At 38.9% G+C, this 47,705-nt stretch carries 41 protein-coding genes and 6 tRNA genes; 30 read left to right on the plus strand and 17 right to left on the minus strand.

Features of this window, described 5'->3' with window-relative positions:
• The 12 genes from AAEY62_RS16775 to lolB form a co-directional block, all read right to left on the minus strand.
• Positions 1-75: transfer RNA gene (locus AAEY62_RS16775), tRNA-Gln, on the minus strand.
• A 38-nt stretch (positions 76-113) separates the two neighbouring features.
• A tRNA-Leu gene (locus tag AAEY62_RS16780) sits at positions 114-198 on the minus strand.
• Between the two features lie 90 nt (positions 199-288).
• Positions 289-365 (minus strand) — tRNA-Met (locus AAEY62_RS16785).
• A gap of 5 nt (positions 366-370) precedes the next feature.
• A tRNA-Gln gene (locus tag AAEY62_RS16790) sits at positions 371-445 on the minus strand.
• Positions 446-484: 39 nt separating this feature from the next.
• Positions 485-569, minus strand: a tRNA-Leu gene (locus tag AAEY62_RS16795).
• Positions 570-616: 47 nt separating this feature from the next.
• A tRNA-Met gene (locus AAEY62_RS16800) sits at positions 617-693 on the minus strand.
• 332 nt (positions 694-1,025) lie between these two features.
• Entirely contained in the window at positions 1,026-2,117 is a 1,092-nt protein-coding gene (gene ychF / locus AAEY62_RS16805; RefSeq protein ID WP_007583951.1) for a redox-regulated ATPase YchF, read from the minus strand.
• A gap of 53 nt (positions 2,118-2,170) precedes the next feature.
• Complete coding sequence (gene pth, locus AAEY62_RS16810) at positions 2,171-2,755, minus strand: aminoacyl-tRNA hydrolase (protein ID WP_007583954.1); 585 nt, start codon at positions 2,753-2,755, stop codon at positions 2,171-2,173.
• Positions 2,756-2,774: 19 nt separating this feature from the next.
• Positions 2,775-3,386, minus strand: a complete 612-nt coding sequence (locus AAEY62_RS16815) for a 50S ribosomal protein L25/general stress protein Ctc (protein ID WP_008171830.1) — start codon at positions 3,384-3,386, stop codon at positions 2,775-2,777.
• 149 nt (positions 3,387-3,535) lie between these two features.
• Positions 3,536-4,483: a ribose-phosphate pyrophosphokinase gene (locus AAEY62_RS16820; protein ID WP_007583957.1), complete on the minus strand. Its 948-nt coding sequence runs from the start codon at positions 4,481-4,483 to the stop codon at positions 3,536-3,538.
• Positions 4,484-4,571: 88 nt separating this feature from the next.
• Positions 4,572-5,429: a 4-(cytidine 5'-diphospho)-2-C-methyl-D-erythritol kinase gene (gene ispE, locus AAEY62_RS16825; protein ID WP_010554716.1), complete on the minus strand. Its 858-nt coding sequence runs from the start codon at positions 5,427-5,429 to the stop codon at positions 4,572-4,574.
• Between the two features lie 2 nt (positions 5,430-5,431).
• Positions 5,432-6,019, minus strand: a complete 588-nt coding sequence (gene lolB / locus AAEY62_RS16830; protein WP_024593864.1) for a lipoprotein insertase outer membrane protein LolB — start codon at positions 6,017-6,019, stop codon at positions 5,432-5,434.
• An 83-nt stretch (positions 6,020-6,102) separates the two neighbouring features.
• On the opposite strand from lolB, the gene hemA reads away from it, so the two are divergent.
• From hemA to AAEY62_RS16900, 14 genes are all read left to right on the plus strand, one after another.
• The gene (gene hemA / locus AAEY62_RS16835) at positions 6,103-7,359 is read left to right on the plus strand and encodes a glutamyl-tRNA reductase (protein WP_010554718.1); all 1,257 of its coding nucleotides are present in this window, start codon (positions 6,103-6,105) and stop codon (positions 7,357-7,359) included.
• Positions 7,360-7,366: 7 nt separating this feature from the next.
• Positions 7,367-8,452 carry a peptide chain release factor 1 gene (gene prfA / locus AAEY62_RS16840; RefSeq protein ID WP_007583962.1) on the plus strand — a complete coding sequence of 362 codons (1,086 nt, stop codon included), beginning with the start codon at positions 7,367-7,369 and terminating at the stop codon, positions 8,450-8,452.
• A gap of 2 nt (positions 8,453-8,454) precedes the next feature.
• The gene (gene prmC / locus AAEY62_RS16845) at positions 8,455-9,294 is read left to right on the plus strand and encodes a peptide chain release factor N(5)-glutamine methyltransferase (RefSeq protein ID WP_350635444.1); all 840 of its coding nucleotides are present in this window, start codon (positions 8,455-8,457) and stop codon (positions 9,292-9,294) included.
• Positions 9,295-9,348: 54 nt separating this feature from the next.
• Positions 9,349-10,893 (plus strand): response regulator, encoded by a 1,545-nt coding sequence (locus AAEY62_RS16850; protein ID WP_007583964.1) that lies wholly within the window; start codon positions 9,349-9,351, stop codon positions 10,891-10,893.
• Between the two features lie 29 nt (positions 10,894-10,922).
• On the plus strand, positions 10,923-11,297 hold the full coding sequence (locus AAEY62_RS16855; RefSeq protein ID WP_007583965.1) for a SirB2 family protein: 375 nt from the start codon (positions 10,923-10,925) through the stop codon (positions 11,295-11,297).
• A 149-nt stretch (positions 11,298-11,446) separates the two neighbouring features.
• A complete protein-coding gene (locus AAEY62_RS16860) occupies positions 11,447-12,274 on the plus strand; it encodes a tetratricopeptide repeat protein (protein ID WP_350635446.1) in 828 nt (275 codons plus the stop codon).
• A gap of 14 nt (positions 12,275-12,288) precedes the next feature.
• Positions 12,289-13,542: a DUF819 family protein gene (locus tag AAEY62_RS16865; protein ID WP_024591612.1), complete on the plus strand. Its 1,254-nt coding sequence runs from the start codon at positions 12,289-12,291 to the stop codon at positions 13,540-13,542.
• Positions 13,543-13,551: 9 nt separating this feature from the next.
• A complete protein-coding gene (gene kdsA / locus AAEY62_RS16870; protein WP_007583968.1) occupies positions 13,552-14,406 on the plus strand; it encodes a 3-deoxy-8-phosphooctulonate synthase in 855 nt (284 codons plus the stop codon).
• Between the two features lie 121 nt (positions 14,407-14,527).
• On the plus strand, positions 14,528-15,430 hold the full coding sequence (locus AAEY62_RS16875) for a transcriptional regulator GcvA (RefSeq protein ID WP_002958561.1): 903 nt from the start codon (positions 14,528-14,530) through the stop codon (positions 15,428-15,430).
• A 2-nt stretch (positions 15,431-15,432) separates the two neighbouring features.
• Positions 15,433-16,068 (plus strand): alpha/beta family hydrolase, encoded by a 636-nt coding sequence (locus AAEY62_RS16880; RefSeq protein ID WP_350635448.1) that lies wholly within the window; start codon positions 15,433-15,435, stop codon positions 16,066-16,068.
• Between the two features lie 19 nt (positions 16,069-16,087).
• Positions 16,088-16,456, plus strand: a complete 369-nt coding sequence (locus AAEY62_RS16885; protein WP_007583972.1) for a DUF423 domain-containing protein — start codon at positions 16,088-16,090, stop codon at positions 16,454-16,456.
• Positions 16,457-16,473: 17 nt separating this feature from the next.
• The gene (gene rlmM, locus AAEY62_RS16890) at positions 16,474-17,559 is read left to right on the plus strand and encodes a 23S rRNA (cytidine(2498)-2'-O)-methyltransferase RlmM (protein ID WP_007583974.1); all 1,086 of its coding nucleotides are present in this window, start codon (positions 16,474-16,476) and stop codon (positions 17,557-17,559) included.
• A 16-nt stretch (positions 17,560-17,575) separates the two neighbouring features.
• Entirely contained in the window at positions 17,576-20,884 is a 3,309-nt protein-coding gene (locus AAEY62_RS16895; protein ID WP_350635450.1) for a PKD domain-containing protein, read from the plus strand.
• 1 nt (position 20,885) lies between these two features.
• Positions 20,886-21,407, plus strand: coding sequence for a hypothetical protein (locus tag AAEY62_RS16900; protein ID WP_197117989.1), 522 nt, complete (start codon positions 20,886-20,888; stop codon positions 21,405-21,407).
• Between the two features lie 72 nt (positions 21,408-21,479).
• Here AAEY62_RS16900 and cysZ read toward each other — a convergent pair whose 3' ends face one another.
• The gene (gene cysZ / locus AAEY62_RS16905; protein WP_010554723.1) at positions 21,480-22,190 is read right to left on the minus strand and encodes a sulfate transporter CysZ; all 711 of its coding nucleotides are present in this window, start codon (positions 22,188-22,190) and stop codon (positions 21,480-21,482) included.
• 313 nt (positions 22,191-22,503) lie between these two features.
• Between cysZ and AAEY62_RS16910 the strand changes: the two genes are divergently transcribed.
• The 6 genes from AAEY62_RS16910 to speB all read left to right on the plus strand — a co-directional run bounded on the left by AAEY62_RS16910 (position 22,504) and on the right by speB (position 30,594).
• On the plus strand, positions 22,504-24,756 hold the full coding sequence (locus tag AAEY62_RS16910) for a sensor domain-containing phosphodiesterase (protein ID WP_350635467.1): 2,253 nt from the start codon (positions 22,504-22,506) through the stop codon (positions 24,754-24,756).
• Between the two features lie 346 nt (positions 24,757-25,102).
• Positions 25,103-25,564 carry a GNAT family N-acetyltransferase gene (locus AAEY62_RS16915; protein WP_024591605.1) on the plus strand — a complete coding sequence of 154 codons (462 nt, stop codon included), beginning with the start codon at positions 25,103-25,105 and terminating at the stop codon, positions 25,562-25,564.
• A gap of 233 nt (positions 25,565-25,797) precedes the next feature.
• Positions 25,798-26,667, plus strand: coding sequence for an MYG1 family protein (locus tag AAEY62_RS16920; RefSeq protein WP_350635452.1), 870 nt, complete (start codon positions 25,798-25,800; stop codon positions 26,665-26,667).
• Positions 26,668-26,744: 77 nt separating this feature from the next.
• Positions 26,745-27,077, plus strand: coding sequence for a YnfA family protein (locus AAEY62_RS16925; protein ID WP_007378102.1), 333 nt, complete (start codon positions 26,745-26,747; stop codon positions 27,075-27,077).
• A gap of 676 nt (positions 27,078-27,753) precedes the next feature.
• Positions 27,754-29,667, plus strand: a complete 1,914-nt coding sequence (gene speA, locus AAEY62_RS16930; RefSeq protein ID WP_101216157.1) for a biosynthetic arginine decarboxylase — start codon at positions 27,754-27,756, stop codon at positions 29,665-29,667.
• 3 nt (positions 29,668-29,670) lie between these two features.
• Positions 29,671-30,594 (plus strand): agmatinase, encoded by a 924-nt coding sequence (speB, locus tag AAEY62_RS16935; RefSeq protein WP_101216158.1) that lies wholly within the window; start codon positions 29,671-29,673, stop codon positions 30,592-30,594.
• Positions 30,595-30,648: 54 nt separating this feature from the next.
• Here the strand turns inward: speB and AAEY62_RS16940 are convergent, their stop codons facing one another.
• From AAEY62_RS16940 to AAEY62_RS16950, 3 genes are read right to left on the minus strand one after another with little or no spacing between them, the layout of a single operon-like run.
• Entirely contained in the window at positions 30,649-31,047 is a 399-nt protein-coding gene (locus tag AAEY62_RS16940; protein ID WP_010555377.1) for a DoxX-like family protein, read from the minus strand.
• Positions 31,034-32,056, minus strand: a complete 1,023-nt coding sequence (locus tag AAEY62_RS16945) for a M48 family metallopeptidase (protein WP_350635455.1) — start codon at positions 32,054-32,056, stop codon at positions 31,034-31,036. Before AAEY62_RS16945 ends, AAEY62_RS16940 begins: the two co-directional genes overlap by 14 nt.
• 9 nt (positions 32,057-32,065) lie before the next feature.
• Positions 32,066-33,175, minus strand: coding sequence for a YjgN family protein (locus AAEY62_RS16950; protein ID WP_350635457.1), 1,110 nt, complete (start codon positions 33,173-33,175; stop codon positions 32,066-32,068).
• Positions 33,176-33,569: 394 nt separating this feature from the next.
• Here AAEY62_RS16950 and AAEY62_RS16955 point away from each other — a divergent pair, with 394 nt between their 5' ends.
• The 10 genes from AAEY62_RS16955 (at position 33,570) to msrB (ending at position 45,463) form a co-directional block, all read left to right on the plus strand.
• Positions 33,570-33,773, plus strand: coding sequence for a DUF1656 domain-containing protein (locus AAEY62_RS16955; protein ID WP_008171772.1), 204 nt, complete (start codon positions 33,570-33,572; stop codon positions 33,771-33,773).
• Between the two features lie 5 nt (positions 33,774-33,778).
• Positions 33,779-34,639: an efflux RND transporter periplasmic adaptor subunit gene (locus tag AAEY62_RS16960; protein ID WP_024591600.1), complete on the plus strand. Its 861-nt coding sequence runs from the start codon at positions 33,779-33,781 to the stop codon at positions 34,637-34,639.
• A 10-nt stretch (positions 34,640-34,649) separates the two neighbouring features.
• Complete coding sequence (locus AAEY62_RS16965) at positions 34,650-36,686, plus strand: FUSC family protein (protein ID WP_165726832.1); 2,037 nt, start codon at positions 34,650-34,652, stop codon at positions 36,684-36,686.
• Between the two features lie 75 nt (positions 36,687-36,761).
• Positions 36,762-37,493 carry an RNA methyltransferase gene (locus AAEY62_RS16970; RefSeq protein ID WP_350635459.1) on the plus strand — a complete coding sequence of 244 codons (732 nt, stop codon included), beginning with the start codon at positions 36,762-36,764 and terminating at the stop codon, positions 37,491-37,493.
• A gap of 68 nt (positions 37,494-37,561) precedes the next feature.
• Positions 37,562-40,963: a chromosome segregation SMC family protein gene (locus AAEY62_RS16975; protein WP_101164112.1), complete on the plus strand. Its 3,402-nt coding sequence runs from the start codon at positions 37,562-37,564 to the stop codon at positions 40,961-40,963.
• Positions 40,964-41,036: 73 nt separating this feature from the next.
• Positions 41,037-41,804 (plus strand): cell division protein ZipA, encoded by a 768-nt coding sequence (gene zipA, locus AAEY62_RS16980; protein WP_007584012.1) that lies wholly within the window; start codon positions 41,037-41,039, stop codon positions 41,802-41,804.
• 80 nt (positions 41,805-41,884) lie between these two features.
• Positions 41,885-43,903, plus strand: coding sequence for an NAD-dependent DNA ligase LigA (gene ligA, locus AAEY62_RS16985; protein ID WP_350635461.1), 2,019 nt, complete (start codon positions 41,885-41,887; stop codon positions 43,901-43,903).
• A 10-nt stretch (positions 43,904-43,913) separates the two neighbouring features.
• Positions 43,914-44,432 carry a DUF2919 domain-containing protein gene (locus AAEY62_RS16990; RefSeq protein ID WP_350635463.1) on the plus strand — a complete coding sequence of 173 codons (519 nt, stop codon included), beginning with the start codon at positions 43,914-43,916 and terminating at the stop codon, positions 44,430-44,432.
• A gap of 2 nt (positions 44,433-44,434) precedes the next feature.
• Positions 44,435-44,875: a hypothetical protein gene (locus AAEY62_RS16995; RefSeq protein WP_024591594.1), complete on the plus strand. Its 441-nt coding sequence runs from the start codon at positions 44,435-44,437 to the stop codon at positions 44,873-44,875.
• Positions 44,876-45,022: 147 nt separating this feature from the next.
• Complete coding sequence (msrB, locus tag AAEY62_RS17000) at positions 45,023-45,463, plus strand: peptide-methionine (R)-S-oxide reductase MsrB (RefSeq protein WP_007584021.1); 441 nt, start codon at positions 45,023-45,025, stop codon at positions 45,461-45,463.
• A gap of 4 nt (positions 45,464-45,467) precedes the next feature.
• Here msrB and AAEY62_RS17005 read toward each other — a convergent pair whose 3' ends face one another.
• Positions 45,468-47,114, minus strand: coding sequence for a response regulator (locus AAEY62_RS17005; protein WP_350635465.1), 1,647 nt, complete (start codon positions 47,112-47,114; stop codon positions 45,468-45,470).
• Positions 47,115-47,705 lie beyond the last annotated feature (591 nt).

The raw sequence follows: 47,705 nt of genomic DNA on the forward strand, positions 1-47,705 counted from the left end.
TGGCTGGGATACCAGGATTTGAACCTGGGAATGCCAGGATCAAAACCTGGTGCCTTACCGCTTGGCGATATCCCAACAAAGAATTAATGATAATTTTATTTCTTATCAAGAAATGGTGCGGAAAGAGAGACTTGAACTCTCACAACCGAAGTTACTGGAACCTAAATCCAGCGCGTCTACCAATTCCGCCACTCCCGCATCGTTTGTACAATAAAGTACAGGTAGTTATTTTAAACTCTTCATTGAGCTGCAATTTAACTCTTGCAGAGCCATTTCTAAAAGAAGAAATGGTGGCTAAGACGGGATTTGAACCTGTGACCCCATCATTATGAGTGATGTGCTCTAACCAGCTGAGCTACTTAGCCATTGTTGGCTGGGATACCAGGATTTGAACCTGGGAATGCCAGGATCAAAACCTGGTGCCTTACCGCTTGGCGATATCCCAACAATAACAATTGATAGTTTTAATTCTTATCAAGAATTATGGTGCGGAAGGAGAGACTTGAACTCTCACATCCTAAGATACTGGAACCTAAATCCAGCGCGTCTACCAATTCCGCCACTCCCGCACACAAGGTAGTTATTTTAAACTCTTCATTGAGCAACAAAAAAATAATGGTGGCTAAGACGGGATTTGAACCTGTGACCCCATCATTATGAGTGATGTGCTCTAACCAGCTGAGCTACTTAGCCATCTTTTTTTGTTAGCACTTCATCGCTGAGTGCGGGGCGTATTATGCTGATATGACCCAAATTCGTCAACACCTTTTTTGCAAAAAAACACTTAACTGTGTTTGTTTGCAGGAAAATTAAGCTAACAGGCTAAAATTTAATAAAAATGCTGTTTTTTTAGCTGCCTTTAAGGCGCGGAATCTTAATTAACCCTGTACTTCTTTAATTAAGCGATATTACAAAGATAGACTAGTTGAGGCTAATTATTATTTTTATAATGCTTAAATACAAAAAAGGCTCGTAAAAACGAGCCTTTAAAAATTATTACCAAGTGAAATTGGTTTAATTTGTACTTATACGTTGAACAAGAAGTTCATTACATCGCCATCTTTAACAATGTACTCTTTACCTTCTTGACGCATCTTACCTGCTTCTTTTGCGCCACTCTCACCTTTAAAGGCAACAAAGTCGTCAAAAGCAATAGTTTGCGCACGGATAAAGCCACGCTCGAAGTCGGTATGGATTTTACCCGCTGCTTGTGGTGCTGTTGCACCTACAGGGATTGTCCATGCGCGTACTTCTTTTACGCCAGCTGTGAAATAAGTTTGTAATTGTAGTAATTCATAACCACCGCGAATAACAAGGTTAAGACCTGGCTCTTCTAGACCAAGATCAGCCATAAACTCTAGCTTGTCTTCGTCATCTAGTTCTGAAAGCTCAGACTCGATAGCGGCACATACAGGAACAACAATCGCATCTTCAGCTGCGGCAATAGCGCGTACGCGGTCAAGGTATGGGTTATTTTCAAAACCATCTTCTGCAACGTTTGCAATATACATTGTTGGTTTAATCGTTAAGAAGTTAATAGAGCTGATTGCTGCTTTTTCTTCTTTAGTTAGTGCTAGACCACGTAAAGTTAAGCCTTCGTCAAGATGCACTTTTACTTTTTCAAGTACAGCATTTTGCTCTTTAGCGTCTTTATCGCCACCTTTTGCTTTTTTTGAATTACGGAATAGGGCTTTTTCAGCGCTATCCATATCAGCAAGTACTAACTCAGTGTTGATTACGTCAATATCGTCAGCAGGGTCAATAGTGCCTGCTACGTGGATGATGTTTTCATCTTCAAAACAGCGAACTACGTGGCCAATTGCATCGGTTTCACGAATGTTAGCTAAAAACTGGTTACCAAGGCCTTCACCTTTAGATGCGCCTTTTACTAAGCCTGCAATGTCTACAAATTCCATACTGGTGGTAAGAACTCGTTGAGGATTAACAATTTTAGCAAGTTCGTCTAGACGAGGATCTGGCACAGGTACCACACCTGTATTAGGCTCAATGGTACAAAAAGGAAAGTTAGCGGCTTCAATACCCGCTTTAGTTAGTGCATTGAAAAGCGTTGATTTACCAACGTTAGGCAAGCCAACGATGCCACATTTAAAACCCATAGTAAGATACCTTGTTTAGAATTCGTTTAAACGGTGTACTTGGACCCAAGTTACTAGGGTTTAAACGAATGTAGTCTGTTTTGTGCTTTTAACACACCATCTTTTGCAAGTATTTCCATGCAACGAACTGCTTCATCAACAGCAGCATCCATTTTTTCTTGGTCTGCTTTGGCCGCTTTTCCAAGCACCCAACCAGTAACCATTTCACGATGCCCCGGATGACCTACACCAATGCGCAAGCGCATAAAGTCTTTTTGATTTGCCATTTTTGCAATAATGTCTTTTAAACCATTATGACCGCCATGCCCGCCGCCTTTTTTTAACTTGGCAACGCCTGGGTCTAAATCCAATTCGTCATGGGCAACTAAAATGTCCTCGACAGGGATTTTGAAAAAATTAGCTAAACTACCGACCGCTTTACCACTTAAATTCATGTAAGTAGTGGGGATCAATAATTTGAATTCTTGGCCTTGAATGATCACTTTGCCTGTAAGGCCGTGATATTTAGGATCGTATTTTAGGGTGCAGTTGTAGCGTGCAGCGATTTGCTCGATGAACCAAGCACCTGCATTGTGGCGTGTGTTTGCGTATTCGGGGCCTGGATTAGCCAGGCCCACAAGCATTTGAATAGAATTCAAGGTTGCGAGACCTTAAAAATTATTCTGCTGCTGCAGCGTCGTCTTCAACTGGAGCTGCTTTGTTTGCTTTGATAGTCAGGATAGACTGATCATGGCCTTCGCCTTTACCTAAATCTACAGAGCTAACGCCTTTAGGGAAAGTAAGGTCAGAAATATGAACAGAATCGCCAACAACAAACTTAGAAACATCTACTTCAATGAATTCTGGAAGTGCTTTTGGAAGACACGTAATTTCAACTTCAGTTAACTGGTGAACAACAGTTGCGCCAGCTTTAGTTACAATATCTTCACCGATGAAGTGAAGAGGAACTTTAGTTTGAAATTTATGAGTAGCATCTACACGTTGGAAATCAAGGTGAGTAAGCTTAGGCTTGAATGGGTGACGTTGGATATCTTTTAAGATTACTTCAACAGCTTCGCCATCTACGTTAAGCGTAAGGATATGCGTGTAAAAACCTTCGTCTTCTTGTGCTTTGATCATATCTTTATGAGCAAAAGTAAGAGATAAAGCTTCTTTGTCAGCTCCGTAAAGGATTGCAGGAACTTTGTCTTCGCGACGTAGGCGGCGGCTCGCACCAGTACCAGTTTCTACGCGAAGTTCAGCGTTATATGTATAAGTTTTGTTAGACATGATGTCTCCAGTTATTAAAATGTGTAGGGCCTTTGCGACCAAGGTCCCTAGCCAAAAGGCGCGCTATCATACCACCACGCCCAGACAAAATAAACATCGCTTACAAAAAAAGCGCCAAAAGGCGCTTTTATACTCAGGAATGTTTAATTTTAGTGTTCAAACATCGCTGAGATAGATTCTTCGTTACTAATACGACGAATAGTCTCTGCTAACATGTCAGCAAGCGTAAGTACCTTAATTTTATCAAGGGCTTTAAGCTCGTCAGATAGCGGGATTGAGTCAGTTACAATTACTTCGTCAATCATCGAGTCACGTAAGTTTTCTGCTGCTTTACCTGAAAGAATAGGGTGCGTTGCGTATGCAAATACGCGCTTAGCGCCATGTTCTTTAAGTGCTTCTGCTGCTTTACATAACGTACCACCGGTATCAATCATATCATCTACGATAATACAATCACGACCTTCAACGTCACCAATAATGTGCATTACTTGAGAAACGTTTGCTTGAGGGCGACGTTTATCAATGATTGCTAAATCGGTATCGTTTAGTAGTTTTGCAATTGCACGTGCGCGTACAACACCACCAATATCTGGAGATACAACAACGACGTCTTCAAAGTCGCGTTCTTTCATATCTTCAAGTAATACAGGGCTGCCAAATACGTTGTCTACTGGTACATCAAAGAAGCCTTGGATTTGTTCAGCGTGTAAATCAACCGTAAGAACACGGTCAACACCCACACTTGATAAGAAATCGGCAACAACTTTAGCGGTAATTGGAACACGGGCAGAGCGTACACGACGGTCTTGGCGCGCATAACCAAAATAAGGAATGACGGCAGTAATACGACCTGCAGATGCACGACGTAGAGCATCAACCATAACGATAAGTTCCATTAGGTTATCGTTTGTAGGGGCACAGGTTGATTGCAAGATAAAAACGTCCGAGCCACGAACATTTTCATTTATTTGAACACTGATCTCACCGTCGCTAAAACGGCCAACAACAGCATCGCCTAATTCAATATATAAACGTTTTGCAACTTTTTGAGCTAACTCAGGTGTTGCGTTACCAGCGAAGAGCTTCATGTCAGGCACGGTAGGGTTCCTCAGGCACTGAATATTTGGACTAACGGGCAATGATAAATACCACTGCGAGTTAACTTATGATTACTTGTACGTTACTTCATTGATCGAATATGGCGGTTAACTCCGTATGAGCAGGTGAGACATTTGCGCTTGAAGCCACAAAACCCTGCCAAGTATGGGGGAGATTTTCAAGTACATCTTGTGCTTGAACTTGACTAGCAAATTCGACAAAACAACATGAACCTGTTCCGGTCATCTTCGACGGTGCGTATTTTAGCAACCACTGGAGGGTTTTTTCAACCTCGGGGCAAAGCTTTTTAACTAAAGGCTCACAATCGTTGGTTAAAGTATGGTGTTTCCAATCGCCTATTATTTTTGGTGTGTCGCGTTTTAAATCTGGATGTGTAAATATTTTTGCGGTACTTACATGTTGATTTGGGTGTACAACGCAGTACCATTTTTGTTCAAGTTTTACCTGGTGTAATTTCTCACCAATACCATGCGCTATGGCGCTTTGCCCTTGTATGAACACCGGAACATCAGCCCCTAATTTAAGTCCTAATTGGGCTAGAATTTCTAAATTTAGTTCTAATTTCCATAATTTATTTAGGGCTAATAAAGTACTTGCGGCGTCGGATGAACCACCTCCAACACCTCCGCCCATCGGTAAGCGTTTAATTAAATTTATTTTTACACCTAAAGAGGTTTTACAGTGTGTTTGTAATAATAAAGCCGCTTTATAGATGAGATTATCATTTAGGGGTATGTCTTTAGTATCACCCCCGACAGAAATACCACCGTCTGTTGTTAGCTCAAAATGCAACTCATCACCAAAATTTAAAAAAGTAAATAAGGTTTCTAGTTCATGATAGCCATCTTCTCGGCGAGCATTAATATGTAAAAATAAATTGAGTTTTGCCGGAGCAATAAGTGAAAAAGAGGTTTTGTTATTCATACTTATTTAAACTGCCAATCGTAGAGTTGAATTTTTATTTTTATTTGTTGGTGCTTTAACGTCAGTTTAGTAGGTAACCAGTAACCTGCGTTTTGTACGTAAGTGCCGTAATCTATTTGCCATTTCTTGCCTGCATTATCAAACCATAATACTTGCTTAGCACGGCCTAGTTCATCAACGACTAAACTTTGATCGTCAATGGTGCCCTTAAGCCAGTTATCGGCGTTATCAACAGGGAGTGTAAAACCCGTTAAACGCTTTAAAAGCTCTGCAGCATTAGTATCAAAGTACTCATCGCCGTCAAACTCTAATTCAGCACCATTTGCTGTTTGTTTAAGCGACAAAATACGAGTACCAATAAAAGTAGTCAGTATTAAATTATTGGAATTTGTTGTTTGCTGCCAATTTAAGTTTGCAGATTGACGCTCTTCTGGGCTTATAAACGCGAGTTTACCCTCGACCTGCCAAGTTTTTTGAGCAGCTAAACGTGGCTTCCAATCATCATAAAGTGTTGTTTTTGTATCAATTTGATGGGCACAGCCACCTAATAATAAAAAAAACATGAATAAAATCAAATATTGTCGAATCAAATGTTGTTCCTTACTTTCCATATTCCGCTGATTTTTGGTAAAATTACCGCCTTTGAAGTAGGGCTCAGCAATATTTGGCAAATATGACCATAATAGCACTAGGTATAAATCACAAAACCGCATCCGTAGAATTACGTGAAAAAGTGGCTTTTTCGCCTGAGCAAATTTCAGAGGCGTTGCAACAATTAAGTGGCCATGCCGACTTTAATGAAGCGGTTATTGTGTCTACCTGTAATCGAACCGAGATCTATTGTAGCCTCGCTCAGCAAAATTCCCAAACACTGTTAACGTGGCTTGCCAGTTTCCATGGTTTGGATGAACATGAACTGAGCAGCAATATATACTGCCATGAAGGTAATGACGCCATTAACCACTTAATGCGCGTAGCGTGTGGGTTGGATTCTCTTGTGTTAGGCGAGCCGCAAATTTTAGGGCAAATAAAGCAATCGTTTTTTAGTGCTAAAACCCACGATGCAATAGGGGTTACTTTTGATAGGTTGTTTCAAAAAACCTTTTCGGTAGCAAAACAAGTTCGTACTGAAACAAATATAGGCGCAAGTGCCGTGTCGGTTGCATTTGCGGCTGTTAACTTAGCAAAACATATTTATGGCAAGCTTGATCAAACCAATGTGCTATTGATTGGTGCTGGTGAAACCATTGAACTGGTTGCTAAACATTTATATCAAAATGAGCCTAAAAAAATAACGGTAGCTAATAGAACAATTGAACGTGCTCGCAGCCTTGCTGATGAAGTGTCGGCAGATGTTATCGCACTTGCACAGTTGCCAGAACGTTTACATGAAGCCGATATAGTCATTAGTTCTACCGCCAGTACTTTACCTATTATTGGTAAAGGGGTGGTTGAGCAAGCGCTTAAGCAGCGCCGACACAAGCCTATGCTATTTATAGATATTGCGGTTCCGCGCGACATAGAAAGCCAAGTAGGTGAGCTAGATGCTGCCTATTTATATTCCGTTGATGACTTACAAACCATTGTAAGCGAGAATATGGCAGCGCGTGAGCAAGCTGCACAGCAAGCGCAAATAATTATTACTGAACGCACCAAAGAATTTGCAATGTGGATGCGCTCACTCGATTCGGTAGATTTAATCCGCCATTATCGAAATGATGTACAAACAATTAAGTCAGAACTTGTAGAGCGTGCTGTTAGTCAGCTAAATACAGGTAAAGATGCAGAAAAAATTATATTAGAGCTCGCCAATAAATTAACCAATCGCTTAATGCACGCGCCTACCCGTGCAATACAAGACGCAGCGAAAAAAGGTGAAGTGGCGCAGCTAAACCAGTTGAAAAAAATGTTAGGTATTGATCAGGAATAACCGTTAAATGAAAGAGTCTGTTTATAATAAATTAGAAACCTTAGTAGAGCGTTACGAAGAAGTACAAGCGCTGCTAAGCGACCCGTCGGTCATTAGTGATCAAAATCGTTTTCGTGGGCTTTCAAAAGAATACTCTGAGCTTGAAGAGATTGTAAAAACGTTTTTAACTTACAAAGAAACGCAAGATGATTTAGCCAGTGCAGAAGAAATGCTTAAAGATTCTGACCCTGAAATGCGTGAAATGGCGCAAGAAGAATATAAAGAAGCTAAAGCACAAATTTTGGTAATTGAAGATCAAATTCAAGTATTAATGTTGCCAAAAGATCCGCGAGATAATAACAACGTGTTTGTTGAAGTACGCGCTGGAACAGGCGGTGATGAAGCGGCTATTTTTGCTGGCGACTTATTCCGTATGTACAGCCGCTATGCAGAAACTAAAAAATGGAAAGTAGAAGTTGTGAGCACCAATGAAGGTGAGCACGGTGGCTACAAAGAAGTTATTGCAAATATTAGTGGCGAAGGCGTTTACGGTCAATTAAAGTTTGAATCAGGTGTACACCGCGTACAACGTGTGCCAGAAACTGAGTCACAAGGGCGAGTTCATACCTCTGCGTGTACTGTTGCGGTAATGGCGGAAGTACCAGAGGCCGAAGCGATACAAATTAATACCGCAGATTTAAAAGTTGATACATTTCGTGCATCAGGCGCAGGTGGTCAGCACGTTAATAAAACAGATTCTGCTATTCGACTTACACATATACCTACCGGTGTTGTGGTTGAGTGTCAGGATCAGCGTTCACAGCATAAAAACCGTGCTAAAGCTATGTCAGTACTTGCAGCACGTTTGCAACAGGCTGAAGATGAAAAGCGCCATGCGGCAGAAGCATCTGAACGTCGTGACTTAGTAGGTAGTGGCGATCGCTCTGAACGTATCCGTACTTATAACTACCCACAAGGTCGTATTACCGATCACCGTATTAACTTAACACTTTATCGTTTGAATGAAGTGGTAGCGGGTGATTTAAGCTGCGTTATTGACCCATTAATGCAAGAACATCAAGCTGACTTATTAGCGGCTATGGGCGACGAGTAATCGTGAGCCAAACTCTTGAACAAGCTATTGCTGCAGGCGCTAATTTATTAGCACCTAGCAGCGAAAGTGCTAAATTAGACGCACAAGTTTTACTTCTACATATTCTTCAAAAACCTCACAGTTACCTTTTTACTTGGCCAGAGCATGCGCTTAATGCCGAACAACAACAGCAATTTAATACATTTTGCCAAAGACGTTTAAACGGTGAACCTGTTGCACATATTACGGGGCAACGTGAATTTTGGAGCTTATCGCTTGAAGTTAACGCAACAACTTTAATACCTCGACCAGATACCGAGACGTTGGTAGAGCAAGCTCTTGAAATGGATGTACCTGTAGATTCCAAGGTGCTTGATTTAGGCACCGGTACTGGTGCAATCGCACTGGCGCTTGGTAGTGAAATGCCTAACTGGAAAATTACAGCTGTAGATAGAGTAAGTGATGCAGTTGCACTGGCTACACGTAACCAGCAGCGATTGGCTATTAATAACGTTCACGTTAAGCAAAGCAACTGGTTTAGCGAGTTACATGGTGAGACATTCAACCTAATTGTCACTAACCCACCTTATATTGAAAGCAGTGATATACATTTAAATCAGGGCGATGTGCGCTTTGAGCCTTTGTCGGCATTAGTGGCGGATGATTGTGGAATGTCTGATATTAAACAAATAATTACGCAATCACGTGACTATTTGTTATCTAGTGGCTATCTTTTAATAGAACACGGTTTTGAGCAAGGTGAAGCTGTTCGTCATTTTTTCCAAAAAATGGCATTTGTGAATATTAAAACAGTGAAAGACTTTGGTGATAATGACCGTGTAACGTTTGCACAGTGGCCCTAAAGAATAATAATTGCCTGCTAGTGCGTTAAATAATGCCATGAAGGAATTTCGACTATGATGGGTGATTTTTTATTTTCAGATGAGCCAGAAGAAGCAATCAATGAGATTGAACTCGGTACCTGGAAAGTATTAATCGTTGATGATGAACCTGAAGTTCATGCTGTTACAAAACTAGCGTTGAGTGATTTTGAGTTTCAAAATAAACGCTTAGAATTTATTAGTGCGTACTCAGGTGCTGAAGCAAAAGAGCTTGTGAAAGAGCATCCAGATGCAGCCATTGTACTACTTGATGTAGTAATGGAGACCGATGATGCCGGTTTGCAAGTTGCTAAGTTTATTCGTGAAGAAGCTAAAAATAATCATATTCGAATTATTTTAAGAACGGGTCAACCTGGTCAAGCACCTGAACGACAAGTAATTATTAATTATGATATTAACGATTACAAATCTAAAACGGAGCTAACGGCTCAAAAGTTATTTACTGTTATTATGTCGAGCCTGCGCTCGTATCGGGATATTATTTCGATTGAGCAGTCACGCGAAGGGCTTGAGAAAATAATTATAGCGTCCCGTGATATTTTTTCTGCGCATTCAATAGAGCACTTTATTGAAGGCGTTATGCAGCAGTTAACTTCTTTACTCGGTATTGCTGATCAAGCTATGTATGCAACTACTTTAGTTGCGCAAAATCCTGAAGCACAAAATAATAAAAAATTAATTGTTTGCTCGGGTACCGGTGACTTTGAAAAAAGTGAAGGTAAAGAGCTCGATGAGGTATTACAAGCTGAACAGTTAAGTGCATGTCATCAGGCGCTTAATGAAAAAAGCATTATTTATAAAGATAACTACTTATTTGCGTATTGTAGCAGTGAGTACAATCATAATTCGATGCTATTTATATCAGGTATTCCAAAGGATTTAACGGATACTCAGCGCCATTTAATTAAGATTTTCTCTCAAAACGTGCAACTTGCGTTTGAAAATGTACAACTTCAGTCTGAAATAGAAGCAACGCAACAAGAGCTTGTTTACAGGTTAAGTGAAGCGGTAGAGCAGCGATCAACCGAGACAGGTAATCATGTTAAGCGTGTAGCACATATTTGTCATATATTGGCACAAGGGTATGGCTTATCTAAGCATGATGCTGATTTAGTAAGGTTGGCGTCGCCTCTTCATGATGTAGGCAAAGTGGGCATTCCTGATGCGGTATTAAATAAACCAGCAAAGTTAGACGCCCAAGAATGGGAAGTGATGAAAACCCATACTGATAAAGGCTATACTATTTTAAAAGACTCGCCGCATGAGATTGTTAGTGCAGGCGCAATTATTGCAAAAGAGCATCATGAAAAATGGGATGGCTCTGGTTACCCACAAGGTTTAAGCGGAAACGCAATTAATGTATTTGGTCGTATAGTTGCACTTGCTGATGTATACGATGCACTTCGCCATAAACGATGCTATAAAGAACCTTGGACACTGCAAAACGTAGTTGATGAAATTAACGCTCAAAAAGGCACACACTTTGAACCAAAATTGGTTGAAGTATTTAACGAGAAGCTTGATGAGTTAGAAGCGGTTCTTAACCGTTTTCCTGATTAAATTTTTATAAAACAGAAGTACAGGGGCATATGGATTATTTAGCAGTAAAGCATTCACACATGGCAATTGCGATGTTGAGTGTGATTTTATTTTATGTTCGCGCATTTTCGCGAATGGGCAGTGGTAAATTAGCAAAAAATAAAGCGGTAATGATTGGTAGTCATAGTATAGATACTTTGTTATTAGTGTCTGCACTTACGCTTATATTTATGGCTAAAATTAACCCGTTTGAACAATATTGGCTATTAGAAAAAATAGTTTTAGTGGTTATATATATTGGTATTGGGGCTAAAAGCGCCAGACAAACTAAAATGACGGCTAAAGTTGCTTACGTTTTAGTTAACACTGCTGTTATTTTAGCGATAGGTTATTTAGCGACGTCTAAATCAGCTTTTTTGCTTTAAGTAATACCTGACTATTTGAGCTTTATAGTTGTTTTATAAAGCTCAAATACGACTCCCTCTCAGAAAATATTCAAAAAAATCTCTATATTGGTATATAGCTTTAAAGTTAGGTAAACTACGCCTTCGTTTTCTAAAATGTTGCAGTATTAATGACTACCCTCGGGTTTGACGAACACGATGAATCTTATCTTGATGATGCTTACGATGAATTTACACCTCCAGCGATTTACCGCTGTATTAAAGCAGAGTCAAAATGGGACCCTCAGATAGATTTAACACCATGTTATGAAACTTTAACTGACTTTGAACAGCAAATTTCAGCGCTGTGTTTAAAAGTGAGTGATGAGCACGATTGCTTCGAAAAATTATTAGATATGTTTTACAGCGATTGGCTATTTAGTGCCTCAGGCTTAAAAGTGCCAGAATACAAATTAAATACATTAAGCTATACGCTTTCTATGCGTAGTGGCTCACCAACAACGCTTGCAATTATACTTTGTCACTTTTTACAACACGCTAACTTTGATGCAAATCTTAGTCTTACGCTGGGTGATGTTGGTGTTCATGTGGCGATAAGTGATGAAGAGGGCTATATAATTGAGCCAAGCAGCGGGCAACAAAGCTGGTATATCATCCCTGAAAACGCAGATGAAGATGATGGGCAAGAACAAGAGCCTTTAGAGTTAATTTTTGATGACGAAGTATATAAGCTATTTTTAGCTCAGCAAAAATGGTCTTTCATTAGCGAAAACAAATTTGGTCATGCTTTGACCTGTGTAGAGATGCTAATGGAGCTAATAGGCGACGACCCGTATGAGAGACGCGACAGAGGTTACTTATTAAATCAGCTCGGTTGCCCTAAAATGGCACGTGATGATTTACAGTTTTTTGTCGATGAGTGTCCGGACGATCCTGCAATAGAGATTATTCAACACCAAATAGAAGAACTAGAAGATAATAATAAAACGCACCATTAAGAATAGGAATAATTATGGTTGAAACTCAAAGCGCATTAATTACAAATGATGCCGTTGTGCTTGGTTTGCTTGCTGTTATTTTGGGGGTTATTTTTAAAACCTCAAACAGTGAGCGTCCAGCTTTAAAACGATTTTATAAATACGTACCTGCTTTACTACTGTGTTACTTTTTACCTTCGTTATTAAATACCTTTGGTATTGTAGATGGTAATAAATCTAATGTTTATTATGTGGCTTCGCGCTACTTACTGCCTGCTTGTTTAATACTACTTACCATTAGTATTGATTTAAAAGCTATTATTAACTTAGGCCCTAAAGCGCTCATTATGTTTTTAGTGGGTACATTGGGCATTGTTATTGGTGGGCCATTAGCTATTTTAGTAGTGAGTGCATTTGATCCAAGTATTGTTGGTGGTCATGGGCCCGATGCAGTATGGCGCGGTATGACAACCGTTGCGGGTAGCTGGATTGGCGGTGGTGCTAACCAGGCATCAATGAAAGAGATGTTTGAAGTGGGTGGTGATATATTTTCTGTAATGATTACAGTAGATGTAATAGTCGCGAATATTTGGATGGCTGTTTTATTGTTAATGGCAGCAAATCATAAAAAAATTGATGCTGCTACGGGTGCTGATACAAGCGCAATTGAAGATTTAAAAAAACGTGTTGAAGCCTATCATGCTGAACACGCGCGTATTCCTACTCTTAACGATTACATGACGCTGCTTGCAATTGCATTTGGTATAACCGGTTTAGCGCATTTTTGTGCTGACTTTTTAGGTCCGTACTTTGGCACTACTTATGAGTGGGCAAAAGAATACAGCTTAAACAGTAAATTCTTTTGGCTAATTGTTATATCAACAACGATTGGCATAGGCTTATCGTTTACTAAAGTTAGACAAATAGAAGCGTTTGGCGCTTCAAAGGTAGCCTCTAGCTTTTTATATATTTTAGTCGCATCAATTGGTTTGCACATGAATGTAACCGCTATTTTTAATAACCCTGGGTTATTTTTAGTTGGCGCAATTTGGATGCTAGTGCATGCAAGCATAATGTTAGTAGTAGCTAAACTAATTAAAGCACCGTTATTTTATATGGCTGTGGGCTCGCAGGCTAATGTGGGCGGTGCAGCGTCTGCACCTGTTGTAGCATCAGCGTTTCATCCGTCATTAGCGCCTGTTGGTGTTCTGTTAGCTGTACTGGGCTATGGTGTGGGTACTTATATGGCTTATATTTGTGGATTAATGATGCAAGCAGTTGCACCGTAAGGAATTTAAATGAAAGACCAAATTATTAAAATCAATGAAATTGAACTAGCAAACAACAAACCGTTTGTATTGTTCGGTGGTATTAACGTATTAGAATCTCGCGATTTAGCTATGCGTGTTGCAGAGCATTACGTAGAAGTTACGACGAAACTCAATATTCCTTATGTATTTAAAGCGTCATTTGATAAGGCTAACCGTTCTTCAATCAATTCGTACCGTGGTCCTGGTATGGAAGAAGGTTTAAAAATATTTGAAGAGATTAAAAAGACTTTCAACATACCGCTTATTACTGATGTACATGAACCGCATCAAGCAGCACCTGTTGCTGAAGTTGTTGATGTAATTCAGTTACCAGCCTTTTTAGCACGTCAAACAGATTTAGTTGTGGCGATGGCTAAAACAGGTGCAATTATTAACGTGAAAAAACCACAGTTTTTAGCGCCGCATGAAATGCGCCACATCATTACTAAATTTAATGAAGCGGGTAATAATAACATCGCACTTTGTGAGCGTGGTTCTAGCTTTGGTTACAACAACCTTGTGGTTGATATGCTGGGTATGGATGACATGAAAGCAATGGCGCCTGTTATTTTTGATGCAACACATGCGCTACAACGCCCTGGTGGACGAGCTGACTCTGCTGATGGTCGTCGTGCACAAGCTGCAGAGCTTGCTCGAAGTGGTATGGCGCTAGGTATTGCAGGTTTATTTATTGAGGCGCATCCAAACCCTAACGAAGCTAAATGCGATGGCCCATGTGCGCTAGCGCTTAGTAAGTTAGAAGGATACTTAACGCAAATGAAAGCTGTTGATGATTTAATTAAAAGCTTTGCCCCACTTGATACAAGTGCAAGCGATTTATAATTAAGCATGATGTTTATTAAAAAGCGACTCAGGTCGCTTTTTTTATGCCTTTAATATACACAAACTTATATGATGTATATAATCTCACGCATAAGAAAAACTAATTCTAAGCTTGGTTATTATGTCAAGACGGGTACCTCCATTAAACGCATTAAAAGCCTTTGAAGCGGCTGCGCGTCATTTAAGTTTTACTAAGGCTGCAGAAGAGCTCTATGTAACGCAGGCGGCAGTAAGTCATCAAATAAAAACACTTGAAGAGCATTTAGGTTTAAAGTTGTTTTTACGTAAAAACCGCTCATTATTATTAACTGAAGAAGGCCAAGGCTATTTTTTAGATATAAAAGAGATTTTTACTCAGCTTATTGATGCAACTGAAAAGCTATTAGCCCGTGGTGCTAAGGGCTCATTAACAGTTAGTCTAACACCAAGTTTTGCTATTCAGTGGTTAGTGCCTCGTTTGAGTTTGTTTAATGAGTTACACCCAGAGATAGACGTGCGAATAAAAGCACAAGATCAAGACGAAAACTCACTGACTGATGACGTAGATATTGCTATTTACTACGGAAGAGGTCATTGGAATGGCGTACAAGCGTACAAACTTCATACCGAATATTTAGTACCACTTTGTAGTCCTATGTTATTAAGCGGATTAAAGCCGCTTGATCAACCTAGTGATTTAGCGCATCACACCTTATTGCATGACACCACACGCAAAAACTGGAAAACGTGGATGAAAACTGCAGGCGTGCGTAACATTCAGGTAAATCAAGGACCTATATTTAGTCACTCATCAATGGTGTTACAAGCTGCAGTACATGGGCAAGGTGTGGCAATTGGTAATAGTGTATTAGCTAAACCCGACATAGATGCAGGGCGTTTGGTTATTCCGTTTAATCACAGTCTAGAAAGTAAAAATGCATATTACTTAGTGCTTCGCGAATCTCAAACAGAGCTTGGTAAAATAGTTTCGTTTAAAGAGTGGATGCTGAGCTTAGTAGAGCATGAGCAAGAACATGAGTATTAATAATGATTGAATGGTTTAAAAGCACCGCACAACCTGCAATTGCACAGTTTATATTTGCGCATGGTGCAGGTGCCGGTAGCGATTCTGACTTTATGCAACATATGGCAAAATTAATAAGCGAGCAAGGTGTTGATGTTGGTTTATTTGATTTTGAATATATGCAAATTGCTAAACAAACTAATAAACGTAGGCCTCCTGAGCGAGCGCCAAAGCTACTTATTTATTATGAGCAAGTGCTTGGTCAGGCGCAGCCAGATTTACCGTTATTTATAGGCGGTAAATCGATGGGCGGACGCATGGCATCAATGCTTGCGTGTAGCACAGAGCAAAGACTTTCGGGTGTTATTGCATTTGGTTATCCATTTCATCCGCCGGGTAAGCCAGAAAAGTTACGCACCGATCATTTTGCTGATATTGTTTGCCCTTTTTTAGTATTACAGGGCGAGCGAGATACATTTGGTACACGTGAAGAACTGTTTACTATGAAAATGCCAAAACAGCCTTTACTCACATGGCTGGCTGATGGCGATCATTCATTAAAGCCACGTAAAAAAAGTGGCGTAACTGAACTGCAAAATAGAGAAACAGCAGCGTTAAGTGCCGTTGAATTTATTAAGCAACAAGTAGAGATGTGTTAAGACTCGATTAGGGGATTAGATGATTAAATTATTTTTAATGGCCGGCAGTATTTTTTGTATGCTCTCGGTTATGTTAGGTGCATTTGCTGCCCATGGTTTAAAAAGCCGTTTATCGGAGTATTCATTAGGGGTTTTTAAAACAGCTGCTGAGTATCAAATGGTGCATGGCCTTGCACTTATTGCGGTGGCTATTTTAATCAAATGGGGCATAAACCTGAGTTGGGCTGGTGGTTTTTTTATAACGGGCACACTACTTTTTAGTGGCAGTTTATATTTACTCGCTCTAACAGATATGAAGTGGCTAGGGCCGATAACACCGCTTGGTGGATTGTGCTTTATTATTGGTTGGATTGTTATTTTAGTGCAAGTCGCACGATTTAAGTTTTAAAGAGTTTAAGGGTTAATATGTCTAGTGTTGTGATTTATTGTCGTAGTGGTTTTGAAAGCGATGCCGCTGCTGAAATAACGTTTCATGCTGCAGAGCAGGGTTTTGCAGGGTATGTAAAAGCAAAGCCAAATACAGGTTATGTTGTTTACGAATGTTTTGAAGCGCATCACAGCGACGAAATAATCAAAAAAGTCGATTTTAAAAATATGGTGTTCGCACGCCAATGGTTTGCCGGTACATTACTTGAAAACATGCCAGTAGAGGACCGTGTAAGTGCAGTAGTTGAAGCTGCTAAAGATTTTACATTGTGCTCAGAGCTGCGCGTAGAAACGCCAGATACAAATGAAGGCAAAGAGCTTTTAACGTTCTGTAAAAAAATATCAACGCCGCTTAAAAAAGCCCTCGAAAAACAAAATACAGTACTGCGTGAGCCAAAAGCAAACCGCCCAGTAATGCATGTCATGTTTTTAACAAACAATACGGCTTATGTTGGTTACTCGTATAGCTTTAATAATTCTCCATTTTTCATGGGTATTTTACGCCTTCGTATGCCAAGCGATGCACCGAGTCGTTCAACGCTAAAACTCGACGAAGCGTTTAATGTATTTATTCCTGAGCAACAACGTGAATCACGCGTGGCAGCAGGTATGCGCAGTGTTGATTTAGGTGCATGCCCGGGTGGTTGGACTTATCAGCTCGTACGCCGTGGTATGTTTGTAAGTGCGATTGATAACGGCCCAATGAATGACGATTTAATGCAAACGGGTCAAGTTAAACATTTTAGAGCAGATGGTTTTAAATATCGCCCAGAAAAAAGAAATATTACTTGGTTAGTGTGCGATATGGTGGAAAAACCAACCAAAGTGACTACGCTAATGATTGACTGGGCAGTAAATGCATACGCAAAAGAGTTTATATTTAACTTAAAACTACCTATGAAAAAACGCTTTGATAGTGTTTATGAATGTCTTTCGATGATAAGAAAAGAGCTTGAGAAACATAGCATTAATTACGAGTTACAAGCTAAACATCTCTATCATGATCGTGAGGAAATAACCGTTCATTTAAACGTTACTAAGGTGCCACAAAATTTGTATAGTTAATATGTAGAGGCTAAAAGTGGTAAAAAACAATATTAATAAATGGCAAAGTTTACTTTTTTTATCACTTTTAATCACAGGTTGTGGCGGCGGCGGAGAAGGTAGTGATTCAACTACGCCCTCTGGTAACGCTGCGCCCAGTGTTACGCTCTCTGTTAGTAGTAACGTTATTGTCTCTAACCAATCGTTTACTATTACTGCGCTTGCAAGTGATAGTGACGGGCAAATAGCCAATTATCAATGGCAACAACTTAGTGGTCCTGAATTTACATTTATTGTTAATGGCAATACGCTTACAGCCACTGCACCGAGTGTAACCACTGACACGACCTTTAGTTTTTCAGTTACTGTTACTGATAATTCAGGTGCTACTGCACAACAAGTATTTTCAGGCACTATCACTTCTCAAAATAATGCACCTACAGTTAATATTACAGGCCCAAGTAGTGCACTTGCTAACACACAAGTAAGCTTAGTTGCTAACGCTCAAGATACAGATGGAACCATAAGCACTATTAGTTGGATTCAGTCTGCGGGAGATAATGTTGATTTTAGCCAGTCAGATGGTGTACTTAGTTTTACTGCCCCCAATGTATCTGAAAATACAACGCTAGGCTTTAGCGTAACCGTAACAGACAATGCCGGTAAAAGCGCTCAAGCGAGTAAAACGGTTTTAATTAATCAAGTAAATAGCGCGCCAACAGTCATTGTTACAGGCCCAGAAGAAGCTGAAAAAGATGACATTGTAACCCTAGTTGCAGATGCACAAGACAGCGATGGTAGTATTAATAGCATAACCTGGCAGCAAACAAGTGGCCCTGTAGTTGAACTTACCCAAACAGAAACAAGTATTAGCTTTAATGCGCCCACTGTTGCGCAAAATACCAATGTAACGTTTGTAGTAACTGTTACCGATGACGATAACGCTACAAATAACGCCCAGAAAATAGTTGTAATATTAGCCCCAAATAACCCACCGACTGCCGATGATGTAAATATAAATGTGCAATATAACCAAGCCACAGAATTTAGCTTAGTGGTTAGCGACGCAGATAACGATAGCGTACAGATTGACTTTGGTGATGATTTAAATGGTGCGCAAATCAGTGTTATTGACGCCCAAGCCTTACGTTTTAGTTACACACCTCCTGCAAACAGTATCACTCCACAAAGCTATACGTTAACGGCGACTGATACAAAAGACACAACTGAATTTGTATTGAATGTTACCGTTGTTGATTCAACGCCCGCTACAATTAGTAATGTAACGCCCCAAAATAGTAATGAACCAGTATTTGTAGATAGCCCTGTTAGCATTACATTTTCAGATATTATGCTCGTGAGTACTTTAGCCGTTAACTCTAGTAGTGGTACTTGTACTGGAAGCGTACAAGTGTCAGCAGATAATTTTACTACTTGCTTGGCCTTAACTATTGAAAGTTTGTCGGGTACTACCAGCGACACAAGTACTTATTTTTATACTGTAAATTTAAGCGCAAGCTTTGATGAAGACACTCAATATATTGTTCGTGTTACAGCTGATTTAGCTAATTTTGATAGCACAACTATTTTGGCGCAAACTGCCACCTCGTTTACAACTTCTAGCCAAGATATAAAAATAACAGAGCTTTCATCTGTGCAATTTAGTAATGACTTACCTTGGATTGAACTTTATAACGGCACCGGTGCGACAGTAAATTTACAAGACTACTCTCTTAAAGCTCGCAGTATTAATATGTCTGATAGTACGTTGAGTGATGAGCAAATATTTACGCTGCCTAATAAAGAGCTTTTAAATGGCGCCTATATTATTTTACAAAGCCGCTTTGGCGATGATTTTTTAGCAATTGCATCATTAAATAACACTAAGCTTGTACTTGTTGGTAGCGCGAATGATCAAATTAGGCCTTATTGGTACATAAATGGTTTTGCAGAATTACTTAATAGTGCGGGTACACAAACTATCGACTTTGTTAAGTTTGGAAATTCAACCCAAGAGCCTGTAACAGCCTCGCAGTGGCAAGGCGAAAACGCTGCACAAATACTGCCAGAGCAGGGCGCCAGCTTAAAGCGTACGCTCGGCGCAACCGATACCAACCAAAATACAGACTGGAACTACTCAGTATTCAATACTCCGGCAGGGCCTAACGATATATCTTGCTCAATAGATGATGATGAAGACGGTATTCCAGATTGCGCAGAGGTAGAGGGGGCAACATTTGGTGGGCTGCCTTTATATGAATGGGGAGCGCGTACTTCACAAAAAGATATATTTATTGAAATAGATTATATGGATAGTAGTGATGTTGGAATAACGCCTCATCGAAATGCACTTGAAAAAATTGTTAGTGTATTTGCAAGTAAAGGCTATACCGTTCATTTTGATGTAGGTGACTTATTTGATCAAAATAGCGATATTGCGCCGCAAAACTTTGATTTAGGTGGCGGAAATGTTGTCCCTTTTAATAGTTATACTCCGTTTGAGTACGATTTAAGTAGCCCTAATTTGTTTGCTTATAAAATGGAATATACCGATATAACCCGCAGACCCATTTTTCATTACTTATTAATGGCAAGTAGTGGAAATGAAGATGGTAGTATTAGTGGGTCGGGTATTGCTGAGATCAGCGGTAATGATTTAATGGTAACTATGGGCGGCTGGGGCTTAACGCTCGATACGCAAATAGCAACCAATGTAACTTATAATTATCAAGCATCAACTATCTTTCATGAGCTAGGCCATAACTTAGGCTTATACCATGGTGGCGATGAAGAGGTTAACTTTAAGCCTAATCATTTAAGCTCTATGAATTATTTATATCAATTAGCGGGTTTATCAACAATAGGTAATAACGAAGGCGATCGTTATTATGAGCGTTTTTATCCCGGCAATGCTAGCTGCGATATTACACCAAATACTAATAGTCATTTAGGCTCTACAGATGATTTTATTATTGATTATTCAAGTGGTAGTTCAGCAGATTTAAATGAGAGCACAATACTTGAAGCACAGGGGCTAAATCGAAATGGCTCACTACCTGTTGATTTTAACTGTAATGCAATTAACACCGAAAGCTTAACCAGCTTTGATACTAACCAAGATAATACAATATCAATACTTAGTGATGTAAATGAGTGGAGCATGCTTAATTTGCAGTTTTATATGCAAAGTGCAGGTAATCGATTTGGCGTGCCAAATACTAATAATAGTAAGGTGTATAATTTACAAAGCTCACCTACTAATATTGAAACGCTGCCCAGTTATATAAAAGAAGCGCAGCCAAGTAGTGCAATTATTGCTGAGTTAAAAGCAATTAAAGAGCATTAATATGAAACTAGGGTTAAGTATTAAGTTTATTGTTTGTAGTAGTTTTTTAAGCTTACTAATAGCGTGTAGCGATACTAACAATGCACGTGAATGGTTACTAAAAAATGACAATTTATATTACAAAAATATAGCTATTGACTGGCGAGTTGAATCAGTAAAGGGCTGTAAGACATGCGTTATAAACCAAGATGTTGTTTATCAGCCTGAAGGCATTAGTAGTTATAATACGTTAATGCAGAGTCAAAATTGGGTGGCGGTACATGAGTTAAGTAAAATCAATGTTATCCGTTTAAAGATGCCAGACCAAACACCTTACTTATTCGTAGAGCGTATAAAAGGGCGAACACTAAAGCTGTTTGATCAGCAGCAAAACTACAGTATAAAAATTGGTGAAGTTACAGCCGTTAATTTTAACAATCAGCGCTTTAGTATTTTGATTAAAAAATTTGAAGAAGTAGATAAACAAAGCGTCGCATTACCAAGGCGTGCATCGCTTGAGTTTATTGTTTTAAAAATAGATTAAAAAAGCACCTTAGGTGCTTTTTTATCTCGGGTGCGGTGTCCTTCGGATATTAAAAAGTCAGCAACCTCTTAATTAACTACGGTATTTTGGTCGATAATTATCGACCCACAAACGTGTTGCACCACACACAGCTACAGGCATAACTATTAAGTTTACAAAGGGTATAGCCGTTAATAACATAACAGCAAAACCAAACCCGTATGATAAACCTTGCTTAGATTTTAAATCGTCTTTCATCTGTTTAAAGCCAATTTTATGGTTATCGAACGCATAGTCTTCGTATTGTACTGCGTACATCCAACAGGTAAACAAAACCCATAGTATTTGGCCAATGACAGGTAAAACCCAAAGTAGTATGAAAAAACCAATAGCGCGAGGAAGGTAATAGCACAGCTTTGTCCACTCACGGGCAAGCATTCTAGGTACATCTTTAACTAATTCGGAAAAACCATCATCGTTAATTTTTTGACCCGTTAAATAAAGCTCAACTTTTTCGCTTAATAAAGCATTGAATGGGGCTGCAATAAAATTAGTGATTATAGTAAATAGCATACTGTAGCTAAATAATACGACTAATACAGCAATTGGCCACATTAGCCATTCAAGCCAGCTTAACCATTCTGGTAGCATGTTACTGATGTAGCTAAAGCTATCACTTAGCCATCCAAATAAGAAAAACAACGAACTACCAAATAGCAGAACATTAATTAAAAGCGGGATAAGTACAAAGCGCTTTAACCCTTTTTGGCTAATTAATTTAAATCCCGAAAAAAAATATTCCATACCTTGTGTGATCTGCACTGTAACCTCAAAAAATATTTACCATTAGTTATAGTATAAATAGCTTAATAATTTTGAACAGTAATTTTAAGTAACAAAGTGTTAGCTTTAATGTTGCGGTTTTGGTTATATAGTAACTACAGGTGTTTAGTAATATGCAATTATGATTAATCAATGTAGACCAGATTAGTTTTTTTATTAATAAAAGAATGAACTTACTAATCATGACTATACTGAACTTTACTACGTAGAAAAAAAGCATCTACCAGAGGCTTTTTGTTGTATCAATATGTATAAATAATGCGAGCAAGTGAAAATGGGTACGGATAGGTTAAAAAAGTTATTATCTCACCAGCAAGGCATTTTATCTAAAATTGCATTAGGGGTACCTTTAAATGAGGTGCTTACTGAAATTTGTTTATCAATAGAGCAGATTATTGATGATGAATCTGCTAGGTGTTCCATTTTATCAGTTAAAGGCCAGCAGCTTTTTCATTGCGCAGCCCCTAATATTCACCCAGAGTACTGTAGTTTGCTTAATGGGGTTCACATAGGGCCAAAAGTGGGCTCTTGTGGTACTGCTGCATTTTCGAAATCGCGCACAATTGTAGAAAATATTGAAATCTCACCGCTATGGGAGGACTTTAAAGCTTTAGCGCTAAAGTTTGATCTTAGGTCATGTTGGTCAACACCTATTTTTTCAACTCAAGCTGATTTGTTAGGCACCTTTGCTATCTATCACAGCACACCTAAAACCCCATCAGAGCAAGATTTAGAATTAATAGATTTTTTTGTGCACTTTTCAAGTATCGCTCTTGAGAAAAGTAACGAATTTGAGAAGGCAAAACAGCTTGTCGTTAATTTACAGCACAGTAATGAAAAATTTAAAGCCTTCACCAAAGTAATGCCCGATCTCATCCTCATTTTAAGTGAAGATGGCACATATACCGATGTTTATGGTACCTCTAATGAGTTACTGCTTGATTCGACCACGGATCTTATTGGTGAAAATGTTAAAGACCTGCTTCCTCAAAAAGATGCGAAGATGATAATGGATGTCATCGAAACAACTCTATCGACTAACGAGATGCAAATTTTTGAATATGAATTAGATGTGCCAAAAGGAAGTATAGTTTTTGAGGGACGAGCTGCCGCTTTAGATCATTACAACCCCAATAGTCCTACAAAAAGACATGTAGTATGGATGGCCAGAGATATTTCAATAAAGAAAAAGGCTGAGCAAGAAGTTCATAAACTCGCCTTTTACGATCCATTAACTAACCTTCCAAATAGAAGAATGCTTAGCGACAGATTAAGCGCGTGTGTAGAGAGTGTTAAGCGTAATAAAAATATAGGGGCATTATTATTTTTAGACCTAGATAACTTTAAGCGTATTAATGACTCGTTAGGGCACAGTGCGGGTGATGAAGTACTTGTAGAGTTATCAAAAAGGTTAAGCGCAATAATAAAAGGCTCAGATACACTGGCCAGAGCGGGTGGTGATGAATTTATTATTTTACTCAAACACATAGGGCAAGATACAAAGCAAGCAATCCTAGAATGTAAAGCCGTTGCTAAAGAAATTCAAAGAGCTTTTCATGATAAGTTTGAAGTGGGCAACCTTGCATTTCAAGTAAGTTGTAGCATAGGTATTTGCCTAATTGATAGCGTAAATGCACAGGCTGACAATATATTAAAATTTGCAGATACTGCTATGTATCGTTCTAAAAATAAAGGAGGTAATAGCAGCAGCTTTTACGATCCAGCCTTGCAAACACTACTTGAAAAGCAAACAGAGCTAGAAACCGACATAGTGAGAGCAATTGCATCTAATGAGTTTTGTGCTTACTTTCAGCCACAAGTTAATACGCAGGGTGATGTTGTTGGTGCTGAAGCACTTATTAGATGGGACCACCCTCAAAGAGGGCTGATAACAGCAAACGAATTTATACCTATTGCAGAGCAATACGGACTTATTCAAAAACTACAAAATATTGTTTTGCATGATATATGTATTTTAATTAACGAGCTTAAAGCAAGCGCTATCATTGACGACTCGTTTAGTGTTTCAATTAATATTAGTCAAAGTCAGTTCAATTCATCAAATTTAAAAGGTGAGCTGTTCAACACTATCAATGAATTTGATATTCGAGCATCACAAATTAAGTTAGAAATAACCGAGTCAATGCTCTCTAGTGATATAGATTATACAATTAGGCAAATGAAAGAGCTCATTGCGGCTGGCTTTTTATTTTCGATTGACGATTTTGGAACTGGATACTCTTGCTTAGCTTACTTAAGTGCGTTTCCTGTTAAAGAATTAAAAATAGATAAAAGCTTTATTGATAAAATTTTAGATAATGAGATTGGCTTTAATATCGCGCAAACAATTATCAGTTTAGGAAAAAGCTTAAACTTAGTGGTCGTTGCAGAAGGCGTAGAAACAACAGAGCAGTATGACTTACTTAAAAAAATGAATATTGACACTATGCAAGGCTACTTAGTTGCAAAGCCGATGGATAAAGAACGTTATTTAAAATGGCATAGTGCTAATAGCAATCCGCAATAATACTTAATCAATTAGAGGGATTAAATCTGGCGGTAACTGTGTTAAAAAATTCTGCCTTGTTATCGACACGGTTTTCTTATCTCAAAATAGATCACTTAATTAAGCAAATTTGGTACGGAAATGCTCTCAGAGCTTAATTACTTAAAGGCCAATGTTTAATAATTGGGAATAACCTAACAGAGACTTCCCATATGCTAGGTCACTTTTACTTTTTCTAGCTCCTAAAATTCCCCAAACTATATGCTAAATAAGGACTAAAGATTTTTTGGTTAAACAATGCTAAGCTATGCTCGCTTGAATATATTATTTAAAGCTTAATAAACTTATAACAATGAATGGAAGCTTTATGCAGTTAGTCGATTTGAACCCTAATGATCCCGATGTAGTAAATGTATTTGACGATATAGACCGACTTATAAATTCTTTATACCCTGTTGCTACAGCGCAGTCTTTGGAGTTAAACGAATTAACCTTACCTAATGTGTATGCTATTGGTTTAAAAACTGAAGAAGGTATTATCGCTTGTGGTGCGATTGTAGAGAAATTTGATACTCAGCCTTATGGCGAAATAAGACGTTTATATGTAAAACCAAGTCATCGTGGTAAAGGGCTATCAAGACGTATTATGCAGATTTTATTACATCAAGCTGGCGAAAAGAAAATCCCGTTAATACGTTTAGAAACAGGTCCAAAGCAAATAAAATCAATCAATTTATATGAAAATTTAGGCTTTAAACGCTGTAGCAGTTTTGGCTCATATGTAGATAATCCACAAAGTGTATTTATGGAGTTAGGGCTTAGCCAATAAGCTTATTAACGCTACGACATGTTAAAGCTTAATGTGTCGTAAATATCTGGCCTCATTATTACCTTGTAATAAAAGTCATACTCAAACTATTAACTATAAAAGCAGCTTTTATAGTGATGCAAAAAATACTTCACTGTTTTTAACACCTGTCTTCGTATAAAATCTGCCTCGATAATTAGTGACTAACTTACAAAGCGAGAATTTTTATCTTTTCTAAAAGTAGCAATAAACAAATGAGCGAAATAACAGTAGTAACCCACAATGGTAATTTTCATGCAGATGACGTTTTTAGTATTGCGGTACTTAAACATGTTTTGCCAACGTTTAAACTGGTACGTACTCGCGATAAAGCGCTTATAGAGAGCGCCGACTTTGTAATTGATGTAGGTGGCGAATACGATCCTGAAACTAATCGCTTTGATCATCATCAACGCGGTGGTGCAGGCGAGCGAGAAAATGGTATTCCTTTCTCGTCGTTTGGTTTAGTGTGGAAAAAATATGGTTTAGCACTGTGTGATGATAATCAAGCGGTAGCCGACAGAGTGGATTCAGGCTTAGTTTCAACCATTGACGCCATTGATTGTGGTCATGTTGAAGGTGTATCAAAAGGGATAAGCCTGAGCCAAACAATCTCAATGTTTAATCCTACATGGGAAGAAGAAAGTAATTTTGATACCTGTTTTGATGAAGCTGTTGAATTTGCAGCTCGCATGCTTATTCGTTTTATCGCCTCAGCTCACGGAAGTGTAAATGCAAAAGAAATTGTTGCTAAAGCAATTGAAAATGCAGAAGACGCCAGAGTTATCGTGCTTGAAAAATACACACCGTGGAAAAAAACAGTGCATATTTTATCAAGTGATGCGCTATACATGGTTTACCCATCGCATTCTGGGCAATGGATATTACAAACAGTACCCGTTGAGCCTGGTTCGTTTGAAGACAGAAAACCGCTTCCTAAAGCATGGTCTGGTTTATCTGATCAAGCATTTGTAGATGAAACCGGTATTGACGACGCTGTATTCTGTCACAATGGTTTATTTATAGCGGGTACCAAGTCGTTTGAAAGCACAATGAAACTTGCCACCATGGCGCTTAGCGAATAACAACGCAGATTCATAACGAATACTAAGCATAACAATTTATATAGATTGTTATGCTTGTTATCTTAGCGTGGAGCATTATGTTTGAACTAAAAACAATCGCACTTTTTACTATTACAGCCTTAGCAGAAATAGTGGGTTGTTATTTGCCTTACCTTTGGCTTAAGCAAGATAAAAGCATTTTACTTTTAATTCCTGCGGCTTTAAGTTTGGCACTATTTGCATGGTTGCTATCTTTACATCCTACTGCAGCAGGGCGCGTGTATGCAGCTTATGGCGGCGTATATATTTGTGTTGCGCTATTATGGTTATGGGTTGTTGATGGCGTAAAGCTTACTATGTGGGATATTATTGGTGGTTTAGTTGCACTGCTAGGTATGGCTATAATTATGTTCGCACCAAAAAGTGCATAGCTGGCTCATACTCAATAAATAAAAAGCGCCTATTTATAGGGGAAAACACATATAGGCCCTGTCTTGGCTAAAAACCAAATGCACAGCTGCAATTTCTACCTCCAAAGATAAACACACCCTAGTGCTATTTAAAGTCCTATCTCGATTATTTTCAAACTGCCAATAAAATATAACAACTTCAATACGACAGGCAATACCTAACGCTACATATGCGCTAAGCAACTATTGAAGCTGGTGGATGTTATGCTGAGCGTTTTAGAAGTGCAGATTATATTCAATTTTAAAAATGCATAGGTATTACTTAAACACAACACGTTGGCTAAACTATGAGTAATATGAAGCGTGTAGAACACTCGGTTCTAATTCTTCAAAAGCAGATTCTATTACCAAAGTAACTCCAGATTAGTTTTATTGAATAGGGTAACTCATTTTTGCTAATAAAATTTATAAAGAGTCATTTAAAAACAGCCATTTTTTACAGCTTTTCTTATCTTTAATAATCATCAAAGTCCTATTTTATATACGCTGGAGGGCAATGCGTGATTGGTTGTTTTGTTAATATTAGAAATCACTCGTTACGAGTAAAAATACTTGTTGGACTTAGATCTCTATTTTTCTTTTAATGCGCGGCACTAGCCGAGTTGGCACTAATTAATTAAATAAAAGAGAAAGATAAATGAAAGAAACAACATCACTAGAACAAGCTCGTACGAGCTACAATGTTCGTCATTGGAGCCAAGGTTTTTTTGGTATTAATGATCAAGGTGATGTGTATGTTGCACCCAAGGCTCATGCCCCAGAGCAAACCATTGCATTAACAGATATCGCAAAGCAACTACAAGATAAAGGTTTAAGCTTACCTGCTTTAGTTCGTTTTCCGCAAATTTTACACCATCGTGTACACAGCTTATGCGGCGCATTTAATACTGCGATTGAAAACTATGGTTACCCTAAAGACTACCTATTAGTTTACCCAATAAAAGTAAACCAACAACGTGAAGTGGTTGAGGAAATAGTAGCAAGCCAAGCACAAGTAGAAAAAAAGCAACTTGGTTTAGAAGCAGGCAGCAAGCCTGAACTACTTACAGTATTAGCATTGGCTGAAAAAACCAGCGCCGTTATTGTATGTAATGGCTACAAAGATAAAGAATACGTACGTTTAGCACTTATTGGCGAAAAGCTAGGTCATAAAGTGTATATCGTACTTGAAAAGCTTTCTGAGCTAGACATGGTGCTTAGCCAAGCAAAAGAGCTTAACGTAAAACCACGCATTGGTATTCGTGTACGTTTAGCGTCGCAAGGTAAAGGTAAATGGCAAGCGAGTGGCGGCGAAAAATCAAAATTTGGTTTATCTGCATCGCAAGTTTTGCATGTAGTTAATCGTTTAAAAGACGCAAACCAGCTTGATTTACTTCAGCTAGTACATTTTCACTTAGGCTCACAAATGGCGAACATTCGTGACGTACGTTTAGGTGTAAGCGAAGCTGCGCGTTTTTACTGTGAGCTACGTAAATTAGGCGCAGAAATTGATTGCCTTGATGTAGGTGGCGGTTTGGCTGTTGATTACGACGGCACACGTAGCCAGTCGCATAACTCTATGAATTACAGCTTAGCTGAATATGCAAATAACATTGTGTACACCATAGGTGATACATGTAAGCAATATGAGCAACCAATGCCAACTATTATTTCTGAGTCGGGTCGTGCGCTTACGGCGCATCATGCTGTGCTTATTTCCAATGTTATTGGTACTGAAAGTTACACGCCAGAAGAGTTAGTAGCGCCAGCGGCAGATGCACCCCTTTTATTAAAAAATATGTGGGCATCGTTTGTGCAGTTAACTGATTTAACGGATGACCGTGCATTAATTGAAATTTATCACGACAGCCAAGGCGACTTAGCTGAAGCGCATAACCAGTTTGCATTAGGTTTATTAGACTTATCGCAGCGTGCGTGGGCTGAACAAATTAATATTCGTATTTGTTATGAACTTAACAAGCACATGGATAATAAAAACCGTTTTCATCGTCCTATTATTGACGAGTTAAACGTACGTTTAGCCGATAAATTTTTTGTAAACTTCTCGTTATTTCAATCGCTTCCAGATGCATGGGGCATTGATCAAGTGTTTCCGGTATTGCCATTAAGTGGCTTAACTGAAGCACCAAAAAAACGTGCTGTATTACTTGATATAACCTGTGATTCAGACGGTGCACTTGAGCATTACGTAGACGGACAAGGTATTGAAAGCACACTACCTGTACCAGAGTTTAGCGCTGATAAACCTTATTTAATGGGCTTTTTCTTGGTGGGTGCTTATCAAGAAATTTTAGGTGATATGCATAACCTGTTTGGCGATACGCACAGCGCGATTGTTAATATGGATGAGCAAGGCGTTGCAAGCATTACCGAGATAAACCAAGGTGACACTGTTGCTGATATGATGCGATATGTACATTTAGATGTTGAAAGTTTTCAGAAATCATATGAGCAGTTGGTAAGCGCAAAAATTGAAAAACACGAACAGCAAAGCGTTTTAGACGAGTTGCAAAGCGGCCTTGATGGCTACACTTATTTAGAAGAGTTATAAGCAATGTCGACTTTGTTTGGTCACGCAGATCACTCATTGTACTCAAATGGGATGACGTTTTTACGTCGTCCTATGGTGCAAAACATTAATGTAATTGATGCAGACGTAGTCGTTTTAGGCTTACCGTTTGATTTAGCGACATCGGGTCGCCCTGGTGCACGTTTAGGCCCTGATGCGATTCGTCGTGCGTCTGTTCATTTAGCATGGGAAGACACTAAGTACCCGTGGACGTTCCCGTTGTTTGAGCGCTTAAAAGTGGCAGACGCAGGGGACTTTACTTACCCTGTTGGCGATCCTGAGTATTTTACTGCGCAACTAGAAATGGCTGCTGAGCAAATACTTCGTCAAGGTAAAACGCTATTAGGTTTAGGGGGCGATCACTTTGTGACGCTTCCGCTATTACGTGCTCATGCAAAAATACATGGCAAAATGGCGTTAGTGCACTTTGATGCGCACACCGATACCTATAGCAACGGCTCGCGATTTGATCACGGCACTATGTTTTATCATGCGCCAATGGAAGGGCTAATTGATGTTGAGCACAGTATACAAATAGGTATTCGTACCGATTTTGATCAAAGCAAACATGAGTTTGCTGTGATTGATGCAATGCAAGCTAACGATTTACATGCAAATGATATTGCAGCGCAAATACTTAAACGAGTAGGTGACCTACCTGTTTACTTAACATTTGATATAGATTGTTTAGACCCTGCGTTTGCGCCTGGTACAGGCACTCCTGTGTGCGGTGGTTTAACGTCAGATAAAGTACTTAAAGTACTGCGTGCGCTAAAAGGCATAAACATGGTAGGTATGGATGTGGTAGAAGTATCACCGTCGTATGACCAAAGTGAGCTTACCGCTATTGCCGCAGCAACAATTGCTAGCGAATTACTGCATTTGTGGACACATAAAAATAAGTATTAATTTTACAAATTAAATACTACAAAAAAGGGTATGCGCAGGCATACCCTTTTTTAGTTAGAGGTATCGATTATTCTGCAGCTTAATTTCCTTTAACCAAATAACGCTTAGCCCAATAAGAGGCAGGTTAGTAGTAACAGGGTTAAATGCTTCAATAAGTAATTGTGGCTGCATTGCAACTACAGCGAGTAGAAGGCCAATTAATGCTAAAATATTTAAAATTACTAGGTGTTTATTTTTATAAAACACAAATAAACACAATCCAAATATAATTTCGCCAACACCCGCCGAACGTGTAATTAAGTCAGACACTTCTGCTGAAAAACCAGCACTGCCAGTCATTAATTTTTCAAGTGGTGCAATATGATAAAGCTTTGGAAAAAAGCCATGATATATCCAACTTAAACTCACTATGTAGCGAGCAAGTTGAATATAACCGCGATTATTTCCTAGCATTGTCAATACGCTCTTGTGCACTTGGGTGGCTAGATAAGTACTCTAAAAAGTCATTTACTTTTTCGAGGTGTTCGTTTTCGCTGGTATGGCTTTCTTGTAGGGCTTCTATTGCATCAGCAAAGTCATTACTCGAATACCCAAGCGACTCTAATTGAGTGAGTGCAAAGGTATCTGCCTCGCGTTCCATATCTCGTGAAAACCCTTGCTGAGCAAACGATGCACCCGTACCTAACGCAACCTCAGCAACCCCTTCTAAATCACCAAATACAACCGCTAGCACAATCGTACTTGCGGCAGATTGTGCTGTAATACGTACGCTATGCTGGTGGACTACATGGCCCATTTCGTGTAGCAATACCGCTTTTAGTGCATTGGGTTTATCGGCAAGTAAATTTGCTAAATCATCTGTAACCACGATACGGCCATGGGGTAGTGCAAACGCGTTAGCACCAAAGCTGTCTGATTTATAAAACGATAATCTATAAACCGATTGATCAAGCGATAACGCATTAAGCATACTTGTAAAATGTGCTTGTACTTTAGTTTGCTGCTCTGCGGGCAGCTCACTTGGGTCAAGCGCAATCTTTTTAATAAGTGTAAAGCTTTGCTCCCCCATTTGTTCCACAACATTACGTGGCAGAGTATCAACACTGTAAACAGCAATGGCAGGTACCGCTTTATAAAGTACTAACCACATAAAAAGTGGTGTAAATATGACTGCGGCTAAAATTGCCCATTTACTTTTTTCAAGGCGCTCCATTATGTGATGGTTATTTTCTTTAAATGGCCATCTGTAACTTACATCTTGAGGAATAAAACGACTGCCATCTTCAAAGTTTAGTTCGTCGGCAAGTCCTGCCATCCCCGAACTTAATTTTAGACTTGAGATTGCGTGGCGAGCTATAACGTGTTCATCGTTGATAACTTCAATGTGTGTGTCGCTAATAGTTGCAACACACACTTGATAGTTACTCGATGCGATGGGGAAAAAATGTCCCTTTACATGCATAGTGAGCTCTTAAGTTAGAGAAAGGTCAATATCAAATACGTTTGCAGCTTCTTCAGCAAATGATGATTGCTGTTCTTGCGCGGTATCAATTAGGTTTAATGCACCAGGATAAATAGTGACGTTAGTTACATCAGCGAGCATTTTTGATGTGCGTACTTTTGTCCATGGGTATGCAAGACCTAGAGAAAATACAATAGCCAGCATATTAGTTAATAGTAAAACAGCGAAAGGAATTGGTTTTAGCTCTGATTTAAATGTAACAATGCCTTCAAAATGGCTGTTATCAAAAATGTGATTTCTAATAGCGGCGTGCCATACAGCAGAAACAATGGCAATCATTAGCACATAGGCAATCATCATAAAGATAGGAAGCATAACCATAGCTGCAGAGTTTTCTAAATTTTGTTGGTTTTCAATATCTACTAAGTTGAGGCCAAATAATCCTAAAATCCCCATAAATACCACCATGGTGATAGAGCTCACTACAAAGCAAATAAGCGCTGTTAGGTAATAGGTTTCGCCTTTTAGATTTACAGTAAGCGGTTTGTCACCGTAACTAATATTGCTATGTATATAGCTATCAATACGTTTTATAACGTAAGGCATTAATAAATAAAGCGTAAATATGCTGGCGATAGGCAAAAGTATAAAGTTAACAAAGGCTTCGCCATAACTGCCTTTAAAAGCAAAGCGAACATTACGATGGCGGGTCATACGCAGATTAAAACGTAAACCTTGGTTAATAATCCATGGCATTAAAAAGATAAAACCAAGAGCAATAAACAGGCCTAAAATAGGCATAAAGCTAATAGAGAATGTATAAATAAAAAATACAACAACCGCTAAAATCCGACCTTTTAAAATTTGTATTGGCGTTGCTAGGTAGTCAAAACTATGACCATCTATGCGGGTGTGGCCGTAAAAATAGCGATGCGAACGTACTTTAGCCCACGCTGAGTATATGCCAAGCGTAATAACGCTAAGTAATATATTTACAATCCAAATTCCAAAAAACTCACCGCCTTTACCACTAAACTGCACTTTTCCGCTAAAAATTGGTTCAGCAGGCTCATTTATTGGTGGGGTTGTTTCAGATGGGGTAGGGTGTATTGATTCCATTAAAATTATATCCATGTTGTTTTTTTGTTAATTTACCCATTTTTAGTGCAAAATTCAATGTTTATAATTATCCAACCCTTCTGTAAACAGCTATAAATAGGCGTTTTAAGTATTGAGTTAAATACTCTAATACTTTTTTATAAATAAACCTCGCTGGTTTTATTTATTTGGCTGGTAACTGGGATCTTTAGCTTTTTAATATGCGATTTAGCTACTATACATAGTTAATGCTGCTTAAATGTAATGGCATTAATTATGTATTAAGCACACCTACGTACAATTAAGCTAATTGATTTATATGCCAAAATAATAGATTGTAAGAGTAGTAGGGATGTAAATTTATTTAGGTTTTACAGCTTTTATCACCGCTTTAAATAACATTAGGATATTTATTATGTTTCAAGCAGTCGTGCTAGGGGGATTAGAATTTAGCCCGCTGATTGTTTATTTCCCAATTGCGTTTATTTTAACAGCGCTGACTCGTTTTGCTTTGCATCGACTAGATTGGCATGACCGTATTTGGAAAGTGGCTTGGTTTGAAGTGTCACTATTTGTTTGTTACTTGGCACTGGCCGTCTATTTACTAAGTGGAAGATAAATTGAATGATTAAATATCTGCGTATTACTTTTACTATCTTGGTTGTTATAGCTGCGGTTTTTGCTGGGCGTTGGGTATGGACTGACTACATGCATACTCCTTGGACGCGCGATGGTCGCATTCGAGCAGACATAGTTACAGTTGCTCCAGACGTATCGGGTTGGGTGACTGCTTTAAACATTAAAGATGGTCAAAACGTACAAAAAGGCGAAGTACTTTTTAATGTCGATCAAAAGCGTTACCAAGCAGCGCTTGATAAAAGTAAAGCCAATACAGAAAATACGCTATATACATGGGAGCTTGCTAAACATAAATACGAAAGACGTGTTGAGCTAAACACTCAACAGGCAATAAGTGAAGAAACGCTAGAATCAACACGTATCAATACTAAAATTGCTGAGGCAAATTATAACCTAGCTAAAACAGAGCAAACAATTGCGCAATTAAATGTTGATAGAACTAAAATTGTTGCACCTGCATCGGGGCAAATAATTAATCTGAATTTACGCCAAGGTAACTATGTAGCTCAAGGCACCCCTGTGTTTGCTATTGTGCGGTTAGATTCGTTTTACGTAACAGGTTACTTTGAAGAGAGTAAAATACCGCTTATTTATCCTGATCAAAAAGCTAAAATAGCGCTTTTAAGTGGTGGTAAGCAATTAACAGGGCATGTAGTGAGTGTAGGTAAAGCAATTGCAAATACGAATACACAAAGTAACGGACAACTTTTACCGCAAGTGCAACAAACATTTAATTGGGTGCGCTTATCACAACGTATTCCTGTTGATATTAAGTTAGATTCATTGCCCGAAGATACACTGTTAAGCGCAGGAATGACCGCCACAATACATCTCGCTACACGTTAAGGGGAAGACAGTGGGCGTTGTATTACAAAATTTGTTTTTTCCTAAAAAACAGGCAATTATTTTTGCGACTAAGGGCGTTATAGCCATGGTAATGGCGCTTACTATTGCTATGTGGCTTAATCTTGAAAGACCTTATTGGGCGTTAGTCTCGGCTATATTTTTGCAATTACGCCCGCAAAGCGGATTAGTTATTGAAAAAGCAATTTGCCAAATAATAGGCACCATAGTGGGTGGTTTATTTGGCATATTGCTTTTAACTCAGCTAATTCTTTACCCTTATTTAGCGCTCGGTGCACTTGCATTATGGTTGGGGGTAAACTCTGCGTTATCGGCAATGGTACGCCAAGCAAACTTTGTTTATGCGTTTGCTATGGCAGGTGTAACAGCCGCTATTATAGTGCTTTTAGTGATGGTTACTCCGGCAATGGTAAGCAGTCAAAGCATATTTGATATTGCACAAGCGCGCGTGAGTGAAATAGTAATAGGCTCAATATGTGCAGGGCTTGTGAGCCATTTGTTTTGGCCTGTAAAAGTTAAACACTTACTGCAAGTACAAGCGCGGTCGGTTATAAACCAAACGTTAGATTATTTAGTAACTGAGCTTGATTCTAAAGGCTCGCACGAAAATCGCCATCAGCAAATTGATGGCATTATGGCAACATTAGGATCTATAAACGAAGACTCCAGCGCAGTAAGGTACGAAGGACCAAAAGGTCCAGGGCGCTCACGTGCTGCAAATCAATTGTCGCAAAAAGTGCTTTCTTTACTGGCTTCAATTCAAATAATTGGTCGTCTGCAACGAAACCACGCTGACCTTATTACTCCCACATTAGACAAATTAATAAGTAAACTTAAACACGTATTCGCGCAAATTAAAGAATCTGACGATTTTGATTACTGCGCCGAACAAGTTAAAACGCTGCGTAAAGAGCTAACCGACTATAGAGCAAATACGGTGTGTGATTCGCCATTTGAATCTCACATGCTCAATGTGAGTTTAGAAGTGGCAGCCGACTTAACAATTTTACTACGCGCATACAGAGCTTTAGAACAACGCGATAAAACATTATTAAATGCACCCAGTATGCTTACATATCGTGACCCATTAGCTGGCATTATTGTTGGATTTAGAACTGCTTTGGTGTTTTCTATCGGTGCATTTATTTGGATTAATACTGGTTCTTCAGCTGCATTATTAATTATGATTTTACCGGTCATATTTTCGATAATGCTGGCGCGAATACCCTTGGCTATTTTACAGGTTGTAATTAAACGTTTATTGGCTGGTATAATTGTTGCCACTTTTGTAACTATTTTTTATGCGTTAAATTTACTGTCGCAAAGTGGAGGGCAATTAGAAATATTATTGCTTGTATTAGCTGGTCCGTATTTTTTGGGTTTGCTGTTACTCGCTGATCAACAAACGCTGCCATACGGCTTAGGGTTTTGTATTCCATTTACTATTTTGGTTAGACCCAGCATGGATATGAGCCTAGCATTTTCAATTGATTATACACTCAGCTCTGCAATCGCTATTTTTGCTGGCGTGAGTATTTTATTTTGGATTTTTCAGTTATTTACAGGACCAAGTGTTCAGTTACTTGTTCATCGTGTTTTTAAGGCTACCTATAAAGATTTACTCGAAATAAATACCCATCAAACTCCGAGTATTTGGTACAACCGCCGCATGGCAGATAGGTTAATCCGCTTAACTAATTACGATCAGGGCTCACACTCACGCGCCATTACTGACCTTGCCCTAACCGGCTTAAACTTAGGACATGCCTCAGTGCGATTAAACTCAATTTGCGAAAACCTTGCTGGTGACACAAAGCTAAAATACTTAAATGAGTGGCAACGCACGTTGGCTGATGCATTTATGCTGGCTACCAAAGGTAAGTTTGATGAAAACTTTAAGCAAGCGTCTGATAATCTTTATAACGAATTAGCCGCATCTGTTGGTGATTCAAATCAATTAGAAGCGATAAAAGGGATGTTTATTCGCATTAATCTGACCTTTGAAAGAAGTGCCAGCAAGATAAATTAACCCCATTCGCTGCTTTCGAGTTCAGATGTTATAACGAAATCTGTTATACTTGATGGACAATTTTATGGGGCTGTTATGATTTCAAAAAACCAACTCAAACTTATTCGCCAACTTGGCCAAAAAAAGTACCGAAAGCAATATAATCAATACCTTGTACAAGGTGAAAAAAACGTACTTGAGTTATTAAACAGCCCATTAAATGCGGTTAATATTTTTGCTACAAACGAATTTATAAATGCGTACCAAAGTGAGTATCAGCACGCTAATTTTATTGAAGCGGATGAAGAAACCCTCACTAAAGCGAGCACATTAGTTAGCAATAATGCAGCCATTGCTATTGTTGATATGCCAAAGGCGGATTTACCACAAGCAAATGGCTTAATACTCGCGCTTGATGGCGTATCAGACCCTGGTAATTTAGGCACTATAATTAGAGTAGCCGATTGGTACGGTATTAAACATATAGTAACTAGCACCGACAGCGCAGACGCTTACAACCCTAAAACAATTAGCGCCACAATGGGCTCGTTTGTAAGGGTATCGGTAAGCCAAGTAGATTTACCTGATTACTTACAGTCTTTAAATTTACCTGTTTACGGTGCTTTTTTAGATGGACAAAGTGTACATAAAACCCAATTTACGGGCTCAGGCGTTTTGCTAATGGGCAGTGAGTCGCATGGTATACGCGAGACATGTGCAAAGTTAGTGACCAATAAAATAACCATTCCCGCTTTTGGTGGTGCAGAGTCACTTAATGTTGCAATGGCGACCGGTATTATTTTAGATAACTTTAAACGACAAGCTTAATCTATTAGTAAATTATGGGTTAAATTGTTTATGACAAATAACAATAATAAATTGGTAATAACAATAAGATGCGCTTAAGCACTATTAAATTAGCGGGCTTTAAATCGTTTGTAGAGCCCACTAAAATTCCATTTCCTGATCAAATGACGTGTGTTGTAGGCCCTAATGGCTGTGGCAAATCTAACGTTATTGATGCAGTACGATGGGTGCTAGGTGAAAGCTCTGCTAAAAACCTGCGTGGCGATGCCATGACCGACGTTATTTTTAATGGATCAACTAATCGTAAAGCCATATCACAAGCTTCTGTAGAGCTTGTTTTTGATAACGATAAAGGTAGTCCTTCAAACACATTTGCCGACAGAAACCAAATTGCCATTAAACGCTTAGTAACGCGCGACGGGCTATCGCTGTACTTTTTAAATGGCAGTAAATGCCGTAAGCGTGATATTACCGATATATTTTTAGGTACAGGTCTTGGTCCGCGTAGTTACGCAATTATTGAGCAAGGGATGATCTCGCGCTTAATAGAAAGTAAACCACAAGAATTACGCGTATTTTTAGAAGAAGCTGCTGGTGTTTCTAAATACAAAGAGCGCCGCCGCGAAACACAAACACGCATTAAAAGCACCCGCGAAAACCTTGAGCGTTTGTTAGATGTGCGTAAAGAGCTGCAAAGCCAGTTAGATAAATTGGCTGTGCAGTCGGTTGATGCAAAAAAATACCGCGAGTTAAAAGCGCAAGAGCGAACGTTAAAAGGGCAAATTGCGGTTTTAAAATGGCAAAAGTTACATCAGCAACAACTTGAAAAAAGTACTCTAATTAAAAAGCTGAACGATCAAATTTCGTTTTTTAAAACTGCTAACTCAGGGCATGACGATGTACTTGCAAGCTTAGAAGGGCAAGTACAAGCTCAGCAAGATAAACTAAGCGATGCACAACATCAGCAACATGTAATACACACCGAGCTTACCCGCGCTGAGCAACAGCAAATAAATGTAAAGCAACAAACTCAAACGCTTAAACAAAATTTAATTAAATTACAGCAACGCCAAACCCATAGCACTGAAGTTAAAACGCAGCAGCAAATTGTGTGCGAGCAACTAAATGAAACCCTGCAAGAGGCAAGTGAAAACGCGTTAATGTGCGAAGAGCAAGTAAGGAAGTTAACGCATGAGCTTGAGGAATTATTAGCACTGAAGCAGCGCCACAATACACACTGGCAAACTTTGTGTGAGCAACAGCAGCAACTTAATAATAATGCGCAACTGCATAGCAGTCACATTAAACAAACTCAGCAGCAAATAAGCCACGTTAACGAGCAAATTGATCAGTTAAATGCGCAGCTTACTGACTTACAAAGTAGCGATGTAGAACAACAATTAACGCAGCAAACACAGCAAACACAAACATTAACCCAAGAACTTGCCGCTAAACAAACAGCGCACACGCAGTGCAGTGCTAAGCTTGAAGTGCAAAATGAGCGTGTTAATAACTCACAAAAGCAATATTCGACGCTTACTCAAACAATAAATGAGTTAAAAGCCAGTATAACGGGGCTTAAAAGTACATTAGGGCTTGATGAAGAAAGTGAAAGTACTAATGGTTTGTTTAATCAGCTAAGTGTTAAAGAAGGCTTTGAGCCCTTAATAGAGCAAGCACTTAAATCGCTAGAGCACTTAAATGTAAGTGAGCAGCAAGCTGATAATAGTGTGTGGCCAATTAGTGGTAAGCACATTGCTGAAAATAGCTTAGCGGCATTCATAACAAGCGGCGTGTACCCAGATCATTTAACGCGCATTGCTTATAGCGAGAGCGGTGATCTAACGCTCTTAAAAGATGCTTATTATACAGCCGTTATGGATAAAAACGGTGCTTTATATGGTCGTAACTGGCATGTAAGTGCCGATCGAAATGCCGAAAACTCATTGCTTTTAAAACATAAGCAGTTGCAGGATAAAGCTCAGCAGTTAACCAATGCCGAGGATGAGCTAAAACAAGTAACACACACTCGTGATGAACATACAGCTGATCAAATAAAGTTAATTAACGAGCAAAGCGAGCTAAAAGAAGCCATACATGAGCTTGCGCAAAATATAGCAGTAGCCGGTACACGCAGCGATATGCTTAAACAGCAAGTAGCGCACTTTAAGCTGCAACTAGAAAAGCTACAGCAACAAAAACAGCAATTAACCACCCAGCTTTTGCAATTAAATACCGTGCTTGATGAGCAAACAGAGCAATTTGAAGTGTTAAATGAGCAGCAACTCAACTTAACGGATGAGTTAGACGCTGCAAATAGCCTGCGCTCACAAAGTGATAAAAGTTATAGCGAAGCATTAAGCATGCTTGAGCAATATAAAACGCAAGCGCATAAGGCAACGCTCTCAGAGCAAAAGGCACGCAGTGAATGGCAGTTAAGCCAAACCAAATTGAGCCATGCAGAGCAAGAGCACGTTAGTGCATCTGAAGGTGCACAAGAATTACTCAATGAAATAGAAGAACTGCTTATACCAGAGCAAGAGCTTAGCGATAAAATAACGCAGTTTTTAGTACAGCATCAAAAAGGTGAGCAGGCCCTGGTAATGCTACAAAAAGAATTAGCTCACGCTAAAGAAAGTTTAAATAGCAAGCAAGCAAGTCTTAAAAACTCACAAGGTGAGCTGGTGGGCTTGCAAGAGCAGCATCAAAAGCTAACAATTGAAGAGCAAAGCTTACTAATAAAAGCGCAAGTTGCGCTCGAACCATTAGAAGAGCTAAAGCAAAGCTTAAAAGCAATACTTGATGAATTACCTGATTCATTGAATTTAAGTGCAGCGCAAAATCAGTTAACCGGATTTACTAATCAGTTAGATAAATTAGGTGCAGTAAACTTAGCGGCAATAGAAGAGTTTGATTTAGCTAAAGCTCGTAGTGATTATCTTGATAATCAATTAGATGATTTAACAAAAGCGTTAAGTACCCTTGAAGGTGCAATTCGTAAAATTGATAGTGAGACCAAAACACGCTTTAAAGCGACGTTCGATCAAGTTAACGAAGACTTTGCAGAGCTATTTCCTAAAGTTTTTGGTGGTGGTAGTGCGTATTTAGAATTAACCAGTGACGATTTACTCGAAAGTGGTGTTAGTATAATGGCACGACCACCGGGTAAGAAAAATTCAACAATTCATTTGTTAAGTGGTGGAGAAAAAGCGCTGACCGCATTATCATTAGTGTTTTCTATATTCAGGCTCAATCCAGCTCCTTTCTGTATGCTGGACGAAGTAGATGCACCATTGGATGATGCCAACGTTGTGCGTTTTTGCCGTTTGGTTGAAGAAATGTCACAATCAGTGCAGTTTATTTATATTAGTCATAATAAAATTGCGATGGAAATGGCTGGTAGATTAACCGGTGTTACTATGGCAGAACCTGGCGTATCGCGTATGGTTGCTGTAGATATAGAGCAGGCTGTGCAACTTGCACATGCATAAATTTTTATAACAAGTGTATTATTTTTAATTAATATACAGGTTTTAGGCATATCAAATAATAAAAGGTGAGGGGATGGCCGAACAATTAAGATGGGTTTTAATCATTATCAGTGTAGTTGTCATTGGTGGTTTATTAATACATGGATTGTGGTCTGTGAGAAAAAAAGACCGCCCAGAAGTATCTGATAACGAGCGGGTTGAGCCATTACAAGAAAGCGCATCAGCTTCATCTAAACCGTTTCGAACTGAGGCTGAGCCAAAAGAGCCAATGCAAAACGAACGTGATGAGCCACAGTTTGGCGAGCTTAACTTTGATGCAAATGAGCCGCAAATAGATACAAGCGTGCCAGAAGTGCCGATTGAAGATGACCTAGAAATAGTTGATGACCTAGAAGCAAAAGAGCAAAGCGCTGAAGAAGCACCTGCCCAAATGTCTGACTTTGTTATTGTACATATTCAAATGCCAGAAGAGCTTAGTATGCAGGGCAGTAAATTATTGCCAGCAGTTAACACTTTAGGTTTTAAATATTCTGAGGAAGGCTTTTTTAATCGCCACTTAGATCCGGCTGGTCAAGGCCCTGTTTTATTTAGATTAGTAAATATGTACAACCCAGGTACGTTTGATATTGATAATATGGAACAGTTTAGTACCGCTGGGGTAAGCTTATTTATGACGTTACCGTGCGACGGCGATGGTCTAGCTGCATTTAATATGTTGCACAGCGCAGCTAAAAAGTTAGCGGATGAATTTGGTGCACAAATTTTAGATGCTGAGCGAAATGAAATGACAGTAGATCGCGTAAGACAATATGTTGAGCAGGTTCGTTCTTTTTCAGCGTAAATAACGCATACATTATATTTTTATAAGCCACTGGACGGTGAATCGTCAAAGTGGCTTTTTTTATGTTTATTGAGGTTTAAATGTCTAGCAGCATTAGTGAGCAAGTTAATCATCTTCGTACTACATTAGAGCAACACAACTATAATTATTATGTGCTCGACACCCCCAGTATTCCTGATTCTGAATACGATAGGTTATTACGCGAACTAAGCGCACTTGAAACCGAGCATCCTGAATTTTTAACCGCCGACTCACCTACACAAAAAGTAGGCGGTGCAGCACTTAGTAAATTTGAACAAGTAGCGCACCAAGTACCCATGCTCTCACTTGATAACGCCTTTAGTGAAGAAGAATTCACTGCGTTTAATCGCCGTATAAAAGAGCGTTTAATGAGTACTGATGAGCTTACTTTTTGTTGTGAGCCAAAACTTGATGGTTTAGCTGTATCAATTATTTATCGTGATGGTGTGCTTGTACAAGCAGCGACTCGAGGTGATGGTTTTACCGGTGAAAACATTACTCAAAATGTAAAAACAATTCGTAATGTACCGCTTAAGTTACGTGGCGATTATCCGAAAGAGCTTGAAGTGCGCGGCGAAGTATTTATGGATAGCGCAGGTTTTGACAAACTAAATACTGAAGCAGAAAAGCGTGGCGATAAAGTATTTGTTAACCCACGTAATGCAGCAGCCGGTAGCTTACGACAACTCGACTCTAAAATTACCGCTAAGCGCCCACTCATGTTTTACGCATATAGCACTGGGCTTGTTGCCGATGGCAATATTCCCCAGGATCATTATCAGCAATTAGAAAAGTTGACTGATTGGGGTTTACCTCTGTGCCCAGAAACAAAATTAGTTGAAGGTCCAAAAGCCGCGCTTGAGTACTACAGCGATATTTTAACGCGCCGTAGCTCACTTAAATACGAAATTGATGGCGTAGTAATTAAAATAAATGAAAAAGCCTTACAAGAGCGCTTAGGCTTTGTAGCTCGCGCACCTCGTTGGGCTATTGCGTATAAATTTCCGGCACAAGAGGAAATAACCCAACTACTTGATGTTGATTTTCAAGTCGGTCGTACTGGCGCCATTACACCTGTTGCACGTTTGAAGCCTGTTTTTGTGGGTGGCGTTACCGTATCAAATGCAACACTGCATAACAGTGATGAAGTTGCACGTTTAGGTGTAAAAGTGGGGGATACGGTTATTATTCGCCGTGCAGGTGATGTAATCCCACAAATAACACAAGTTGTACTTGAACGCAGACCTGATGATGCCAGAGATATTGAATTCCCGACGACTTGCCCAATCTGTGATTCTCATGTTGAAAAGGTTGAAGGCGAAGCTGTAGCCCGTTGTACGGGTGGACTTGTATGTCCTGCACAGCGTAAGCAAGCTATTAAGCACTTTGCTTCGCGCAAAGCGCTGGATATAGATGGTCTTGGCGATAAGATTGTTGATCAGTTAGTCGATAGAGAACTTATAAAAACGCCTGCTGATTTGTTTATTTTAAAACAGGGGCATTTTGAGTCACTTGAACGTATGGGACCTAAGTCAGCTAAAAACTTAGTAACAGCACTTGAAGAGGCTAAAGGCACTACGCTTGCTAAGTTTTTATATTCATTAGGTATTCGAGAAGCCGGGGAGGCGACAGCACAAAATTTAGCTAATCACTTTCTAACCCTTGAAAATGTAATAAATGCCAGCATTGATAGTTTAACGCAAGTAAGTGATGTAGGCGAAATAGTAGCTGCTCATGTTCGTGGCTTTTTTGATGAAGAACATAATTTAGCAGTTGTTAATGCGCTGATAGATCAAGGTGTAAACTGGCCAGCGTTGAGCGCACCTTCTGAGGAAGAACAGCCGCTCGCTGGGCTTACATATGTACTTACAGGTACACTTAATACACTTAATCGCAATGATGCAAAAGCACGATTACAACAACTTGGTGCCAAGGTGTCTGGTAGCGTATCGGCTAAAACAGATGCGTTAGTGGCGGGTGAAAAAGCAGGTTCAAAACTAACAAAGGCACAAGACCTAGGCATAGACATACTAACTGAAGATGAATTAATTGAGTTGCTTATAAAGTATAACGGTTAGGAAAATGACAATGAGCCGATATGGGCCAGAATACTGGGATAAGTACGGAAGTTACCGTACGCCTATTGCATTTCATTTAAGTGTGCTTGTGCTATTACGCAGTTATTTTATTTGGGTTATTGCGGCTTTAAGCCGCAGGCCTGAACTAGATTTAATGTCATTATTTTTTAAAAATAAAAATGATTTTTTTATCGCAATAACAATTGGAAGTATTGCAATAATACCGACTATTTTATTTTGTTTTCGCAGACCACGAGATTCACACAGTGCAAGCAACAGGTTAGCAAGAATATGGCGACATATGCGCTGGCCTCTTATTTTATGTGCAGTTGTTGATTTAACATGGTTAAGTGTTCAAGCAGCGCATAGCCATTATCGATTTTCATCATTTTTAGCAGTACAAATGATGATTGTTTTATGGGTATTATGGTATTTGGTGAAAAGCCGCTATTTAACTGTTTTCTTTAATGATTGGCCTGAGCCGACAGAAAAGGCATCAGAAGAAAAAAAGCGACTTAAAAGGGATTAGTTGTGGACGCCGTAAATAGAAAAATAGCGATAGCTATATCGATAATAGGCTTTGTGCTTATTATTTTAATGATTAGCACTGAGCTTTTAGAGTTTATGTGGTTTAAAGCGTTATTTGGGTTATGGGTATTTGTTTTTTGCTCAAGCGTTTATCGGTTAACGCCTTTATTTAAATCAAGAAACAGGTTAGAGGATTTTATTCAGCGAGACGCCCAACACTTATTACTTTTTAGTTTGATGGGATTTTTTGATAAAAAGCACGGTCCAGATTGGTTAGTTATTGAGAGTATTGAACGTATAACGACAAAGGATGATGGGCTAATAATTTACAGTAATAACGAGCGCCAAATGAGTGTTAGTTTACCTGTAAAAAAAGCAGAGCTAGATAGTTTTATTAAACGAATACTTACCGACTCAGAAAAACAAAATATTACCTTTAGCTAAGAAAATTACCTTTAAGATTGAACGAGTTTTAGTCTTAAACGGTCAACACTCCTTAGCTGATCTTTAGTGTATTAAATAACGTAATAATTAGCCGTACTTTTTATGACTTTATAAAGTATAGCTAATCAACTATTCAATGAGGCTATTATGTTGAAGTGGAATGATGTTATTAACTTTGCCACCAATGGCAATCCTACCCCAAGTAAAAAAGTAGTCAAAACTGACGAGCAGTGGCGGATGCAACTATCAGAAGATGAATATTACGTAACACGTAAAAAGGGAACAGAGCGCCCAGGTAGTTCGGGTAGTTGTACATTACTCGAACCTGGCAAGTATGTGTGTATTTGCTGTGATAATCTATTGTTTGATGCTGATGAGAAGTTTGATAGTGGTACTGGTTGGCCGTCATTTACGCAACCTGCGACAATTGAAGCGATTGGCTATGTAAGCGATACAAGTCATGGTATGGAGCGCATAGAGGTGGTTTGTAACGTGTGCGATTCGCACTTAGGCCATATTTTTCCAGATGGTCCATTACCAACGGGTTTACGTTATTGCGTTAATGCCGCATCAATGAAAAAGCTCTAATGTTTTATTTACTAGCGCTTTGAATATCTAAATTCATTTCTTTTGCTATGTGCAAAATCTTATCTAAACGCTGCGTCTGATCTGCTTGTAATTTAGTTTTATCAAGAAGGGCGTAGCACCTTCTAGCAAGATCCATATTAAATGAGCTGCCAGATTGCTTAGTTGAATCAAATAGGCACTGTAATAAATTAAGTGCGATACTTTGATTACGAGGCATGACTCTAAACGCCTGTGTAAAAGCTTCCAACGCAGTATTTAATTGGCCTTTATTAAATTGACTAACGGCATGGTTATTAAGCTCTTTTGGACCCATTTTAATATCGCGTCGCTCACTTTGTTGCTGCTGAATATAACGCAAGTAAGTTGTATCGCTAACTGCGGGATGTCTTTCACAGTGGCTAATTATTTGTGTGAATAAGGTTTGCGCCTTTTGATGAAACCCCAGTTCATGAAATGCTTTTGCTTTATCAAGTGCGCCATCAACCGATCGGATATGAGTATCGTCATCATCAAGTTGTTCAATTAGCTTTTTCGCTTTTTGATGCTCGTCTTTTAAGTAATGGAGTCGTGCATTAAGTACATCAATTTGAGCTTGATTTGTATTATTAGGAAACTGTTTTTTTAAATCATTAATGTACTGATTGGTTTGCCTAGAAATTCGTTGAATTTGATCGGTTTGATCAGTCGTTAGCGCAAAGTCGATACCTGCACGTGCTGCATTCAAATATACATCGGGGTGGTCGTGTATTGAGTGTTTTGCAAAGGTGGCTATATCTTTTTGAGTTAAATAGCTTTTTTCGTAGTCGTGATTAATTAGCGACACATTACTTAGCGATTTTTGGCGTGTGATATTTCGCGGTGCAATTTCTGCAGCTTGACTTAAAAAGCTTTGCGCTAGCTCAAACTGATTTAGCTTTATTTCTAACCTGCCCAACAAATCAAGGGCTACTAAACGAGTCTCTTGGCGCTCTAACATTGTTTTGAGCATTCGCTGCGCCAAAATATGTTCGTTATTCGCTATAAGTGCTTCTACTAAGCCTACTTTTGCCCAAGCAAATTTTTGAATGTCGAGAACAGACTTAAAAAAGTCTTTCGCATCTTGAGCACGCTTTAAGCGAAGTAAGGCATCACCTTTTAAACGAAGTAGGATAGGGCTGTAATTATTATTTTTTTTATCTAGAGAAGTATCAATAAACTTAATAGCTTTTGAATCGTTACCATCATCAATTAATGAATACACTGTTTGTAAGTCATGTTTACGCTTTAAGATTCGTTCAATGCGTATTTTAAGCTCTTGTACTGTAAAAGGTTTAACTAAAAAGTCATCAGGCTGCAGCTCAAGAACACTATGAACGAGTGAGCCACTTGTTTCTGCTGAGATAAAAATAAAGCCAGTCGAGCTTTTTATGAGTTGCTTTACACGTAGCTCTTCATAAAGCTGGTAGCCATCTTGGTGTTTATTTAAGTTGAATGAGCAAACGATTAGATCAAATTCTTCACTTAAACACTGCTCTTTTGCAGAATTTGCATGATCAGCAAAGCGCAACTGCCGAAAGCCAAGCCTTTCTAACGATTGTTTCATATAGCTTTGAGCAAGTGGCTGCTCCTCTACTATAAGTATTTTGGCTTTTGAATAGATCTTAGTTGGCATTGGCTTAAGCGTAATTGTATTTAACACAGACTATAATCAACAGTTTAACTGCTTACAAGGGAATTTAAATGATAGCTGTATTTATTAGGTACTTAACTTTGCCTAATACGTTTATCTAACTACGAAAGTACTGAGCCGAATAACATAATTAAAAACTAAATAAGTAAAATGGATAACTCTAATTTGATGAGTGCTTTGATATAGAAATTTAGATTTTAATAAAAATATGAAATGTATTTAAGGTAAAAAGAGTAGTTAAATGTATTTAATATGGGAAAAGAGTTATTACTAGAGAAGTTGTCATTTAAAGAGTTGCCTGATGGTATTTATATGTGGTGGGTGATTACTTGGCTTGATACTAGTGACCCTCGCCATTATTTGTAAAGGGTGGCGATGCTCTTTTTCTTACGGCTAAGTTAATTACATACGATTTATATATTGAGTTTTTATAAAGTTCTTAAATGTATTTAATATGCGAAGAAAGAGTTATTACTAGAGAGGTTGTCTGATGGTATTTATATGTGGTGGGTGATACTGGACTTGAACCAGTGACCCTCGCCTTGTAAGGGCGATGCTCTCCCAACTGAGCTA

The organism is Pseudoalteromonas sp. GW168-MNA-CIBAN-0100, assembly GCF_040309225.1.
GTDB lineage: Bacteria > Pseudomonadota > Gammaproteobacteria > Enterobacterales > Alteromonadaceae > Pseudoalteromonas > Pseudoalteromonas arctica.

Bases quoted from the DNA above. Each gene is read 5' to 3' on its own strand.
- AAEY62_RS16940 (WP_010555377.1), bottom strand. From the start codon at position 31,047: ATGCTAGGAAATAATCGCGGTTATATTCAACTTGCTCGCTACATAGTG.
- ispE (WP_010554716.1), bottom strand. From the start codon at position 5,429: ATGAATAACAAAACCTCTTTTTCACTTATTGCTCCGGCAAAACTCAAT.
- speA (WP_101216157.1), top strand. From the start codon at position 27,754: ATGAAAGAAACAACATCACTAGAACAAGCTCGTACGAGCTACAATGTT.
- AAEY62_RS16990 (WP_350635463.1), top strand. From the start codon at position 43,914: ATGAGCCGATATGGGCCAGAATACTGGGATAAGTACGGAAGTTACCGT.
- AAEY62_RS16815 (WP_008171830.1), bottom strand. From the start codon at position 3,386: ATGTCTAACAAAACTTATACATATAACGCTGAACTTCGCGTAGAAACT.
- AAEY62_RS16885 (WP_007583972.1), top strand. From the start codon at position 16,088: ATGATTAAATTATTTTTAATGGCCGGCAGTATTTTTTGTATGCTCTCG.
- AAEY62_RS16850 (WP_007583964.1), top strand. From the start codon at position 9,349: ATGATGGGTGATTTTTTATTTTCAGATGAGCCAGAAGAAGCAATCAAT.
- hemA (WP_010554718.1), top strand. From the start codon at position 6,103: ATGACCATAATAGCACTAGGTATAAATCACAAAACCGCATCCGTAGAA.
- AAEY62_RS17005 (WP_350635465.1), bottom strand. From the start codon at position 47,114: ATGCCAACTAAGATCTATTCAAAAGCCAAAATACTTATAGTAGAGGAG.
- ychF (WP_007583951.1), bottom strand. From the start codon at position 2,117: ATGGGTTTTAAATGTGGCATCGTTGGCTTGCCTAACGTTGGTAAATCA.
- AAEY62_RS16915 (WP_024591605.1), top strand. From the start codon at position 25,103: ATGCAGTTAGTCGATTTGAACCCTAATGATCCCGATGTAGTAAATGTA.
- prfA (WP_007583962.1), top strand. From the start codon at position 7,367: ATGAAAGAGTCTGTTTATAATAAATTAGAAACCTTAGTAGAGCGTTAC.
- AAEY62_RS16950 (WP_350635457.1), bottom strand. From the start codon at position 33,175: ATGGAATCAATACACCCTACCCCATCTGAAACAACCCCACCAATAAAT.
- AAEY62_RS16955 (WP_008171772.1), top strand. From the start codon at position 33,570: ATGTTTCAAGCAGTCGTGCTAGGGGGATTAGAATTTAGCCCGCTGATT.
- speB (WP_101216158.1), top strand. From the start codon at position 29,671: ATGTCGACTTTGTTTGGTCACGCAGATCACTCATTGTACTCAAATGGG.
- cysZ (WP_010554723.1), bottom strand. From the start codon at position 22,190: ATGGAATATTTTTTTTCGGGATTTAAATTAATTAGCCAAAAAGGGTTA.
- ligA (WP_350635461.1), top strand. From the start codon at position 41,885: ATGTCTAGCAGCATTAGTGAGCAAGTTAATCATCTTCGTACTACATTA.
- AAEY62_RS16975 (WP_101164112.1), top strand. From the start codon at position 37,562: ATGCGCTTAAGCACTATTAAATTAGCGGGCTTTAAATCGTTTGTAGAG.
- kdsA (WP_007583968.1), top strand. From the start codon at position 13,552: ATGAAAGACCAAATTATTAAAATCAATGAAATTGAACTAGCAAACAAC.
- AAEY62_RS16880 (WP_350635448.1), top strand. From the start codon at position 15,433: ATGATTGAATGGTTTAAAAGCACCGCACAACCTGCAATTGCACAGTTT.
- AAEY62_RS16865 (WP_024591612.1), top strand. From the start codon at position 12,289: ATGGTTGAAACTCAAAGCGCATTAATTACAAATGATGCCGTTGTGCTT.
- rlmM (WP_007583974.1), top strand. From the start codon at position 16,474: ATGTCTAGTGTTGTGATTTATTGTCGTAGTGGTTTTGAAAGCGATGCC.
- AAEY62_RS16875 (WP_002958561.1), top strand. From the start codon at position 14,528: ATGTCAAGACGGGTACCTCCATTAAACGCATTAAAAGCCTTTGAAGCG.
- msrB (WP_007584021.1), top strand. From the start codon at position 45,023: ATGTTGAAGTGGAATGATGTTATTAACTTTGCCACCAATGGCAATCCT.
- AAEY62_RS16960 (WP_024591600.1), top strand. From the start codon at position 33,779: ATGATTAAATATCTGCGTATTACTTTTACTATCTTGGTTGTTATAGCT.
- AAEY62_RS16925 (WP_007378102.1), top strand. From the start codon at position 26,745: ATGTTTGAACTAAAAACAATCGCACTTTTTACTATTACAGCCTTAGCA.
- zipA (WP_007584012.1), top strand. From the start codon at position 41,037: ATGGCCGAACAATTAAGATGGGTTTTAATCATTATCAGTGTAGTTGTC.
- AAEY62_RS16855 (WP_007583965.1), top strand. From the start codon at position 10,923: ATGGATTATTTAGCAGTAAAGCATTCACACATGGCAATTGCGATGTTG.
- AAEY62_RS16920 (WP_350635452.1), top strand. From the start codon at position 25,798: ATGAGCGAAATAACAGTAGTAACCCACAATGGTAATTTTCATGCAGAT.
- AAEY62_RS16910 (WP_350635467.1), top strand. From the start codon at position 22,504: ATGGGTACGGATAGGTTAAAAAAGTTATTATCTCACCAGCAAGGCATT.
- AAEY62_RS16900 (WP_197117989.1), top strand. From the start codon at position 20,886: ATGAAACTAGGGTTAAGTATTAAGTTTATTGTTTGTAGTAGTTTTTTA.
- AAEY62_RS16945 (WP_350635455.1), bottom strand. From the start codon at position 32,056: ATGCATGTAAAGGGACATTTTTTCCCCATCGCATCGAGTAACTATCAA.
- AAEY62_RS16860 (WP_350635446.1), top strand. From the start codon at position 11,447: ATGACTACCCTCGGGTTTGACGAACACGATGAATCTTATCTTGATGAT.
- AAEY62_RS16970 (WP_350635459.1), top strand. From the start codon at position 36,762: ATGATTTCAAAAAACCAACTCAAACTTATTCGCCAACTTGGCCAAAAA.